46 protein-coding genes and 3 tRNA genes (1 of these 49 cut by a window edge) are annotated in these 57,671 nt (G+C 34.7%); 30 read left to right on the forward strand and 19 right to left on the reverse strand.

Translation table 11 applies throughout. The annotated features are described in order from the left end of the window. Positions 1 to 196: 196 nt before the first annotated feature. The 6 genes from ACNQGX_RS02295 to ACNQGX_RS02320 all read right to left on the reverse strand — a co-directional run bounded on the left by ACNQGX_RS02295 (position 197) and on the right by ACNQGX_RS02320 (position 3,986). On the reverse strand, positions 197 to 610 hold the full coding sequence (locus tag ACNQGX_RS02295) for an RrF2 family transcriptional regulator (protein ID WP_417973658.1): 414 nt from the start codon (positions 608 to 610) through the stop codon (positions 197 to 199). A gap of 142 nt (positions 611 to 752) precedes the next feature. Then, the gene (locus ACNQGX_RS02300) at positions 753 to 1,553 is read right to left on the reverse strand and encodes a TPM domain-containing protein (RefSeq protein WP_417973660.1); all 801 of its coding nucleotides are present in this window, start codon (positions 1,551 to 1,553) and stop codon (positions 753 to 755) included. A 1-nt stretch (position 1,554) separates the two neighbouring features. After that, positions 1,555 to 1,995, reverse strand: a complete 441-nt coding sequence (locus tag ACNQGX_RS02305; protein ID WP_417973662.1) for a TPM domain-containing protein — start codon at positions 1,993 to 1,995, stop codon at positions 1,555 to 1,557. A gap of 1 nt (position 1,996) precedes the next feature. After that, a complete protein-coding gene (locus tag ACNQGX_RS02310; protein WP_417973664.1) occupies positions 1,997 to 2,584 on the reverse strand; it encodes a LemA family protein in 588 nt (195 codons plus the stop codon). 11 nt (positions 2,585 to 2,595) lie between these two features. Further along, positions 2,596 to 2,928, reverse strand: coding sequence for a MerR family transcriptional regulator (locus ACNQGX_RS02315; protein WP_282732069.1), 333 nt, complete (start codon positions 2,926 to 2,928; stop codon positions 2,596 to 2,598). 80 nt (positions 2,929 to 3,008) lie between these two features. Further along, entirely contained in the window at positions 3,009 to 3,986 is a 978-nt protein-coding gene (locus ACNQGX_RS02320) for a peptidoglycan DD-metalloendopeptidase family protein (RefSeq protein ID WP_417973666.1), read from the reverse strand. A gap of 335 nt (positions 3,987 to 4,321) precedes the next feature. Here ACNQGX_RS02320 and alaS point away from each other — a divergent pair, with 335 nt between their 5' ends. From alaS to ACNQGX_RS02340, 4 genes are all read left to right on the forward strand, one after another. Further along, positions 4,322 to 6,958 (forward strand): alanine--tRNA ligase, encoded by a 2,637-nt coding sequence (gene alaS, locus ACNQGX_RS02325; protein ID WP_417973668.1) that lies wholly within the window; start codon positions 4,322 to 4,324, stop codon positions 6,956 to 6,958. A 326-nt stretch (positions 6,959 to 7,284) separates the two neighbouring features. Then, on the forward strand, positions 7,285 to 7,974 hold the full coding sequence (locus tag ACNQGX_RS02330) for a hypothetical protein (RefSeq protein WP_417973670.1): 690 nt from the start codon (positions 7,285 to 7,287) through the stop codon (positions 7,972 to 7,974). Between the two features lie 146 nt (positions 7,975 to 8,120). Next, a complete protein-coding gene (locus tag ACNQGX_RS02335; RefSeq protein ID WP_417973672.1) occupies positions 8,121 to 9,083 on the forward strand; it encodes a GSCFA domain-containing protein in 963 nt (320 codons plus the stop codon). 2 nt (positions 9,084 to 9,085) lie between these two features. Further along, positions 9,086 to 9,706, forward strand: coding sequence for a DUF4230 domain-containing protein (locus tag ACNQGX_RS02340; RefSeq protein ID WP_417973674.1), 621 nt, complete (start codon positions 9,086 to 9,088; stop codon positions 9,704 to 9,706). A gap of 72 nt (positions 9,707 to 9,778) precedes the next feature. Here ACNQGX_RS02340 and ACNQGX_RS02345 read toward each other — a convergent pair whose 3' ends face one another. The 7 genes from ACNQGX_RS02345 to ACNQGX_RS02375 all read right to left on the reverse strand — a co-directional run bounded on the left by ACNQGX_RS02345 (position 9,779) and on the right by ACNQGX_RS02375 (position 18,144). Continuing rightward, positions 9,779 to 11,536, reverse strand: coding sequence for an aromatic amino acid hydroxylase (locus tag ACNQGX_RS02345; RefSeq protein ID WP_417973676.1), 1,758 nt, complete (start codon positions 11,534 to 11,536; stop codon positions 9,779 to 9,781). 429 nt (positions 11,537 to 11,965) lie between these two features. Further along, positions 11,966 to 13,099, reverse strand: a complete 1,134-nt coding sequence (locus tag ACNQGX_RS02350) for an esterase-like activity of phytase family protein (protein ID WP_417973678.1) — start codon at positions 13,097 to 13,099, stop codon at positions 11,966 to 11,968. A gap of 79 nt (positions 13,100 to 13,178) precedes the next feature. Beyond that, positions 13,179 to 13,565, reverse strand: a complete 387-nt coding sequence (locus tag ACNQGX_RS02355; protein ID WP_417973680.1) for a group III truncated hemoglobin — start codon at positions 13,563 to 13,565, stop codon at positions 13,179 to 13,181. 61 nt (positions 13,566 to 13,626) lie between these two features. After that, complete coding sequence (gene ilvA, locus ACNQGX_RS02360) at positions 13,627 to 14,871, reverse strand: threonine ammonia-lyase IlvA (RefSeq protein WP_417973863.1); 1,245 nt, start codon at positions 14,869 to 14,871, stop codon at positions 13,627 to 13,629. Positions 14,872 to 15,158: 287 nt separating this feature from the next. Then, positions 15,159 to 15,701: a DUF4136 domain-containing protein gene (locus ACNQGX_RS02365; protein WP_417973682.1), complete on the reverse strand. Its 543-nt coding sequence runs from the start codon at positions 15,699 to 15,701 to the stop codon at positions 15,159 to 15,161. A 50-nt stretch (positions 15,702 to 15,751) separates the two neighbouring features. Further along, complete coding sequence (locus tag ACNQGX_RS02370; RefSeq protein WP_417973684.1) at positions 15,752 to 17,734, reverse strand: urocanate hydratase; 1,983 nt, start codon at positions 17,732 to 17,734, stop codon at positions 15,752 to 15,754. 233 nt (positions 17,735 to 17,967) lie between these two features. Continuing rightward, on the reverse strand, positions 17,968 to 18,144 hold the full coding sequence (locus ACNQGX_RS02375; RefSeq protein WP_158589746.1) for a DUF5522 domain-containing protein: 177 nt from the start codon (positions 18,142 to 18,144) through the stop codon (positions 17,968 to 17,970). Positions 18,145 to 18,267: 123 nt separating this feature from the next. Between ACNQGX_RS02375 and ACNQGX_RS02380 the strand changes: the two genes are divergently transcribed. The 5 genes from ACNQGX_RS02380 to hemL all read left to right on the forward strand — a co-directional run bounded on the left by ACNQGX_RS02380 (position 18,268) and on the right by hemL (position 24,116). Continuing rightward, on the forward strand, positions 18,268 to 18,609 hold the full coding sequence (locus ACNQGX_RS02380) for a hypothetical protein (RefSeq protein ID WP_417973686.1): 342 nt from the start codon (positions 18,268 to 18,270) through the stop codon (positions 18,607 to 18,609). 465 nt (positions 18,610 to 19,074) lie between these two features. After that, positions 19,075 to 20,910, forward strand: a complete 1,836-nt coding sequence (locus ACNQGX_RS02385; protein WP_417973688.1) for a T9SS type A sorting domain-containing protein — start codon at positions 19,075 to 19,077, stop codon at positions 20,908 to 20,910. Between the two features lie 90 nt (positions 20,911 to 21,000). After that, positions 21,001 to 21,897, forward strand: a complete 897-nt coding sequence (locus ACNQGX_RS02390; protein WP_417973690.1) for a 1-aminocyclopropane-1-carboxylate deaminase/D-cysteine desulfhydrase — start codon at positions 21,001 to 21,003, stop codon at positions 21,895 to 21,897. After that, positions 21,890 to 22,798 (forward strand): glucosaminidase domain-containing protein, encoded by a 909-nt coding sequence (locus ACNQGX_RS02395; protein ID WP_417973691.1) that lies wholly within the window; start codon positions 21,890 to 21,892, stop codon positions 22,796 to 22,798. Before ACNQGX_RS02390 ends, ACNQGX_RS02395 begins: the two co-directional genes overlap by 8 nt. A 31-nt stretch (positions 22,799 to 22,829) precedes the next feature. Then, on the forward strand, positions 22,830 to 24,116 hold the full coding sequence (hemL, locus tag ACNQGX_RS02400) for a glutamate-1-semialdehyde 2,1-aminomutase (protein ID WP_417973693.1): 1,287 nt from the start codon (positions 22,830 to 22,832) through the stop codon (positions 24,114 to 24,116). Between the two features lie 65 nt (positions 24,117 to 24,181). Here hemL and ACNQGX_RS02405 read toward each other — a convergent pair whose 3' ends face one another. From ACNQGX_RS02405 to lysS, 3 genes are all read right to left on the reverse strand, one after another. Continuing rightward, positions 24,182 to 24,643: a hypothetical protein gene (locus ACNQGX_RS02405; protein WP_417973695.1), complete on the reverse strand. Its 462-nt coding sequence runs from the start codon at positions 24,641 to 24,643 to the stop codon at positions 24,182 to 24,184. A gap of 416 nt (positions 24,644 to 25,059) precedes the next feature. Next, complete coding sequence (locus tag ACNQGX_RS02410) at positions 25,060 to 25,581, reverse strand: hypothetical protein (RefSeq protein WP_417973697.1); 522 nt, start codon at positions 25,579 to 25,581, stop codon at positions 25,060 to 25,062. A gap of 240 nt (positions 25,582 to 25,821) precedes the next feature. After that, entirely contained in the window at positions 25,822 to 27,531 is a 1,710-nt protein-coding gene (gene lysS, locus ACNQGX_RS02415) for a lysine--tRNA ligase (RefSeq protein ID WP_417973699.1), read from the reverse strand. Positions 27,532 to 27,737: 206 nt separating this feature from the next. Here lysS and ACNQGX_RS02420 point away from each other — a divergent pair, with 206 nt between their 5' ends. Both ACNQGX_RS02420 and lipB read left to right on the forward strand, forming a co-directional pair. Then, the gene (locus ACNQGX_RS02420) at positions 27,738 to 28,469 is read left to right on the forward strand and encodes a hypothetical protein (protein WP_417973701.1); all 732 of its coding nucleotides are present in this window, start codon (positions 27,738 to 27,740) and stop codon (positions 28,467 to 28,469) included. 195 nt (positions 28,470 to 28,664) lie between these two features. Continuing rightward, positions 28,665 to 29,369: a lipoyl(octanoyl) transferase LipB gene (gene lipB / locus ACNQGX_RS02425; RefSeq protein ID WP_417973703.1), complete on the forward strand. Its 705-nt coding sequence runs from the start codon at positions 28,665 to 28,667 to the stop codon at positions 29,367 to 29,369. A 49-nt stretch (positions 29,370 to 29,418) separates the two neighbouring features. On the opposite strand, the gene ACNQGX_RS02430 is transcribed toward lipB, so the two are convergent. Then, positions 29,419 to 30,078, reverse strand: a complete 660-nt coding sequence (locus tag ACNQGX_RS02430) for a ribonuclease HII (RefSeq protein WP_417973705.1) — start codon at positions 30,076 to 30,078, stop codon at positions 29,419 to 29,421. Positions 30,079 to 30,509: 431 nt separating this feature from the next. Between ACNQGX_RS02430 and ACNQGX_RS02435 the strand changes: the two genes are divergently transcribed. The 8 genes from ACNQGX_RS02435 to ACNQGX_RS02470 all read left to right on the forward strand — a co-directional run bounded on the left by ACNQGX_RS02435 (position 30,510) and on the right by ACNQGX_RS02470 (position 47,739). After that, positions 30,510 to 33,611: a SusC/RagA family TonB-linked outer membrane protein gene (locus ACNQGX_RS02435; RefSeq protein WP_417973707.1), complete on the forward strand. Its 3,102-nt coding sequence runs from the start codon at positions 30,510 to 30,512 to the stop codon at positions 33,609 to 33,611. 10 nt (positions 33,612 to 33,621) lie between these two features. Further along, positions 33,622 to 35,247, forward strand: a complete 1,626-nt coding sequence (locus ACNQGX_RS02440; protein WP_417973709.1) for a RagB/SusD family nutrient uptake outer membrane protein — start codon at positions 33,622 to 33,624, stop codon at positions 35,245 to 35,247. Between the two features lie 75 nt (positions 35,248 to 35,322). After that, the gene (locus tag ACNQGX_RS02445; protein ID WP_417973711.1) at positions 35,323 to 37,179 is read left to right on the forward strand and encodes a S8 family serine peptidase; all 1,857 of its coding nucleotides are present in this window, start codon (positions 35,323 to 35,325) and stop codon (positions 37,177 to 37,179) included. A 1,159-nt stretch (positions 37,180 to 38,338) separates the two neighbouring features. After that, positions 38,339 to 41,509, forward strand: coding sequence for a SusC/RagA family TonB-linked outer membrane protein (locus tag ACNQGX_RS02450; RefSeq protein ID WP_417973713.1), 3,171 nt, complete (start codon positions 38,339 to 38,341; stop codon positions 41,507 to 41,509). Between the two features lie 14 nt (positions 41,510 to 41,523). Beyond that, positions 41,524 to 42,987 carry a SusD/RagB family nutrient-binding outer membrane lipoprotein gene (locus tag ACNQGX_RS02455; protein ID WP_417973715.1) on the forward strand — a complete coding sequence of 488 codons (1,464 nt, stop codon included), beginning with the start codon at positions 41,524 to 41,526 and terminating at the stop codon, positions 42,985 to 42,987. Between the two features lie 646 nt (positions 42,988 to 43,633). Next, positions 43,634 to 45,589: a putative porin gene (locus ACNQGX_RS02460; RefSeq protein WP_417973717.1), complete on the forward strand. Its 1,956-nt coding sequence runs from the start codon at positions 43,634 to 43,636 to the stop codon at positions 45,587 to 45,589. 206 nt (positions 45,590 to 45,795) lie between these two features. Continuing rightward, positions 45,796 to 47,157, forward strand: coding sequence for a pyridoxal-phosphate dependent enzyme (locus tag ACNQGX_RS02465; protein ID WP_417973719.1), 1,362 nt, complete (start codon positions 45,796 to 45,798; stop codon positions 47,155 to 47,157). A gap of 99 nt (positions 47,158 to 47,256) precedes the next feature. Continuing rightward, entirely contained in the window at positions 47,257 to 47,739 is a 483-nt protein-coding gene (locus tag ACNQGX_RS02470; protein WP_417973721.1) for a 3'-5' exonuclease, read from the forward strand. Positions 47,740 to 47,818: 79 nt separating this feature from the next. On the opposite strand, the gene ACNQGX_RS02475 is transcribed toward ACNQGX_RS02470, so the two are convergent. After that, on the reverse strand, positions 47,819 to 49,495 hold the full coding sequence (locus tag ACNQGX_RS02475) for a GLPGLI family protein (RefSeq protein ID WP_417973723.1): 1,677 nt from the start codon (positions 49,493 to 49,495) through the stop codon (positions 47,819 to 47,821). A 131-nt stretch (positions 49,496 to 49,626) separates the two neighbouring features. Between ACNQGX_RS02475 and ACNQGX_RS02480 the strand changes: the two genes are divergently transcribed. Continuing rightward, a complete protein-coding gene (locus ACNQGX_RS02480; protein ID WP_417973725.1) occupies positions 49,627 to 50,898 on the forward strand; it encodes a DUF2851 family protein in 1,272 nt (423 codons plus the stop codon). Between the two features lie 63 nt (positions 50,899 to 50,961). Next, complete coding sequence (locus ACNQGX_RS02485; protein ID WP_131916712.1) at positions 50,962 to 51,189, forward strand: PspC domain-containing protein; 228 nt, start codon at positions 50,962 to 50,964, stop codon at positions 51,187 to 51,189. Positions 51,190 to 51,264: 75 nt separating this feature from the next. Here ACNQGX_RS02485 and ACNQGX_RS02490 read toward each other — a convergent pair whose 3' ends face one another. Then, positions 51,265 to 52,716: an amino acid permease gene (locus tag ACNQGX_RS02490; RefSeq protein WP_131916711.1), complete on the reverse strand. Its 1,452-nt coding sequence runs from the start codon at positions 52,714 to 52,716 to the stop codon at positions 51,265 to 51,267. A gap of 281 nt (positions 52,717 to 52,997) precedes the next feature. On the opposite strand from ACNQGX_RS02490, the gene ACNQGX_RS02495 reads away from it, so the two are divergent. The 9 genes from ACNQGX_RS02495 to tuf all read left to right on the forward strand — a co-directional run. Continuing rightward, the gene (locus tag ACNQGX_RS02495; protein ID WP_417973727.1) at positions 52,998 to 53,882 is read left to right on the forward strand and encodes a ComEA family DNA-binding protein; all 885 of its coding nucleotides are present in this window, start codon (positions 52,998 to 53,000) and stop codon (positions 53,880 to 53,882) included. A gap of 54 nt (positions 53,883 to 53,936) precedes the next feature. Further along, the gene (locus ACNQGX_RS02500; protein ID WP_131916709.1) at positions 53,937 to 55,106 is read left to right on the forward strand and encodes an acyl-CoA dehydrogenase family protein; all 1,170 of its coding nucleotides are present in this window, start codon (positions 53,937 to 53,939) and stop codon (positions 55,104 to 55,106) included. A 179-nt stretch (positions 55,107 to 55,285) separates the two neighbouring features. Then, on the forward strand, positions 55,286 to 55,480 hold the full coding sequence (rpsU, locus tag ACNQGX_RS02505) for a 30S ribosomal protein S21 (RefSeq protein WP_035670421.1): 195 nt from the start codon (positions 55,286 to 55,288) through the stop codon (positions 55,478 to 55,480). Positions 55,481 to 55,549: 69 nt separating this feature from the next. Further along, complete coding sequence (locus ACNQGX_RS02510; RefSeq protein ID WP_417973730.1) at positions 55,550 to 56,446, forward strand: tyrosine-type recombinase/integrase; 897 nt, start codon at positions 55,550 to 55,552, stop codon at positions 56,444 to 56,446. A gap of 35 nt (positions 56,447 to 56,481) precedes the next feature. Continuing rightward, the gene (gene hpf, locus ACNQGX_RS02515) at positions 56,482 to 56,784 is read left to right on the forward strand and encodes a ribosome hibernation-promoting factor, HPF/YfiA family (protein WP_131916707.1); all 303 of its coding nucleotides are present in this window, start codon (positions 56,482 to 56,484) and stop codon (positions 56,782 to 56,784) included. A 92-nt stretch (positions 56,785 to 56,876) separates the two neighbouring features. Further along, positions 56,877 to 56,950, forward strand: a tRNA-Thr gene (locus ACNQGX_RS02520). 32 nt (positions 56,951 to 56,982) lie between these two features. Then, positions 56,983 to 57,063, forward strand: a tRNA-Tyr gene (locus ACNQGX_RS02525). A 100-nt stretch (positions 57,064 to 57,163) separates the two neighbouring features. Then, positions 57,164 to 57,235: transfer RNA gene (locus tag ACNQGX_RS02530), tRNA-Thr, on the forward strand. A gap of 54 nt (positions 57,236 to 57,289) precedes the next feature. Next, positions 57,290 to 57,671, forward strand: the 5' portion of a protein-coding gene (gene tuf / locus ACNQGX_RS02535) for an elongation factor Tu (protein WP_131916706.1). The gene runs 806 nt beyond the window's last position; 382 of the gene's 1,188 nt are visible here — the first part of the coding sequence; its start codon is at positions 57,290 to 57,292; its stop codon lies off the right edge, out of view.

Raw genomic sequence — 57,671 nt, forward strand, 5'->3', positions numbered from 1 at the left:
CTAACACATACACATCATTAAAGTGTTGAAATTTTCAATACGTAATGGATTTGTTTCTTCCTGATTTTGGATAAATAAACGGAGTTTACTTCGAGACTTTTTCATAAGTTAAAATGTTGATTGTTAATCATGAGTTAAATTCGAGGCAAATATATAATTAATTCTATAAAATTAGTAGGGTTTAAAGAATATTTTTTTATTCTTTTACTAACGAAGCTATAGTAATGCCTTCCATTGCCTTTAAAGTTTCTTCTCTAATGGTAATCAATCCGTGTCTTAATAGGCATTTCGATTCGTCGACACAATCAGAACAGCGTTCGTAAAAATTCAGTGATGCACAAGGAAGTAGGGCAATAGCGCCATCAAAAAGCCTGTGAATATCGGCTAAAGTAATGTCGTTTTTAGATTTTAAAAGATAATAACCGCCAAATTTCCCTTGTTTGCTTCCTACGAAATGTCCGCGTTTTAGATCCAATAAAATCTGTTCCAAAAATTTTTTTGGAATAGTGGCCGCTTCGGCAATTTCGATAGTTCGAGAAACATGGGTTTCTTCTTGTTGCGCTAAATATAAGAGGGCTTTTAGTGCATATTTGGCTTTATGTGAAAGCATTTAATGTGATTAGTTTATGTTTTTGAATAAATTAGGCGCTGCAAATATTTAAAAATAAAAAATAAAAATTATTTAAATTTAAAAGAGCCTTTAATTTTTTGAATTTCGGATGTAGTTGTTCTATAAAGATGGGAACTGAATACTACCAATCTCCGGAAGCACCACCACCGCCAAATCCGCCGCCGCCGCCAAATCCGCCAAATCCACCACCAGATGAACCTCCGCCGAAACCACCTCCGCCACTGTTTCTTCCAAGGCTGCTTAGAATAATGACATCCAATAAACTGGGTCCTATGCCACCGCCTCTGTTACCGGAATTTCCACCACCGCCTTTGTTACGGGATATCAGCACGATTATAATGATGACAATAACGATTAATGGTAAAAATGGAAACCCTTTGTTGGAAGTGGGTTTTTTGTCATTTTTGTATTCACCACTCATTATCTGCATGATGGCTGTCGTACCTTTATCAATTCCGGCAAAATAGTTTTCCTGCTTGAATTCGGGTTTAACAACGAGTTCTATGACTCTCTTAGATAAAGCATCAGTCATCAGATGTTCGGTTCCGTAACCGGTTTGAATGGTCATTTTTCGATCATCTTTAGCAATAAGAAAAATAATTCCGTTATCTTTTCCCTTTTGCCCAATTTTCCATTTGTGACCTAAATCCGTTGCATATCGTGCAATATCTTCTCCTTTTGTGGTTTTGATTATAAGGACTAATATTTCAGTTGAAGTAGAATCAGAATAATTTTTAAGTTTTTGATATAATTCCTGTGTTTGCGCTTCGGTTAAAGTTCCAGTATTATCCAAATCCATTATAGGTGCAATAAAACTTGGTTTTTCAGGAATTGTTGCAGTTTGCGAAAACCCTGAAAATTGGAAAAATAAAACAGTTACCAATATAGAGAACAGGGTGTTTTTTGTTTTAAAGTGTTTCATTTTATCCTTTTGATATTTCGTTCGACAGTTCATTGGCATCATCATCCTGAAAAGGGAAATGTTGTTGCAACCTTTCGCCTGCCCTTAAAATCCCGGCCACTAAACCATCTTTAAATTGTTTTTTCTTAAAGTGAGAAATGACAAGGTCTTTAGTGCAGTCCCAAAAATCAATTTCAACTGCTTTGTCAATACCTTCATCACCTATAATAGCAAAAGTATGGTCTGAAACACCAACATAAAATAAAACACCGTTTCTGATGGCGGTTTGATCCATGCCTAAAGAATGAAAAACCTCCTGAGCTCTTTCGAGCGGAGGTTTTTCTGTATGATTTTCTATATGGACCCTAATTTCTCCCGAAGTGTTTTGTTCGGCTTGTGAAATGGCTTCCACAATGGCGCGTTCTTCTTCCGGGGTTAGAAATGCTTCGGTTGCTGATGTCATTTTATTTGAAATCAAATTCTACATCTGGTGCTTTTTCAGCTCCTGCTTCTGCTTTAAATCTTGCCATTTCCTCAAAGCCGAATAATTTTGCGAAAATTACGCTAGGGAAACTGTGAATTTTTTTGTCATAAATATTTACAACTTCATTGTAACGGTCTCTGGTAACGTTAATCCTGTTTTCGGTACCTTCTAGTTGTGATTGTAATTCTAAAAAGTTTTGATTGGCTTTTAATTCAGGGTAACGTTCTACCGATACTAATAATCTTGACAACGCTCCAGAAACACCACTTTGAGCCTGTTGGAAAGCTGCTAGTTGTTCTGGGGAAATGTTTGTAGGGTCAACAGTAACCGCGGTTGCTTTTGCACGTGCTTCAATAACGGCCGTTAACGTACTTTTTTCAAAATCTGCAGCTCCTTGAACCGTTTTTACAAGATTACCAATTAGGTCATTTCTTCTTTGATAACTACTTTCAACATTTGACCAAGCGGTTTTCGAATCTGCTTTTAGGTCAACAAGGCTGTTGTACGAACTAATTGACCAGAAAACTAAGACTGCAATTATAATTCCGGGGATTAACCATTTTCTCATTTTGTTTAATTTTAAAGTTGATTTTTAATATTTGTTAATTGTGTGCGTATCGTTTCTAATTTTCGAATAATTTCAAACTTATCCAATGTTTTCTTTTGTCCTTCTTTCAAATGGGTTTTGGCACCTTCCAATGTAAAACCTCTTTCTTTGACCAAATGATAGATCAATTGTAAATTAGTGATATCCTCCGGAGTAAACATTCGATTCCCTTTAGCATTCTTTTTTGGTTTCAGAATATCAAATTCATTGTCCCAAAAGCGAATCAGCGATGCATTCACGTCAAATGCTTTGGCTACTTCGCCAATGCTGTAATATCTTTTATCTTTAGAAAGTTCAATGTGCATGTTTTTTTTATTTTAATCTTTTCTCTGAACACTTCTTTTATAAACTGTCAAGACTGAATAGGGAATACTCTTTTGGAGCATTAGTCTAATGATTGATTTTCCTGGTTAGCCAATTGTGCAATGACAACATACTCCACTGCCGAAATATTTCCGTAATAAAAATTAAGCGGATTCACCACTTTTTTGTCCTTGTGAACCTCATAATGTAAATGCGGTCCTTCAGATCTTCCCGTGCTTCCCACATATCCTATAACATCGCCTCGTTTTACGCGTTGTCCCGCTCTCGCTTTATATTTGCTCAAATGCGCGTATAAAGTTTCGTATCCAAATCCATGCCGAATAACAATATGATTTCCATATCCTGAGGCGGTATTGTCTGCTTTTGCTACAACTCCGTCGCCGGTGGCATAAATGGGAGATCCTGTTTTAGCTGTAAAATCCATGCCTTCATGCATTTTCCTTGCTTTTGTAAAAGGATCTGTTCGGTATCCAAAACCAGAGGCCACTTGTTTTAAATTTTCATTTCGTACTGGCTGAATGGCAGGAATAGCTGACAAAAAATCACTTTTGGCTTCTGCCAATTTCAAAATCGCATCCAATGATTTTGACTGAACCGCTAATTCCTTGCTAAGGACATCAATCCTTTTTGTGGTATTCATTACCAACTGGGAATTGTCATAACCTTCTAATACTTTATACCTGTTTTTTCCCGGTAATCCCGCTTTTCGAATAGAATCTGGAATCGCCGATTTGTTAAAATACACGCGATACAAATTATTGTCTCGATCTTCAATGGCTTCAATAACACCATTTACCTGATCCATTTTTTTGTTCAGCAGCGCATAATTCAATCTCAAATTTTCAATCTCACGTGCTTGCAAACGGTCTTTTGGCGTTTCAAAATAAGGAGTGTTCAATAAAACAATAAAACTCAAAAAACCAAACAAAGCCGATGCCAATAAAAATAGAATAATAACACCAAGTTTTCTCCTTTTTCGTGTTTTTATTTTTCTATAGGCTAGATTTTCGGAATCGTAATAATATTTTACTTTCGACATATTTTAAAATACCCTATTTTTGCACACTGTAAAAGGTTAGACGAACAAATTTAATAAATGTTTCATTTGTTCAACCCTTTTTTCAATAATAAATAAAATAATGTGCCTATCCCGATAGCTATCGGGACAGCTATTCGTTACAAGTTCTCGTTTATAAATCATTTTTTCTAATGAGCCAGCAGGAGCTTCCTCCGGTCGCTCTGCCACCTCAAGAAAAAATAAATCTATAAATCTCGAAGCTTTTCACTTTTATCTGGGGCAAAAAATGAATAGTAAAAAGATATAGTTTCTGGGCTAATTAACTTTAAACCTTAAACTTTAAACTAAAATTAATAATGAAATCACAAGACGTACGTAAACAATTTCTGGATTTTTTCGCATCAAATGGACACTTAATCGTTCCATCAGCACCCATAGTTCTTAAGGATGATCCAACCCTGATGTTCAACAACTCGGGAATGGCTCAGTTCAAAGAATATTTCCTTGGGAACGCCACGCCAAAAAGCAATAGAATTGCCGATACACAAAAATGTCTTCGTGTTTCAGGAAAACATAATGATCTGGAAGATGTAGGTTTTGATACCTATCATCACACCATGTTTGAAATGTTGGGGAACTGGTCTTTTGGTGATTATTTCAAAAAAGAAGCCATCAACTGGGCTTGGCAACTTTTGACAGAAGTGTATAAAATTCCAAAAGAAAACTTATACGTTTCCGTTTTCGAAGGAAATCCGGATGAAAACGTACCATTCGACCAAGAAGCTTGGGATATTTGGAAAGAGCTAATTGACGAAGACCGAATCATTCTTGGAAACAAGAAAGACAACTTCTGGGAAATGGGCGACCAAGGTCCCTGCGGTCCGTGTTCAGAAATTCACGTTGACATTCGTTCTGCAGAAGAAAAAGCTTTAGTTTCAGGAAAGAGCTTGGTGAACAATGACCATCCGCAAGTTGTGGAAATCTGGAATAATGTATTTATGGAGTTCAACCGTAAAGCCGATGGTTCTCTGGAAAAATTGCCTGCGAAACACGTTGATACCGGAATGGGATTTGAGCGTTTGTGTATGGCATTGCAAGGAAAAACTTCCAATTATGACACCGATGTTTTTACGCCACTTATTGAAAAAGTAGAACAAATTACAGGATTGAAATACACTTCAAACGAAGTTTTAAATATCAGCGAAGAGCAAAACAAAACCAATATCGCTATACGTGTAGTGGTCGATCACGTTCGTGCCGTAGCTTTTGCTATTGCCGACGGGCAATTGCCATCAAACACAGGCGCCGGTTATGTAATTCGTAGAATTTTGCGTCGTGCGATTCGTTACGGATTTACGTTCTTGAATACCAAAGAACCTTTCATCAATCAATTGGTTGCTGTTTTAGCCAATCAAATGGGGGAGTTTTTCCCGGAAATCAAATCGCAACAACAATTGGTTACCAATGTGATTCGCGAAGAAGAAGCTTCTTTCTTGAGAACATTAGACCAAGGATTACAATTACTGGAAAATGTAGTTGCTGAAACTAAAGGTTCAACCGTTTCTGGTACTAAAGCATTTGAATTATATGATACTTTCGGGTTTCCAATTGACTTAACGGCATTAATTCTTAGAGAAAAAGGATTCGAACTGGACGAAGCTGGTTTTAATGCTGCGATGCAAGAACAAAAAAACCGTTCCCGCGCTGCATCAGAAGTTTCTACTGAAGACTGGTCTGTATTAATTCCTGGAAATGTGGAAACATTTGTAGGTTACGATCAATCAGAAAGTGACGTAAAAATCACTCGTATCCGTAAAGTTGACAGTAAAAAAGACGGCGTTTTATACCAAATCGTTTTGGATAACACGCCATTTTATCCTGAAGGTGGTGGACAAGTGGGTGATAAAGGAACGTTGGTTTCTGCAAATGAAACTATCGAAATCATCGATACCAAAAAAGAAAATAACCTGATTTTGCATTTTGCAAAAAAATTACCGGAAAATGTAAATGCCAGTTTTACAGCTAAAGTAAATCAGGATTTAAGAAGTTTGTCTTCTAGAAATCACTCGGCTACGCACTTAATGCACCAAGCGTTGAGAAGTATTTTAGGAACACACGTAGAACAAAAAGGTTCCCTGGTAAACCCAAACTATTTGCGTTTTGACTTTTCGCATTTTGCTAAAATGACGGAATCTGAATTGCAACAAGTGGAAGATTTTGTAAACACAAGAATTCAAGAGCAATTGCCACTTATTGAAAGAAGAAACATTCCTTTTGCGCAAGCAGTTCAAGAAGGAGCAATGGCTTTGTTTGGAGAAAAATATGGTGATGAGGTTCGTGCGATTAAATTTGGTGAAAGCATGGAATTATGCGGTGGAATCCACGTAAAAAACACGGCTGAAATCTGGCATTTCAAAATCGTTTCAGAAGGAGCGGTTGCTGCAGGAATTCGTCGTATCGAAGCGATTACAAGTGATGCGGTAAAAGCACATTTTGCATCGTATGAAAATACGTTGAATGAAGTAAAAACAGCCTTGAAAAATCCTCAGGATATTTTGAAAGCCGTTCATTCGATGCAAGAAGAAAATGCTAAATTAGTCAAGCAAATTGAGGCTTTGGTAAAAGATAAAGTCAAAAATTTGAAAGCGGGTTTAATCGCTGAAATACAGGAAATAAACGGCGTTCAATTCTTAGCAAAACAAGTAGATTTGAATCCGGAAGGAGCAAAGGATTTGGCGTATGAATTAGGGAATTTAGGGAATAACTTATTTCTAGTTTTGGCTACAGCCGACGAAGAAAAACCAATGTTAACCTGTTATGTTTCTAAAGAATTAGTTGCGGAGAAAAACCTTAATGCTGGACAAGTCGTTCGTGAATTGGGTAAATTTATCCAAGGTGGCGGTGGCGGACAACCGTTTTTTGCTACAGCGGGAGGGAAGAATGTTGCAGGAATTCAGCAAGCTTTGGAAAAAGCAGTTGAGTTTGTAAAGTAGAACAAGTTTAGTTTGTATGATAAAACCCTTTTAGGACTTACGTTCTAAAAGGGTTTTTTTAGTATAACACGCTATTTATAAGACCTTTGTGTAGTGTTATAGATAAGTTTGAAAATAGTAGTTTAACCGAAATATAGGGATTGTAACGATAAATATTGTCATTTTTACTTTATTTTTTTAGGTTTGATTGATGTAGTGTCAAAAGGTTTGATAAAGGGGAAACACGATTTATTATGATGAAAATAAATAAATATATATATTGGATCTTATCAATTTTTTTATTGACACTTTATTCGTGTTCAAATGATACTGACGGGGGTGTAAAATTGCTAAAAAAGACAGTTGAGACTTCCGCAGATGGAACTTCCGCAACAACTTTATTTACCTATAATGGAGGTGAAATTACCAGTATTGAAGGAGCTCAGAAACGTACAGATTTTACGTATACCGATGGTTTGATTACAAAAATTGTAACATTAAATAAAACAAATCAACTTCTTGAGACTATTGAATATAGTTATCTGGAGGGAAAATTGGTTGAAGCGGAGTCTTTAGGTAATTATAGAATAAATTACATTCATAATTCAGATAAAACGGTTTCTTATGAAAAATTAACGATTAATTCAGGGAATCAGGAAGTAAAAGAATTTCACGGAACATTGTATTTTGAAAACGAAAATCTCATCAAAGAGGAAAGGATATTGGATAATACTGCACCAGGTGTTTTGTCAAAATATAGTGTGAGTTTTGATTATGATTCTAAGCACAATCCGCTGTATAATATATTGGGATACAAAAAACTATTAGATTATAATGAAGGAATCTCGTCAAATAATAGTTTAATAAGCACGGTAATTACAAGTATTTCTAAAGACGACCAAATAACATCTTCTGCTAATTTTTATAAAAGTTCTTTTAAATACGATTTAGATAATTACCCAACGGAACAGGTTTCAGAAAATGCTATTGCTACTAATGGAAATGCTGGTTATCTGAAATCAGAATACTTCTACTAAGAAAATATTTATTTTTATAACAACCCTTTCAGCATAGTAAACTCTGAAAGGGTTTTTTAGTTTAAAGCATGTCTGATGAATGAAAAAAGAGTGAAACACCATTTAATTCGCTAAAATTATTCAAATTTGCAGTAAATAAAATAACAATGCAATTCAGGACCCCAGTACCTATTTCTAAAAGTAATCATCCTTTAGATTACAATTCAAAGATTGTCTCTTTAGGTTCTTGTTTTGCAGAAAATATTTCTGAAAAATTCCAATATTTTAAATTTCAAAACGCCATAAATCCTTTCGGGATAATTTTCAATCCGGTTTCTATTGAAAAAATTATTGATAAAGCCATACATACAACTTTATTCACGGAAGAAGATATTTTTTTCTATAACGAACGCTGGCATTGTTTTGATGTGCATTCGGATTTGAGTAATTCAAATAAAGAGGATTTATTAGCATCTTTAAACGCAATACTTGAATCAACAAAACTGCAATTACATCAAGCTTCTTATGTTATTATCACATATGGAACATCATGGGTCTATCGAAATATTGAAAGCGATTCTATTGTGGCGAATTGTCATAAAGTGCCACAAAAGAAGTTTCAGAAAGAATTACTTTCAGTTGAAACGATAAAAGAAAGTCTGGTAAAGACAACCAAATTAATTCACTCGGTAAATCCTGATTGCAACATCATTTTCACAGTTTCTCCAGTACGTCACATCAAAGACGGTTTTGTCGAAAATCAAAGAAGCAAATCACATTTGATTTCCGCAATCCATCAAGTTTTAGAGGAATCTGAAATCTGCAATCTAAAATCTGTAATCTATTTCCCTTCCTACGAGATTATGATGGATGAACTTCGGGATTATCGGTTTTATGCCGAAGATATGTTGCATCCCAATCAAGTGGCGATAGACTATATTTGGAAACGATTCAAGGAAACTTCTATTTCTGAGGCTGCTTTTGCTACGATGGAAGAAGTGGAGAGTATTCAAAAAAGTTTGTCTCACAGACCTTTTAACCCTGATTCAGAAAGTCACCTGAAGTTCGAATCCAAACTCAGAGAAAAAATCACTAAATTGGTTTCACAATATTCATTCATGAAATTTTAATTATGCTTAGAAGAATACTTATTGGAATAGGAATTATAGTTGGAATATTTTTATTGTTCAAATTTTGCGACTTTAAGAAAAATGATGATGACGATATCAGTTACAACACGAATCTCATTCAGCAGCAAATTGTAAACGTAGGAAAATTGGTGGTTACGGAAGGCCATTTCTCAGAAGTGATAACCTATAAGAATCAGCAGAAATACTTGTTGGACATGATTTCTTTCGAGAAAAAAGCACTCATTGTTGTCAATGCTGATGTGACGGTGGCTTATGATTTGCACAAAATGAAATACGATATCGATGAAAAAAATAAAACTATCACAATTATTAGTATTCCAAAAGAAGAAATAAAGATAAGCCCGGATATTCAGTTTTATAATGTGGAACAAAGCAAAATGAACCCTTTTACCGGTGATGATTACAATAAAATTAATAAATCGGTAAAAGCGAATTTGGCCAAGAAAATTGAAAAATCGTCCTTGAAAACAAATGCTCAAAACCGACTAATAAGTGAATTGTCTAAAATATTAATTCTGACCAATACGATGGGTTGGAAATTGCAATACGAGGGAAAAGTAATCGAAAGCGAAAAAGATTTCGGTCAGCAAATAAAATTATAATTTAAAAAATGAACCGCAGATTAACAGATTTTAGATAACGCTAATAATTTGCGAATCTGCGGTTAGTTTTTTTTAAGCTTTCTCTTTGTCAAAAATCAAATCTAAACCTCCAGTTATCAAATGGGCTACTTCGGGTCTTTTTTCTTTTAATTGATCGAGATAAGCCATTATTTCCTGTAGTAATTGTGGTTCGTTTCTGTCTTTCAAAAGCTCAGTTATTTCAATAGCTAACAACCAATCGTTTGGATGATTGTTACGTAATTTATCAAAAATTGGTACCAAAGAAGTTTCTGTATCCTTGGTTTCTCTACTATTTCTAACCGTTTGGTATAAAACCTCTAAATCATCACGTTCCGCGGTATGTTTTGCTTTGATGGTTTTACTTGTTGGTACATGCGAAATTAAATCAAAACTATTCACATCAGCAGGACCTGAAAAAGCCGAAACCACTTTTTTACCTACAGCCATATCATAATTTCCCCATTCCGGTTGAAACAAAATAGTTTCTCCGTGGGTAACGGTACAGTTTTTTAAACTGATAAGAATAATTTCACCGTGTAGGTTTCTCGATCCGGTAATGATTTCTCCTTTTACGGTGATATCACCTTCAAATTCAAGCGTTACGCTTTGATTTTCAGTAATAGAATAAGCACTTAAATCTCTAGGGCTCATGTCTTCAATCGCGAGATTTATTCCTTTTAGTTTTCCAATAGGACTTCCAAAACCTTCCGCATGTTTGGCAGTTCCATGACCTACTAATTCTTTTTCTCTATATGATAATGCTGTTTTTCCTGTTGTTTGAATATAAACGGGTTTTCCTTCTTCTTCGATAACATTGGTAAAAACTCCCGAAATTTGAATTCCAGTGCTCAATTCAATTGTGCCCAAAGCATTCGAGTGGATCAGTTTATTAATTCCTGATAATCCTCCGGTACGCAACGCCATTTTATTGGCAAACTCTTCCAAAACCAAGCTTAAATAAGCAAAATCTGGAGTTACATAAAGTTGCGGTTGCAGTTTTGTAATGTCAAAACTCTGGTTGGCTGCAGATAGGTCGTAAGGGATTTTCTTCACATTATCCGTCATGCACCACGCACTTTCTCCAATTGACGAAAGCAGTCCGGCGCCGTATATTTTTGGATTGTCAATAGTTCCAATCAAACCATATTCTACGGTCCACCAATGCAGGTTTCTTATTTGCGCCATTTCCGATAATTCACCCATGTTATTCTGCAAATCTTCCACTGCTTTTTCGGCAGCATCAATATCAGCTTGTGGCGTATCTTCGGCTTCTTTCAAGATAGAAAGCAGTCGGATGGCTTCATACATTTGATAATCTTTATGAGAAGAAATCGCTTTGCAGCCTATTTCTCCAAAACGACGCAGGTATTCCGCATATTCGGGATTGGCAATAATGGGCGCGTGACCGGCACCTTCGTGAATAATATCCGGTGCAGGCGTGTATTCTATGTGTTCGAGTTGGCGAATGTCAGAAGCAATTACGAGCACATTATATGCCTGAAATTCCATAAAAGCATTCGGCGGAATAAATCCGTCAACCGCTACTGCAGCCCAACCAATTTCAGTCAGAATACGGTTCATGCCATACATGCTGGGAATATTATCGACTTCGATTCCCGTTTTCTTCAAACCTTCCAGATACGAACTATGAGCCACTTTCGAAAGGTAATTCACGTTTTTGCGCATCACATAGCGCCAAACCGCTTGATTTATGGGCGTGTAATCGCTATAATCCTGAGGTTTAATAAATTGCTTTAAGTGTTTTGGCAATCGGTCCAATAACGGATTACTTTCTATAGTTGTGTTCATATCGAAAACGTTGTAGTTCAACTGCAAAAGTACGAATTTCAGGAGCTATTTCCCGCTTTTCATTGCAAGTTTTTGTGAACTCGTTTGTTTTTCTACTGTTGTGGCAAGAGCTTCCTCTGGTCGCTTTGCCACAACAAGAAAAACCAAAACTGCTTTCGCAAAAAGCTTTCCATTTCAATCTGGGCTAAGTTAACAAGTACAATTCGTCTCTTCGAGTGTTTTTGGCTTGGCATAAGATGTTTTGAAAACGAAATTTGGATAAGCCAAAAATATATCGAGAAGGATTGAATGCACGAAAGTTCTCGATATGATTTTTAAAGTGGAGGATTTTGGGTTTAATAAACAATATTTTCAAACTTTAAAAATCTACTCGAACTGACGGGTACTGGAAATCCTAAACATTACGGAAAATTGAAAATCAGAAAGACATCATTCAACCAACTCAAACACCAAAACCTGCGTTTTTTGTTTATCTGAAAAATTATTATCCGAAACAAATAGCAGTGATGGATTGCCATTGGCTAATTTTGGTCCAAAAGTAAGTCCTTCGATATTATCAATAAAAATCCCCAAATCATCCATGTTTAGAATTAATCTTTTAGAGGCTAGTTCCAATTTTTGGTTTTGTAATGAACTGTGATTTTTAACATTAGTTGCTTTTTTCAAATCACACAAAAATACTTTTACCGTGCAGGTTTGCGTACCGGTGGAGTACGAACGTTCCACAACCAGCAATTGATTTTTAGCATAATACTGAATTGCCGAAACGCCATTCACAGCAAAAGCTCCTTTTGGAATGGGTTCACGAGCGATTGGTTCCAGTTGGTAGCCGTATTGAGCGGTGTTCTTTTTTGTTTTGGCATCAAATTGATACAACCGAATCAAACCTCCTTTGCTGGTATTGGCTTGGTTACCATCTTCAAATAAAGGTTCTTCAATGTTGGTATAGATGTTTTTATACTTTTTGTCAAAAGTAATTCCTTCTAAAGTTCCGTTGTTTCTAGGTCCTTTGTCTTCTTTTTGCATTTTTAAATTTTCCGGTAATGTGACATTGCCAAGAAAATCACCTTTCAAATCCATGAAATTTATCGATGGATTTTGTAAAACTTCTTTATCTGCAGTAATCACTCGCGCACCTTCGCTACTCCAAACCAAAGTGTTCATTTTAGGATTGAATCGGATGTCTTCGGGATCGGCTGAGGTTGATGGGATGGTATTCCAATTGCCATAATTTTCTCCTGCTTCATTTTTTAAAGTACTAACACTTTGGAAATGGATACTTTCTAATTTGTTTTCGACCAAACGAATTTTTGCAGTGTAAAATCGGGAATCATTAGTCTGGGATCTTTCATCACTTATTAAGTAATACAAATCGTTTTTCGCATCATAATCGATTCCGGATAAACCGCCCACTTTTGTATTCTGAAAAGTTTCATCAAATGGAATTTCGATCGAACTGATTAGTCTTAAACTGGGAGTTGGTTTGTTTTCAGCGGTTTGTTTTAAATTGGAGCAAGAAAGAAGAACGGCTGGTAAAACAACGAGAAATAAAAGTTTACGCATGAAAGAATGTGTTACTATTTGCAAAAGTGAACTGATGTATTGATTAAAAAGCTGCTGTAAAAACTACGGATTGTTAATTTTATTTTTTTTCGGCATTGCGGAAATACTCAATTTTATAATTGAACATTTCAGCCATATTTTTGGCGCGTAGTTTAGCTTCTTCGGCTAATGGGCCTGCAAATAAACTGTCAGTGGTTTCTGTGAAAATTTCCATCCAACGCTCAAAATGTTCTTTAGCAACCGGTAATTGTTTGTGTGGTGGAAACGGGCTTCCGGAATAAGAGTGTACTTCGAGTAAAATGGTCTGCCAAAAACGATACATTTTTTCCAAATGATCGGGCCAGTTATTGCCTATTTTTTCGTTGAATATTGGTCCAATAAAGCTGTCTTTTTGAACTCTCGAATAGAAGGTGTCAACAAGTAATTTGATGTCTTCCAAGTTGGTAATATCAGTGAGTGTTGTCATGATTGGGTATAAAAAAAGCCTACGCAAAGGTAGGCCTTTATGCTGAAAATGGATAATTCTTTTACCCGATTAAATGCGTAAATAAATCTTGCTTTTCGTTGAGGTATTTAAACTCAAAACCTTTGTTCGTCATCTGGGATTTAATGGATAAAATGTCATTTTTGTTTTTTAGTTCTAATCCAACTACTGCAGGACCTACCTCCCGACTGTTCTTTTTGGTAAACTGAAAATAGGTAATGTCATCATCAGGGCCTAAAATATCATTTACAAATTCCTTTAATGCACCAGGCCGTTGCGGAAACTGAATCATGAAATAATGCATTAATCCTTCATACAGTAAAGAGCGTTCCTTTATTTCGGCAGTTCTTTCGATGTCATTGTTACTTCCACTGACGATGCAGACTACGGTTTTGCCTTTGATTTGGTCTTTATAAAAGTCTAAAGCAGCTATGGTTAACGCTCCGGCAGGTTCGACAACCATGGCTTCTTCGTTATACAATCGCAAAATAGTGGTGCATACTTTCCCTTCAGGAACCAGAATGATATCGTCTAAATTTTTACGGCAAATTTCAAAAGTGATGTCACCTACCTGTTTTACCGCTGCGCCATCCACAAATTTGTCAATGGTTTCCAGAGGTGTGTTTTTGCCATTGGCAATAGCCGTTTTCATCGAAGGCGCACCTTCTGGTTCTACACCAATAATTTTGGTATTGGGGCTCAACTGTTTAAAAACCTCCGAAAGTCCAGCCGCCAATCCGCCACCGCCAATAGGGATAAATACATAATCGATAGGGTTCTTAAACGATTCTAGAATCTCTAATCCGACTGTGCCTTGACCTGCAATGACTTTTACGTCATCAAACGGGTGAATAAAAGCTTTGTTGCTTTGTGTTGCGTCTGCTACAGCTTTTGCGTAAGCGTCATCAAAAGTATCTCCTATTAAAACAATTTCTGCATATGATTTTCCAAACAACTGCACTTGTTTGACTTTTTGTTTGGGTGTTGTTTTGGGCATGTAAATCTTGCCCATTATTTTTAGCAGATTACAAGAGTATGCCACTCCTTGTGCATGATTTCCTGCGCTCGCGCAAACAATGCCCTGTTTTTTTTCCTGTTCTGTAAGAGCACTCATTTTGTTGTAAGCTCCCCTGATTTTGTAGGAACGAACGATTTGTAAATCTTCGCGTTTTAACAGGATGGTTGATTCGAATTCATCGGAAAGATTCAGGTTTTCTGTCAATGGAGTAGCGGGAACCACTCCTTGTAACTGATTTTTTGCCGCTAATACTTCTTTAAATATATTCATGATTACCGTTTTTCTATTTTTTAATCTCATGTATTTGTCCTTTTTGCGTTAGGCATTTTGGAGCTTTTACAAAAAGTGAACATTGTTTTTGCAATTTAATATATAAAAAAACCTCCCGATGTGGGAGGTTTGATAAATTGTATATTGCTTACTTATTTATATAACACCTCGCCATTATTGTTGAATTACAATAATGTTAATAGCGATAATAATGTTATTTAAGTTGTTCATTGTTTTTGTTTGAGCTGCAAATATATAGATTATCTGATAAGATCATATCAAAATGTTTATTTTTTTGAAGCCGAAGGCGGAAATTGTTCTAAAATTTTTGCCACAAATTCATTGATTTGTTTTTCTTTTTCATTGCGGTTTTCAGTCAAATATCCAACTCCTTCACCTTGCCAAACTAATTCTTTTTTCTTGGCATCGATTAAATCAATATACAATGTTCCTTCGGTTGAAGACGAAACATAAGTGCTCCGTCCTCCCCAGAAATAAGGATTCCATCCGTAACCCCATCCATAACCCCAACCGGCATTGTATTGGTTCACGTCAATTTTTTCTCTTTCTTTGGTGAGAATGTTAATCAGCAAATCTGGATTTTCACTTTTAGTCATCCCTTTTCTGCTTAGTTCTCTGTCTATGGCATTAAGTATTCTTTTCTTATCCAATTCTGAAATTTCAACTCGATCGATGCCTTTTTTATGAAAAGCATACGTTTTATATTGACTAAAATCTACATTATTATCATAATCTGAATATACTTTTACGGAACTGCAAGAGGCAATTACGAAAAGTAGAAATACGGGAAGGAGTTTCATTGCTTTCATGATGTGATTATTTGATTACTATATGTTTACTAAAGATACACTCAAATTTTTTAAAAATCCAACAAATTGTCGGCTACTATATTAGGGATGGTAACTTTCAATAAAGGTTGCGTCTCCATCGCTCTTTTTATGGCAAATAGTGCTCCGTCATTTCTAGCCCAGCTTCTTCTGGAAATTCCGTTGTTGACATCCCAGAAAAGCATTGATGCTAAACGTCTTGAAGCTTCTTTTGAACCATCAAGAACCATACCAAAACCACCGTTAATTACCTCGCCCCAACCAACGCCTCCGCCATTGTGAATGGATACCCAAGTGGCACCTCTAAAGCTGTCACCAATAACATTTTGTATCGCCATATCAGCCGTAAAACGGGAGCCGTCATAAATATTAGAAGTCTCTCTGTAAGGGGAATCAGTGCCGGAAACATCGTGGTGATCCCTGCCCAAAACTACTGTTCCTATCTCACCTTTGGCAATAGCCTGATTAAAAGCTTCTGCAATTTTTACACGACCTTCGGCATCAGCATAAAGGATTCGGGCTTGTGAGCCTACAACCAGTTTGTTTTCCTGGGCGCCTTTTATCCAATGGATATTATCCTGCATTTGTTGCTGAATTTCTTCAGGTGCCGTTTTTGCCATTTCTTCCAAAACTAGACAAGCAATAACATCTGTTTTGGCTAAATCGTCTGGTTTTCCCGAAGCGCAAACCCAACGGAAAGGACCAAAACCGTAATCAAAACACATAGGTCCCATTATATCCTGAACATAACTCGGGTATCTGAAATCAATATGGTTTTCTGCCATAATATCGGCGCCGGCACGGGAAGCTTCCAGCAAGAAAGCATTTCCGTAATCGAAGAAATAGGTTCCTTTTGCAGTGTGTTTGTTAATTGCAGTAGTGTGTCTGCGTAGCGTTTCCTGTACTTTTTCTTTGAATAAATCTGGATTGTTGGCCATCATTTCATTGGCTTCTTCAAACGAAATTCCAATTGGATAATAGCCTCCGGCCCAAGGATTATGTAAAGAGGTTTGGTCAGAGCCTAAATCAATATGGATGTTTTCCTGATCAAATTTTTCCCAAATATCCACCACATTTCCTAGATACCCGATAGAAACGATTTCTTCATTGGTTTGCGCCAAAGCGACTCGTTGCACCAATTCATCAATATTTTCAATCACTTCGTTGATCCAGCCTTGACTGTGGCGAATGTGCGTTATTTTTGCATTTACTTCGGCACAAACGGTGATGCAACCGGCAATATTTCCGGCTTTCGGTTGTGCGCCACTCATTCCGCCCAAACCAGAGGTTACAAATAAGCCCCCTTTTGGACTGCGTTTTATTTTACGAAAACCATTCAAAACGGTAATGGTTGTTCCGTGTACGATTCCTTGCGGACCGATGTACATGTAACTTCCGGCGGTCATTTGTCCGTATTGAGAAACACCCAATGCATTCATTTTTTCCCAATCGTCCGGTTTAGAATAATTAGGGATTACCATTCCGTTAGTCACCACGACTCTTGGGGCTTCTTTATGTGATGGAAACAATCCCATCGGATGTCCGGAATACATCGTCAATGTTTGCTCATCGGTCATTTCCGATAAGTATTGCATCGTCAATAGATATTGTGCCCAGTTTTGAAAAACAGCTCCATTCCCGCCGTATGTAATCAATTCATGCGGATGTTGTGCTACGGCATAATCGAGATTATTTTGAATCATTAACATGATTGCTTTGGCTTGCTCACATTTTCCGGGATATTCGGCAATAGGTCTTGCGTACATTTTATAATCCGGACGCAAGCGGTACATATAAATACGACCATACGTTTCCAATTCTTCGGAGAATTCTTTTATTAATTCAGCGTGGTGTTGTGGTTCAAAATAGCGTAAGGCGTTTCGTAACGCTAGTTTTTTTTCTTCATTCGAAAGGATTTCTTTACGTTTTGGTGCGTGATTAATGTCAATTTCGTATGGTTTCGGTTTTGGTAAAACCGATGGAATTCCTTGTTCTATTTGTTCTTGAAAAGTCATTTTTGATGTTGATTCGTTATTTTTTAGGTGTAATTGTTTAAAAAAAAGTATCTCGACTGCGCTAGATAGGATGCCATTTTAATTTAAAAAAAATACACTAAGGATAACGAATATCCGACCTGTGGTAGGATTTGTGAATTTTGATTCTATATTTCTGTAAACAAATATCCATTTTTATTTTGGTTTTTTTAAACTGACGCTCTCTTACTTGTGATTTGTAATCTAAAATTGGACTACTTTTTATTCGTTCCTGTTTTTTTATCAAATCCATAAGGACAATGACGACAACCACTCTTACAGCAATAACCACGTTTTAAATGGTATTTTTCAGTAAAACATTTATAGCCTTCGGGTGTGTAATAGAAATCTTCCCCTTCTATTAATTTATTTTCATTACTTTGGTCAATCATATTTGGGATTACTCTATTGTAAAATTCATTTGGATTGCATAATTCATGAAATCAACTCAAACGATTGAGTTTTTCATTAAATAGAACCATTTTATTATTACAAATTTATAAATTTTATAGCGAATGTTTCTGATTGTTGCTAAATATTTAATTCCTAAAGGATATCGCGGTTTGGCTGCATTTCCATTTGTATTTGTAAAATATCGGGTTGACGCAGCAAATCGGGTTTTTGTAAATCATGAAAAAATACACCTTCGCCAGCAATTAGAATTATTGATTCTTCCTTTTTTTATTTGGTATCTGTTAGAATATCTTGTTCGCTTGTTTCAGTATAAAAATACCAATTTGGCGTATAGAAATATCAGTTTTGAAAGAGAAGCTTACGCTAATGAATCTGATTTTGAATATCTAAAAAGCAGACCTTTTTTAGGTTTTGTGAACTATTTATACTTAAAAAATAAGTAATGCTTGTCAGAACCATTTTAGAATTTAATAGTATTTTGATGTAGCTTTTGATTGCATTTCACGACTTTCTGTCTTTAATCTAAAAATCAATATACAGGATTCGCTTACAGTTTGTTAAAGTAATTTTTATGGAAAATTCTGAATCATTTAATTACTGATATTTAATATTTTGAGTTCAATTGATTGTAGGAAATTAGGTGTTTATAACATAAAAATGCGCATTTAATCGATTATGTATACTTTTTATCGATTTTTATGCTAACTCCTATGCTGTTTTTTTTGTAACTTTAAATAAAAATAATTCAAAACAGATTTTTTTTCTAAAACCCTTGATTGTAAATGTGTGTTTTTAACTTTTTTAGGACTCAATAGGGCTTCTTTTTTTATAATTAAATAATAGTACCTGAAATAAAATGTCTCATAAAAGAATCTGATTTTAGACGAATTAATTTAATAAGCAAGCTTATGGACTCAAAATTACTTAGACGAACGCTGTTGATTGTTACTGGATTGTTTTTACAGAACGGTGTCAATGCCCAGATGTATGTAAGTCCTAATAGTTACGTTTTTGCGAATAACGAAGTTGTTTTTATAAAACAGCAATTAGAGTTAAATGCTGCCAACAGTAATTTCTATTTAAGGAAAGACGCCCAGTTGGCTCAAGGTTCTACATCAGCCGGAGCAAATAAAGGACTTGGAAGCTTATCTGTTTTTCAAGAAGGAAGCACAAATAATTTTCAATTCAATTACTGGTGTTCTCCTGTTGGAGGGGGTGATGCAACCGCTGGAAACGCTACTTTTGGAATTACTCAGCTTAAAGATATTGTAGACTTGACAAATAGTAATAATTCAACTCCTTTGGCAATGAACAATTATAATGGTACGGCCAGTCCATTTGCAATTGCACCTTATTGGATTTTTAAGTTAACCGCCTCATCGGGCTATTCAGATTGGGTTTCGGTTGGGACAACTTCCACAATAAATGCTGGAGAAGGATTTACGATGAAGGGGACTTCAGGGACCAATCTAACAACAGTAAATGGAATTGAAAACAACGCAGGAAGTAAACAAAGGTACGATTTCAGAGGGAAGCCAAATGATGGAACCATTTCTATTCCAGTTGCTGTCGAACAATTTACATTAACAGGAAATCCTTATCCATCAGCAATAGATTTGTCTGCTTTTTTAACAGATGCGATTAATTGTACTGGGATTGCTTATTTCTGGGAACAGGATAAAACAGTTGACACGCATTACATTGCCGATTACAAAGGCGGATATGGCGCTTTTTCACCTATAAGCAGACTGGGGTCTGGAATTTATGTTCCTGCTACCTTTTATTCTTATGACGGATCAGGTAATGAGGGAGGGGAGACCGGAACAGGAGGAGCTTATGAGAGACGTTTTAGCCCTGTTGGACAAGGTTTCATGATTGATGGACTTGTAAATGGAACTGTGGAAATGAAAAATAGTTATAGAGTATTTGTTAAGGAAGCCCCACTAAATTATTCTCAATTTGAAAGAAATACAAGTTCCAATAAAACGAAAATTACCTCGGCTTACCTGTCAGATATTCCATCAGTATCCGGATTTGATTATAAAACGGTAAGTACTGCACCAACGCCGCAAATACGATTTAATACCTTATTGAACAATCAAGGAATTCGTCAAATTGTTTTGGCATTTGCTCCAGAAGCTACTGACGGAGTTGATCGCGCTATGGATGCAATATCCTCCAGTGATGATTCACCGGCAGATGTTTACTTTGTAATAGATAACGAAGAGTATCTTATAAACACAGTAAGTTTTGATATGGATAAAAAAATTCCAATTGGTTTTAAAAATACGAATCAAGCCAATTTTAAGATTACAGTGAAAGAAATGTTGAACATTACAGCTGCTAATTTCGTTTATTTGCACGATAAAGCAACTGATTTGTATCATGATATCAAAAACGATTTCTACGATTTGACATTGCCGGGAGGAGTAAACAATACACAATTTGAAATTACTTTTAAAAATAATTCGACTTTAGGAGTTGAGGATGCAGCACGTCAAAGCTTTGTGGTTTATCAAAACAATACCACTAAAAACCTAACAATTAGTAATCCTTTACTACTGGACCTTGCCACTTGTAATTTGTATGATGTAGCTGGAAAATTAATTTTCAATAAAAAAGATTTGGGGTCAAATTCGTCTTATGCCTTTTCTACTTCGGGACTTAATGATGGAATTTATATTGTTAAAATAGCAACTAAAGATAAAATAGAAGTCGGTCAGAAAATAATTATCAGAAGATAAGGGCCCAATATAAATGAAAACAATATGCAATCTGCAGAGGTTGCATTTTTGTTATATATAAATTTTACCTTTGTACCAAAATCACTTAGCTTGAATCAACACCTAACAACTCCGTTTCCAAACTCCATTTCAGTAGCCATCAAACGGGAAGATTTGATTCATCCTTTTGTTTCCGGAAATAAATTCAGAAAGCTGAAATACAATTTGCTGCAAGCGAAAACGGAGCAGTACGAAACGCTGCTTACTTTTGGAGGTGCTTTTTCGAATCATATTGCAGCAGTAGCTTTTGCAGGAAAAGAAAAAGGATTTAAAACTATCGGAATTATTCGTGGAGATGAATTAGAGAGTAAAATCTCGGAGAATCCCACGTTGTCATTCGCTCAAAATTGCGGAATGCAACTGGAATTTATTTCAAGGGAGGAGTATCGGTTAAAAAGTGAGATTTCATTTTTAGAGAACTTAAAACAGCAATTTGGTGATTTTTATCTAATACCTGAAGGCGGGACAAACGCGTTAGCTATCAAAGGGTGTCAGGAGATTCTAACTCCGGAAGATGCTGAATTTGATTATATTTGCTGTTCAATAGGAACTGGCGGAACCATTTCGGGAATCATTAACAGTGTTTTAACACACCAAAAAGTTTTAGGATTTCCCGCTTTAAAAGGGGATTTTTTGAAAGAGGAAATTCGTAATTTTGCCCAAAATGAAAACTGGGAGTTAATTACCGATTATCATTTTGGAGGTTACGGGAAAGTAAATGAAGCCTTAATCGGATTCATCAATCAGTTTTATACTGAAAACCAAATTCCCTTGGATCCCATTTATACGGGAAAGATGGTTTTTGGCGTTATAGATTTAATTCAAAAAAACTATTTTCCTGCCGAATCAAAAATTTTACTAATTCATACGGGTGGAATTCAGGGAATTAAAGGAATGAATATGAAATTAAAAAATAAACAATTACCAACAATAGATATCAATGTTTAAAAAAATCCTACTGCTTCTTACCATAATTACTTTGATAGGTTGTAATGCCACAAAACCTGTTATTGTAACAAAGAAAGCTCCTTTAAAACCAAAATCAGAAGTCGTACGCACGATTAAAAAACCAGCTGCGCCAAGCTCTAATACAGTAAGACCAACCGTTACAAAACCGGTAAAAAAAGACCAAAGTAATCGAGAAACAGAAGTAATCGTTTCAACTTCAAAAACAGTAGTTACAAATGATGTTGTCGTATCTTATATTTCTAAATTTAAAGAAATTGCGATGGGAAACATGAAGAATTATGGGATTCCCGCTAGTATTATTTTGGCTCAGGGAATTTTAGAATCAGGTGCAGGAAGAGGTGATTTAGCAATAACTGCCAATAATCATTTTGGAATAAAATGTCATGCAGGATGGACAGGAGAAAGCGTTAAGCACGACGATGATGCTGATCAGGAATGCTTTAGAAAATACGATAATCCCTCAGAATCATTCAAAGATCATGCTTTATTTTTAACGGGAAGAAGCAGGTATTCTAAACTATTTGAATTCTCAAAAGGCGATTATAAAGCTTGGGCAAAAGGCTTAAGAGCTGCGGGTTATGCCACAGACCCTAAATATCCGGATAAGCTGATTTCTTATATTGAGCGCTACAATTTGTATCAATATGACAATCAGGTTTTAGATGTCGATTATGTATCTAATGAAAAACAAATGGTTGAGGAATTGACAATGGAATCCAGAAATACAATCAGCCAAGACTTATCTTCATACGTTGTTCAAAAAGGAGATACGCTTTATTCCATTTCAAAAAAATTCGATTTAAAAGTCGATGATTTAAAACAAAAAAATAATCTTTCTGAGAATACACTTTCTATTGGGCAGAAATTGGTCGTAAAATAATTAAAAAATAACTATAACTCATAATTTATAAATGTTATATAAAAGAAGTAGTCAGCTTTTTGCTGAAGCAGAAAAAGTAATTCCGGGAGGTGTCAATTCACCAGTAAGAGCTTTTAAAGCAGTGGGTGGAACTCCAATTTTTGTCAAAAGTGCCAAAGGTGCTTATTTATATGATGAAGATGGAAATCGTTTGATTGACTATATCAATTCTTGGGGACCAATGATTTTAGGACACGCTTATGAACCGGTTGTACAAGCCGTGATCGAGAAAGCGAAATTAGGGACCTCGTTTGGAATGCCAACAGAATTGGAAACACAAATTGCTGCTTTAGCCGTTGCTATGGTTCCAAATATCGATAAAATTAGATTTGTAAACTCAGGTACCGAAGCCTGTATGAGCGCTGTAAGGCTGGCTCGTGGATTTACTAAAAGAGATAAAATAATAAAATTTGCAGGTTGTTATCACGGTCATTCTGATTCGTTTTTAATCCAAGCGGGAAGTGGAGCAATTACTTTTGGTTCGCCAAACAGTCCAGGAGTAACAGCAGGAACGGCAAAGGATACTTTACTTGCGAAATACAATGATTTAGAAAATGTAGCCACTTTAATTGAAGCGAATAAGAATGAAATTGCAGCCATAATCGTGGAGCCTGTTGCGGGGAATATGGGTTGTATTCCACCAAATAAAGGCTTTTTGGAGGGGTTGCGCCAATTGTGTACCGATAACGGAATTCTATTGATTTTTGATGAGGTTATGACAGGATTCAGACTCGCTGCCGGCGGTGTTCAGGAATTGTTTAATATAACTGCTGATATTGTTTGCTTCGGGAAAGTAATCGGTGGAGGATTGCCTGTTGGTGCTTTTGCCGCTCGCGAAGAAATTATGAATTATCTGGCTCCGTTAGGTCCTGTTTATCAGGCAGGAACATTGTCTGGAAATCCGTTGGCAATGGCTGCAGGATTAGCGATGTTACAAGCTTTAGATACCGATCGTGCTATTTTTCAAAGATTAGAAGAGAAAACAGCGTATTTGGCTGCAGGAATTGATAAAGTACTGAAAGCAAATGGTGTTACATTTACAATCAACAGCATTGGATCGATGATTTCGGTTCATTTTGATGCAGCTCCGGTTGTAGACTTTCATACGGCTGCAAACGGCGATAACGAAACGTTCAAGAAATTCTTTCACGGATTGTTGCAAGAAGGAATTTATATTGCGCCATCGGCATATGAAACATGGTTCATCACCGATGCATTAACCTATGAAGATCTGGATTTTACCATTCGAGCGATAGATAAAGTTTCGAAAACATTTTAAACGAAAAAAGCCCCAAATTTGGGGCTTTTTTTATGAAATAAGATGAAATATTTCAAGCGAATGGATTATTTTTTATCACCCATTTCTGCTGGTTTTTTATCTTTATGATGCATCATTCTTTTTTTCATTCCGTGATGTTTTTTAGCTTTCATGTCATCCCATTTTTTATATTGTTCTGGAGTAAGAATTTTTTTCATTCTTTCTTTCATAACAATTTGTTCGTCTAACATTTGGCTTTTTTTAGCAAAAAGTTCGTCTGAAGTAAGTTTTTTAGCCGAATCTTTAGTTGCTTTTCGTTCTGCCATTCTAGCTTCTCTTTTGGCAGTTTGTTCCGCAATGATTTTACTCATTTCTTTTTGCTGTGAAGCATTCAAATCTAATTCCAGAGTCAATTTTTTTAAATGCAATTGATTTCTTTGCTCAGGAGTCAATTGCTCCATTTGGGTGCGCTCTGGTCTTGCTTTTTTTTCTTGTGCAAAGCTTGTCATTCCGACAACTAGTAATGCAACGATAAATAATTTTTTCATTTGTGTTGTTTTAATTTTTATGCTTATAGGACAAGAATAAACATAAAAAGTTTAATCGTTAACAAAAGATTATCGTTTGGGTATAATTTTGAACAAAAGATTTAGCAGCTGTTTTTTAGATAGTTGAGGTCAGAAAAAAAGCTTTCATTGGTGCGAAAGCATGATGTTTGTCCGTTTTTATGCCGTTTAGTTTCTCGTCTTTTGTGGCTTATTAATTTAAATCATTTTGGCATAAAAACCTCCAAATATTTGTATTAAGCAAGATCGGTAATAAGAAAGGAGTTTCAATTGAAGCTCCTTTTTTGTATGATAACCCAACAGGTTTTTCGCAAAGAATGCATTTAGATTACAAATTGCGGACTTAGAAGTTCAGTTGTTTTTTGGTCAACATCTTAGATATTTATTTCAAGTAAAAATTAAAAATGCAAGGCAAAACCAATATTAAACTGGAATTTATCGTCATAAAACTCGTTATGCAGTGCCTTATTATATCGGAATCCAGGTTCAATACTTACATTTTTACCTAAAAACAAAGCATAGCCTGCTTGAAGACCAAGATAAGTAGGATTTGCATATGCTGGACCAAAGCCCACACCGTTATAGGACAGTTCAATCGGGATCATTTTCTTAAAGTAATACTTAGCTCCAATTTTGTAGGCAATAGGTGTTTCTTGACCATCGATGCCACTGTCGCCATATCCTAATCCAAGTTTTATAGCCAAATTATCCTTAATAAAATACCCGCCTTCTGCTCCAATGTTGTATGCTGTTACACCATCTGATGAAGTTAAGGATAAGGAAGTACTGCCTACATGATCCCCAAAACCTGTGTTTACTTCGATGAGCCATCTCCCTTTTGAAACTTGTCCTTCTTTCGCTGGTCCATTGGCAAAGCCAAATGCAAATAATACGATTATTACCAAAGTAATTTTTTTCATATTTTATATTTTTTTGGAACAAATGTAAAATTAAAACATACCGATATAAGAAATTTATGACTTATTTAACGTGGTTGTAAGTAGTGGAATTTAAATCTGAAAGTGATATGGATCATGTTGCCAAACTTCAAAATACCAAATTATTTTCTCAAAAGAAGAGCATAATCAAAGTTGGATGGGACAGTTTTATAAAAGAAAGGAGCTTCAATTGAACCTCCTTTTTATAATAAACGGAATAAATTATCCCGCCAATTCTACTATTTTATGATCGTCAACTAAAGTTACTTTTACCAAACCATGTTTTGCTAAACCTTTCATGGCAGCATCCCATTTTTTGCCGCTCAGTTCTGATTTTACTTTCAATAGACCTAAATCCATTTTGCTGTCATTGACTTTCAAAAGATCAATAATTAATTTTTCGTCGTCTTCTAGTTCAATTTGGACTCGTTTTTTCTCTGGTCGCATTTGAGGAAACAACAACACTTCCTGAATAGAAGCATTATTTGTTAAATACATAATTAATCGGTCCATTCCAATTCCCATTCCGGATGTTGGAGGCATTCCGTATTCTAACGCTCTCAAGAAATCTTCATCGATAATTCCGGTGGCTTCATCGTCTCCTTTTTCTGATAATCTCATTTGGTCTTCAAAACGTTCTCTTTGGTCAATTGGATCATTCAATTCAGAATACGCGTTCGCAACTTCTTTACCACAAACCATTAATTCAAAACGTTCTGTCAATTCCGGATTGTCGCGGTGTTGCTTACACAATGGAGACATTTCCTTTGGATAATCCGTGATGTAAGTGGGCTGAATATAATTTCCTTCGCATTTAGCGCCAAAGATTTCGTCAATCAGTTTTCCTTTACCCATAGTTTTATCCACGTCAATTCCCATTCCTCTGGCAGCGTCAAATAACTCTATTTCACTTTTCCCTGAAATATCAAATCCAGTAAAATGTTTGATAGAATCAGTCATTGTAACTCGAGCATAAGGTGCTTTAAAATTGATGGTATGCTCTCCAAAAGTCGCTTCTGAAGTTCCATTTACGGCAATCGCGCAATGCTCCAAAAGGTCTTCGGCAAACTTCATCATCCAATTGTAGTCTTTGTAGGCTACATATATTTCCATGGCAGTAAATTCCGGGTTGTGTGTACGGTCCATGCCTTCGTTACGAAAGTTTTTCGAAAACTCATAAACTCCTTCAAAACCACCAACAATCAATCTTTTTAAGTATAATTCATTCGCAATACGCATGTATAAAGGCATATCAAGCGAGTTGTGGTGCGTGATAAAAGGACGCGCTGCAGCACCACCGGGAATCGGTTGCAAAACAGGGGTTTCTACCTCTAAATATCCTTTGTCATTAAAGAAAGAACGCATCGCATTAAACAGTTTTGTTCTTTTGATAAACGTTTCTTTTACGTGATCATTCACCGTTAAATCCACGTAACGACGACGGTATCTTTGTTCCGGATCAGCAAATGCATCATGCGTTTTTCCGTCGGCGTCCGTTTTTACTACAGGAAGCGGTTTCAAGGCTTTTGCCAAAACCGTCAAACCATAAATATGAACCGAGATTTCACCTACTTGCGTTTTGAAAACTGTTCCGCGAACCCCAATAAAGTCGCCAATATCCAATAGTTTTTTGAAAACCACATTGTACATTGTTTTCTCCTCATCAGTCGAAATATCATCTCTCGAAACATACACTTGAATACGTCCTTCAGCATCTTTCAATTCCGCAAATGACGCCTTTCCCATGATACGCTTACCCATCAAACGTCCTGCTAAAACCACTTCCTTTCCTTCGTACTTCTCGAAATCGGCTAGGATTTCGCTGGAATAAGCGGTTGTGATAAATTCGGCTGCAGGATAAGGTTCGATGCCTAAATTGCGTAATTCTGTAAGTGCTTCTCTACGTAGAGTTTCTTGTTCGGATAATGCCATTTTATGCTGATTTTAAGAGCGCAAAGATACTGTATAAGTAGCAAAGTAGCAAAGTGCTAAAGGTTTTTTGGAGCTATTTCCAGCTTTCCGTTACAATCTTTTTATTTTTAAAGAAAAAATAAAAAGGATTTTCACTGTAATCTGGGCTATAAATTGTAGTTATTATTTTACATTTGGTAAAAAATAACGATTCAAAATCATAAAAATTGAAAAATAAAATTTACGCCTTACTGCTTTTAGTATTCTTTTTAACAAGTTGCCAGGTCACAGAAACTATTCATATAAACGAAGACGGAACCGGGAAAATAGAAACGGTATCACTTCGCGACGAGCATAGTTATATGCAAATAGCTGGGGAGAATTACTCCAAAGAAGAAATTTTTCAGGATACTACTTATGTTTTTCAGGATTTGATAACAAAACATTCCGAAACATTTTCCAGATTACCAGCGTTTGAAAAAGCAATTTTTCAAAAATTTGCTACAGTAAAAGTGCATATTAAGAAAAGTTCTTTCGAGAAAGAATTTCGCACAACAATCAGTCAAAATTTTAATAAAATAGAGAAAGTTGCTGATTTATACAAAACCGAAGAATATGCGGATGATATAGAAAATAATTATGCACTGGTTGCCGAAGAACATTATTATAGTGTGAACTACGCTTTTGACGGAAGTGTTTTTAAAAGGATAGTGAAAATTACAGATGCAGTTGAACTAAAAAAGCAGCAGGATAAGATTGAAGGATTCAAAACGCAAGTTTCTAAATTCAAAATTACGCAGCCTTATGCTTTAAGGTATCATTTTCCCAGAAAAATAAAGGCGGTATCCAATTCGAATGCAAAAATCAGTGTGGACAAAAAATCATTGGAATTGCAGTTTCTAATAGCAGATTGTTTGGTAAATCCTGAGAGTACTAATCTGGAGGTTATTTTAGAGTAACGTTGTTAAACTTAAATGATCGTTTTTCTTGTCAAGTCGAGCGCAGTCGAGACTCATTTGGTTGGTCTCGACTGCGCTCGACTTGACAAACGTGTAATTAGGAACAATTTCATTATTCATTCTTGAAAACTTTGTACTTTTGCAAATCAAAAATAAGTGAACGAAATAGGATTGCTTCGTTCCTCGCAATGAAAAATGAATAAAACCATCCAACTTCAAGATTTAGGGACTAAAGATTACAAAGAAACTTGGGAATACCAAGAGGAATTGTTCAAAGGAATCGTTGACTTGAAAATTAGAAATCGCAGAGAAGAACTCGAATTAGAAACTCCAAATTACTTTCTTTTTGTGGAACATCCACACGTGTATACTTTGGGGAAAAGTGGTGATTTAAGTAATTTGCTTTTATCTGAAAAACAATTGGAAAAGAAAGGAGCGACTTTTTATAAAATCAATCGTGGAGGTGACATTACGTATCACGGACCGGGACAAATAGTAGGATATCCAATTATAGACTTAGAAAATTTCTTTACCGATATTCATAAATATTTGCGTTTTCTGGAAGAAGCCATTATTCTTGCCCTTCAGGAATATGGAATTGTTTGCGGCAGAAGCGAAGGGGAGACTGGTGTTTGGTTGGGTGCAGGAACTCCATTTGCCAGAAAAATTTGTGCCATGGGCGTTCGCGCTTCCCGGTGGGTAACCATGCATGGATTTGCTTTAAACGTAAATGCTGATTTGGGTTATTTTGATAATATCATTCCGTGTGGGATACGCGGTAAAGCCGTAACTTCTTTAAACGTCGAACTTGGCGTAGAAAAAGTTAATGAAGAAGAAGTAAAAGAAAAAATCCTGAAACATTTTTCAAATTTATTTGAATGTTCGATTATTAGACAATGAGATTGTTAGGCTTCTTAGATTCTTAGTGTAATCTAAGAAGTCTAATAATCTAAAGATCTAATTTTATTTGTTCAGGCAACAACCGAAATGTCATTCTATGGTATTTCGTCACGCCATATTTCCGTATCGCTTCTCGGTGTTCTTTGGTGGGATAGCCTTTATTTTGTTTCCAATTGTACATTGGGAACTCCTCATGAATGCGGTTCATGTATTCATCACGATACGTTTTTGCTAGTACAGAAGCAGCTGCAATACTCATATATTTTGAATCTCCTTTTATGATACTTGTGCTTGGAATAGAAGTGAGAATCTCGATTTCAGCAGCAGTAAAAATTTTTCCACTATTATTTTTAATACCTTTTTTTCTAATAAAAGGGGTGTTTCCATCTACAATAATACATTCCGGTTGCGGATCGAGTTTTAAAACACATTCTTGCATTGCTTTAATTGAAGCATTCAATATATTAATAGTGTCAATTTCTAATGGTTCGAGATGGGTTACGGCAAAGGTAACAGCTTGGTGTTCGATAACAGGTCTTAATTTTTCTCTCGCTTTTTCAGATAACTGTTTACTGTCGTTTAATGTATCATTTTGAAAATCAAATGGTAATATTACAGCAGCAGCTGTAACGGGTCCGGCAAGACAGCCCCGACCGGCTTCGTCGGTTCCGGTTTCTAGTATTTTATTTGAAAAATTATTTTTAAGCATTATTCTTATTTTGTGTTGCAAAGATTATAAAATTTTATCTGTAATAATGCATCACTGTTTTATTTGATACAGAGATTTGTAAATTATGATTGTGTTTTAGGTTTTTTTTATACCGAAAAAGGCGTTTGTTTTTTTAAACTGAGAAGAATGAAATTGAAAATGAAGGAATGTTGATGTTGAATTAACTTAATAATAATGTCGAATTCTGTTGGTATTCGGCTTTATTGTAGTTTTTTGGGTTTTTTAGACAATAATGATTTGCGTTTATATAACTAAAATAGTTAATAAATTGATTTTTTAATTGTTTTTTAAGATTTATTTTAAATAATATTTTGTAAAAAGTTAAATATTGTTTTTAGTAGGAGTGGGTTGTGTAAAGTTTAAGAAATAATTAGGATTTTTGTGGGATAACTAATTCAAAATAATTTAATATGAGATCAAAATTCAAATGGATTTTTTCGTTGTTATTGGCATTGTCAATGCAATTTGCGTTTGCACAAGAGAAAACTGTTACTGGTGTAGTTTCAGACGCTTCGGGGCCTATTCCTGGAGCAAATGTTATTATTAAAGGAACGCAGCGCAGCACTCAAACTGATTTTGATGGAAAGTATTCCATTAAAGCAAAAGCAGGGGAGACTTTAGTTTTTTCTTTCCTAGGGTTAGAAGACCAATCTAAAGTTATTGGTGCTTCTAATACTATAAATGTAAAATTTGTTCAATCTGCTTTAAATTTGATTGAAGTAGTGGTTGAGGGGTATGGGAAGACATCTACAAAAGCAAAATCAATTGGAGCAACTCAAACTGTTTCTGCAAAAACAATTGAAGGAAGGCCTAATGTGAGTGTTTTACAGTCGTTGCAAGGTCAATTGGCTGGAGCAAATATTGCTTTGTCTTCTGGTCAGCCAGGGACTAATAAGATTGATGTTATTATTAGAGGAGCGGGGTCTTTGAATGCTAGTACAGATCCATTGTATGTAATAGATGGAGTTCCATTGACTCAGGCATTTTTTAGAAATTTAAATCAAAATGATATAGAAACTATTTCAGTTTTGAAAGATGCTTCAGCGACTTCAGTTTATGGTAATAGAGGTTCCAATGGTGTGATTGTAATTACAACAAAGAAAGGGGACTTTAAATCTGATTTAGATATAAATTTTTCTTCTAGTTACGGTATATCTGAATTTAGAGGAGATGATTACAATCTGGTTAATGCAAAACAGCATTTGAAAATTCAAAAAGAGTATGGTGTTGGTCCAGGTTTTACAGGGTCAGCTCCAGCTGTAACAGTTGATCCAAATAATATCGATAGCTATGCTATAGATACAGATTGGAAAAAAGTCTTTTTTAGAACTGGAACAACATCTAGTCAAGATGTAAGTTTCACTGTAGGAGGTGAGAATACGAAAAATTTTACTTCTTTAGGATATTTCCAACAAGATGGTATTGTTCCTACATCAGATTTTAAGAGATTTACTTTAAGGTCTAATTTTTCTGGTAAATCATCAAATGATAGATTAACATACGGCTTAAATTTAACCGCTGCTTTTTCTAAAAGAAAACAACTTGAACAAGAAACCAGAGCGGGAATTAATAGTAATGTATTACAGAATCCTTTAACGGGTTACTTAACTTCTGCCGCTTATTTTGATCCAGCTACTTATGTAAGTGGACAGCAGTTATTTAATGATTTTGGATCTCCTTCGCTGGATATTATTCCATTTATGCTTATGGATTTGTACAAAGGAAACAATGCTCCTAGTTATTTTGAAGAGTTTAAAACCATAGTTTCTGGAAATCTAGGATATAAATTGACAGACAATTTAACATTCAGAACTACTGCTGGTATTGATTACGCTGATGATAAAAGAACTTTTGCTATTGGACCAGAAGCTTACTTATCTGTTGTAAGAGCTGTTGGAGCGGGTCAGGCATTTAATGGTAGTGAAACTCTAAGTTCAGCCAGAGAGTTTACGTTTAATGCTACAAACCAGCTTAATTATAAAAAAGAGTTTGGTAAGCATACCATAGATGCTTCTGTATTTACAGAGTATTTAAAAGCACATAGAAGATCTAATTTTTACCGACAAACCGGTTTGAATCCTTTAACATGGTCTCCTGGAGCAGGAACAGGTTACATTACTTATAGTTTAGCTTTACCGTTTACATATGCCCCACTAGTAGGAGCTTCCAGAATAGATGCTGGTTTATTCTCCTATTTTGGTACTTTAGACTATGATTATGATTCTAAATATGGATTTGCTGCTTCTGTAAGGAGAGATGCAAGTTATAGATTTGTTGATGATAATAAATGGGGTACTTTCTGGTCAGTTGCAGGGAGATGGAATATTTCTAGAGAAAACTTCATGCAAAATAATGATTTCTTCAAAGAGCTTAAGTTGAGAGCTTCTTATGGTACAACTGGAAATCAAAATGTCGCTGCAAGAGGTGAGGATAGTGATGTTGCTACAATTTTTGGAGCAGCACAAGCAGTTAGGGATTTAAATAGTACTCAATCAGGGTATGGAAATGTAGCTTCTTTTGGTGTTTCGTCTTTTGCTAACAAAGATTTAAGATGGGAAACTACAGCTCAAGCTAACATTGGTTTAGATTTTAATATTAAAGGTAGATTGACGGGTTCTTTTGATTTATATAGAAAATTAACAACTGACTTGTATACATCTATTCCAGTTTCTGCTTCTAATGGGTTTAATAATATTTCAGGAAATAATGGATCTTTATTAAACAAAGGTATTGAGCTTAATCTTAGATATGATGTGCTTAAAAATACGGCGTTTAAATTATCGGTTTATGGTAATGGTGCATACAATCGTAATGAAATACATGATTTAGGGGTGCTTAATGATGGTAAAGGAAAACAAAGAATAGGTACTGATTTTGCAAATGCACTTGGAGGTCCTTTAAATCAATATTTCTTAGTTCCTTATGCAGGTGTAAATCCTGTGAATGGAAATTTATTGTTCTTAGATATCAATGGTGTAGAAACTGAAAGTCCTGTTGATGGTGACAGAAGATTAACGGATAAAAATTATTTACCGGTGTATCAAGGTGGTTTTGGTTTTAATGCTTCATATGAAGGGTTCTTCCTAGATGCAGCCTTTACATATGCTGCTGATTTCTTTAGATTTGATGTAGATTATGCAGGTTTGATGGATATTAGAAACGTTGATCCTTTTCCTGTTTCTGCTGATATATTAAATGCTTGGACTCCTACTAATACTAATAGTAATGTTCCTTCTTGGGATGCTACAAATATTGATTCAGGGGATTTATCTGATAGATTTTTAATGGATGCTTCTTATGTTCGTTTAAGAAATTTAAGTTTAGGATACAATGTGCCAGCTAAATTTTTAAATAAAACGTTTATGAAAAGTATACGTTTTAGATTACAAGCTGAAAACATTTTAACTTTTACTAAGTGGAAAGGATTTGATCCTGAAACCTTTAAAGCTTCTACAACGGGTTATTTTCCAACTCCAAAATTATATACTTTTGGGATTGATGTTAATTTTTAAAAATATAAAAATGAAAAAAAGAATAGTACTTTTTAGTCTCTTTGTAACGTTGCTTTCTTGTAACGATGCATTAGAAATAGTTCAAAAAGGGGAGTTAAATGACGCTGCCTTGTTTACATCTGTTGCTAATATGCAATTGTTTTTAAGTGAAACTTATGATAGGGCTAGTATTCAAGATGAAATTCACGTGAGTTCTCTATTAACTGATGAGGTTGCAATTGGAAGTGGTCTTACCGTAAATGACACTCAAAGGTTTTTTCTAGTTACTACTAATGGTTCCGCAGCAAATATTTGGAATACTCATTATAATTTAATTAATTATTGTAACAGGTTAATCAGAGGTGCTGCCTTATATACACCCACAGCTGCAGAACTTCCTGCATATAATTCAGTATTAGCTCAAGCAAGAGCTTTGAGGGCTTTTGCGCACTTTCAGTTATTGACTTATTTCTCAACTGATTTGAGTAATGATGCAGCTCCAGGTGTTATGATTGTAGATTTTGTACCTACAATAAATCAAGATACTCCTAGGTCTACAAATGGTGAAGTTTTTAAGTTTATTGAAGATGATTTAGATTATGCTGAAGCAAATTTAATTGCACCAACAGGAACTAACGCTTACAAATTTGTAAGCAATAATTTTATTAAATCGTTCAGAGCTAGAATGTATTTATATAGAAAAAACTATGCTCAAGCTTTAGTTTATGCTAATGATGTTATTGCTACATCTGGTAGATCTCTTTCTACTTGTACTGTGTCTGTTGCTAATTTTCCAGCTACGTCTTCAGCTATTGTTCCTCAAGGTACAGGTACTGGTAGTACTACTATAAATGTAGATCCGGGAGCAGGTTTCCCTGTTCAACGTGCACTATACCAAGTTGATCAATGGGTGTCTGCTGCAAGTCCTATGTACAGAAAAATGTGGGTTGATGCTGACCAAGGTGAAATTTTATTTGCCCTTGACAGACCTATTAACAAAATCAACTTTGGTAGTAGGTATAATACTAATGGTTCGCATCTTACAGGTGGTCCATTATACGACATGGGAAGAACTCTTTTTAATTTGTATACAAATCCTTTAGGAGGTGGTGCTGAAGATTTTAGAAGATGGTGTTTCGTTGATCGTTCAGCTTCTATCTCTACTACACCAGGAACTGCTACTAGAACAGATGAAGTTATTGTTATTGATAAATATCCTGGAAAAGCAGGTGGGCATACTGCTAATGATTTAAAAGTTTTCCGTTTATCAGAAATATATTTTATTAAAGCGGAGTGTTTAGTTAGAAGTGGAGATTTAGTAGGAGCTGCTAATTTAATTCGTCAAGTTAGACAAGCTAGAAGCTATACTGGTGGAGTTGTTCCTTTACCTGTTTATTCTAACGTTACTACTGCTATAGCTGATATTTTATTAGAAAGAAGAAAAGAACTTTCTTTTGAAGGACATAGATATATAGATCTAAAGAGATTAGGTGTTGATGCTTCTGTTTCTGGTACTGATCGATATGCTCAAGATGCTGTTAATTCTTCTGCTACTAGTCCGGTTAATATCAGTAATGGGGACTATAGGTTTACTTTACCTATTCCGCAAGCAGAAATTAATGTTAATGCTTTAAGTCAAAATCCTGGGTATAATTAATTTACTAGTGATTTGATAATTTAAACCTTCTTCAATCTTGTTAGATTGTAGAAGGTTTTTTTTAATTAATTTTTTATGAAGAAAATATTTTTTATGCTTTTTGCTTTTCAGATTTCTTTCAGTCAGACTAACGTTGAAAGAGAAAAAATTAAGTCTACCTATGATGAAAAGAAAATAGTTAAATTGAAAGATAGATTTAACAGTGATTTTAAATTTCAAAAAAATTTAATTAATGCTTATAAATCTAATAAACTAATTGTGGATTCTGAGAAAAGATCCTTGCAAAGGATATATGATGGAATGCCCATTTATTTTACTACTGATAATGCTGAATCTGGAATCACAATTAATGCAAATTCACTATATACTAATGGTGAACTTGGTTTAAATTTATCCGGTTTAGGAATTACTGCAGGAGTTTGGGATAGTGGAAAAGTTAGATCGACTCATCAAGAGTTTAATAATGATAGAATTGTATTAGGCGATAATTATGCCACTTTAAGTTCTCATGCTTCACATGTTTCTGGAACTATTATTAGTGCAGGTATTGATTCTAAGTCTAAAGGGATTGCATATAAAGGTACTGCTAAAACTTTTTATTGGGATTCTGATATATCAGAAATGGCTGCGTTTGGTTCTGAAGGATTTTTAGTTTCAAATCACTCTTATGGTTACACTTTAGGAGGGCTTGCAAATTGGCGTTTTGGCGCATATGATCAAACTTCTGCGGATTATGATATGATTTCCGATGTATTTCCTTATTATCAAATAGTTGTGGCGGCAGGGAATTCTAGAAATTCAATTCACCCGCAAATAGTGGCAAAAAATGGATTTGATTTGCTTACTGGCTCTACTTTATCAAAAAACTGTTTAGTAGTTGGCGCTGTGAATTATGTAGATAATTATACAGGACCTTCAAGTGTTGCAATTTCTAGTTTTAGTAATTATGGACCTACAGATGACGGAAGGATAAAGCCAGATATTGTTGCCAAAGGTGTTGGAGTATATTCTACAACATCGACTTCAGATTTATCATATGATGGTACCTATAATGGAACTTCAATGGCGGCACCTGCAATTACAGGATTAATTTTGTTATTACAGGAACACTATAAGAATTTGAATGGTGTTTTTATGAAAGCGGCTACAGTGAAGGGGTTAATTTGTCATACTGCAAGTGAAACAGGATATTATAATGGTCCTGATTACGAATATGGCTGGGGTTTGGCAAATGGTAAGGAAGCTGCATTGTTAATTTCTAATAATGGTAGTAAATCAGTTATTAAAGAAGAAAATTTAGTTGAGAATACCTTGTTTTCTAAATTGATAACCCTGAATACTTCACAACCTTTATCAATATCTATTGCTTGGACTGATCCTGTTGGTACAATTGTTTCTTCTGGGATAGAGGATAGTAGAACATCTGTGTTAGTAAATAATCTAGATTTGAAAGTTATTAAAGATAATGTTGTTTATTATCCTTGGAAGTTAGATGTAACAAAACCTCAAGAACAAGCTACTAATAATTCCGATAATGATGTTGATAATATTGAAAAAATTTTTATAGAAAATGCTGAACCGGGTACTTATACTATTCAGGTCAGTCATAAAGGGACTCTTTTGAGTGGAAGTCAAAATTTTTCTTTAATAGTCAATGGTCAAACTGGATTAACATTAGCTTCTTCTGACTTTGAAATGAATGATGCTATTAAATTGTATCCTAATCCTACTCAAGATGTATTGTTTTTTGAATTACCTCAAAATTTTACTCCAATTACAATAGAAATCTATGATGTGTTGGGTAAGCAAATAAATAAAGTTAACTATTTACAAAAAAACAGTATAAAAGTTTCCGACTTGTTATCAGGATTGTATTTTATTAAGTTTGTAGGGGTTGAAAAAGTTATTGATTTGAAATTTGTAAAAAAATAATTTTTTACTTTTTTAATTATTTTAAATTTTAAATTAAAAACATCCAGTGTTAACTAGATGTTTTTTTTATTTATATCTTTTGTCATTTACCTTTGCTTAATTACAATTGCAAAAGTAATTACGTAGTTGTATCTTTTTTCAAATGAGAATCCTCTTTTTTTATTTTTGTGAGCGTAAATTCTTAAATTACTTATTTTGTTTAATGTTTCGAAAAACGGGTTCAGGTTCGATGCACCTTATCACTATAAGTTTTCTTTCCTTATCCACTTCCTGAATTTTATATTATTTTGATTTTAAGTTTTTTTAAGAGTGTGATTAATGTCTATTCTTTTGTTTTCCTGTGCTTTAAAATATTTTTATCAGATTGGGTATCTTTCATAACCTGATGGCTCGATATGCAAAATAATAACCTTTGTTTTGTTTTCAATTGCATATTGAAAATTCTTTATCAATGCGATTCATATACTCATCCCGATAGGTTTTAGTCGATACCGAAGCTGTAATACTCATATATTTTGAATCTCCCTTTATGATACTGGCATTCGGAATCGAATTTAGGATTTCAATTTCGGTAGCAGTAAATATCTTTCCATCTCGGTTTTTAATTCAGCCTTTAGAAATTAACGGACTGTTTTTTTTTGCAATAAATAGATTCTAGTCTAGGGTTTAGTTTTAGAATACTTTCCTGCATCGCTTTTCTAGATGTATCCTAGGATATTAATTTCATCAATTGTTAAAGGCTCAAGAAGGGTTACTGCAAATGAAATAGCTGCTGTTCTATAATTAGGTCTTAATTTTTCTCTGACTTTTCTGACAATTGTTTTACTTTCATTTAATATGTCATTTTGAAAATCAAATGGAAGTATTACAGCAGCAGCTTCGACAGATCCGGCAAGGCGGCCACGTTTCGTTTTGTTAGTTCCTGTTTCTAAATTTGGTGTTAAAAAAAAGATTTGTTAATATTAAATTAACTTTGACAAAAGAATAATTTTAGACATAAATATTTGTGTATTATTGTGTGTAATGTTTAAATTATATAGGAATGTTCTTTCTTTAGGCAAAAATGTTAATAAAAATAAAATATATTTTTTGTTATTAATGTTGTTTTTTAAGTTTTTTTTAAGATTTTTGCGGAATAACTAATTCAAACTAATTTAATATGAGATTAAAATTCAAATGGATTTTTACGCTATTGTTAGCGTTATCTATGCAGTTTTCTTTCGCACAAGAGAAAACCGTTACTGGTGTTGTTACGGATGCCACTGGACCAGTTCCGGGGGCGAATATTGTGGTTAAAGGCACAAAAAACAGTACTCAAACTGGTTTTGACGGAAGATATTCTATCAAAGCTAAAGCTGGTGATGTTTTAGTGTTTTCTTTTATAGGGATGAAAGAGATTACAGCAAATGTTGGAGCTTCATCGACAGTTAACATTAAAATGGCGCAAGCGGATAATACCTTAGAAGAGGTTGTAGTGACATCATTTGGAATAAAAAGAGATAAAAAATCTCTGGGTTATTCTACACCAAAAATCCAAGCAAAAGAACTTACTGCCGCAAAAGCTACAAACGTAACCAATCAACTTGTAGGTAAGGTTGCTGGTGTACGCGTAACCGGATCAGGAGGAGCTTTTACGGGTTCTAGTATAATAATAAGAGGGCTTACTACTTTTACTGGAAGTAACCAACCTTTGTTTGTTGTGGATGGGGTGCCTATTGACAATAGTGGTGGAAATACTCCATTACAAAGAGGAGCATCGCGATCAAATCGTGCTATCGATATTAATCCTGAGGACATCGAAAGCGTAACTGTTTTAAAAGATGCTGCTTCAACAGTTCTTTATGGATCTAGAGGTGCATCTGGTGTTATTTTAATTACTACTAAAAAAGGTAAAAAAGGAGAGAAATCATCAATTACTTTTGACTCAAGTTACAATATAGGAAATGTAAATCGTTTACCGGATTATCAAAATGAATATGCGCAAGGTTTAAACGGTACGTTAACACCTGCTCAAATTGGTTCTGCTTTAGTGCCTAATAGATCAAATTCCACAGGCCTTATGGTATCAACTTCATGGGGGCCTAAGATTATGGGTCAAACAATTACAAACGCGTATGGTCAACCTGAAGTATTGCAAGCTTATAAAAATAATGTTAAAGATATTTTTAAAACTTCTTATAACGCTCAAAATAACTTAAGTTTTACTGGAGGTTCTGAAAAGTCTAGTTTTAGACTTGCGCTTGGTAATACAAAAGAAACGTATGTTATAGACAATAACAATTTATCTCGAACTAACATAACTTTTTCAGGAAACACTCAAATGTCCGAAAAGTTGAACGTAGGAGCCAATATTACTTATACAAATACAAGTTCACAAAGAACTTTACAAGGGAACAACCTGTCTAACCCACTTTTTAGAGGATATTTCACTCCAAGATCTTACAATTTAAGTGGTTTGCCATTTGAAAATGCTACAGGTCAACAGTTGTATGCTGGTGGTGAGGACAACCCGTATTGGACTATTAAAAACAACCTGTACAATGATAAGGTAAATAGAATATTGGCTAATTTTAACGGTAAGTACGATTTTACTTCATGGTTGAATGCTGACTTTAGAATCGGTACAGATTTTTATAATGTGAACAGTGCTGGTTTTGACCAGATTGGAAACAGAGGTCAGGGTTTTGTAGTAGGTTCAACAAATATTGGTGGTTTAGTTGAGAATGCTTTAAACGTTCATAACTTAAACCAATATTTTACATTGAACGCTAGTAAAAAGTTTAATAATTTTACAGTGTCTGGATCATTTGGAAATGAGTTTAATAATAACTACAGCTCCGCTTCTCAGGTTACAGGTCTTAATTTAGTAGTGCCTGGTTTTGCTAATTTATCTAATGCTACGACGTTTGCTCCTTCTTCTGCTAAGGAAAATACAAAACTATTTGGAGTTTTTGCAGATGTGTCTTTGGAATATAAGAATTTTTTATCCGTAAATGTTAAGGCAAGAAATGACTGGTCCTCTACGTTAGCTCCAGAGAACAATTCTATTTTCTATCCGGCAGTGTCTGGAAGTTTTGTATTAACAGAAGCGTTTCCCGGTATTAAACTTGATGGTAAAATCAATTTAATAAAGTTTAGAGCAAGTGCAGGTGAAGTAGGAAAAGGTGCTCCTGCTTATGCAACTAGTACTTACTTCAATCAAGCTCTTGCTAGTGATGGTTTTGGTCCACAAATTATTTTTCCTTTTAATGGAAATGCTGGGTTTAGTCAATCTGATTTAGCGGGTAATGCAGCACTTACGCCAGAGTTTACGAAGGAGGTTGCTTTTGGAACTGAAATGGCATTTTTTAATAATCGATTAAATATTGATGCTACCTATTACGAACGTAAAACTCGTAGTGTAATTTTACAAGTACCTGTATCAGCGGCTTCAGGAGTTACAAACGCTTATAGGAATGCAGGAAAGCTTTCTACAAAAGGGGTGGAAATTGCAGTATCAGGGACACCAATCAAAACCCAAAATTTTTCATGGGATTTAGGAGCAAATTATACTCAGTATGTATCTACGGTTGATGAATTGGCTCCAGGGGTAACTAACATATTCTTAGGTGGTTTTACAACTCCTAATATTCGCTTAGTTGCGGGAGATGAATACGGTCAAATTTATGGATCTAAATATCAACGTAACGCTGCTGGGCAAATGTTAATTAATCCTGCAACCGGTTTGCCATTGCAAACGCTGGATGTGCAAAAAATAGGGAATCCAAATCCTGATTTCACAATGGGTATAACTAATACTTTTACTTACAAAAACTTTAGTTTGTTCGTTTTACTTGATATTCGTGAAGGTGGAGATCAGTATTCAAGGAATATAGCTGACGTACAAAGAAACGGTGTGGCGGTAGAGACAGCTGAATTTCCAAGATTTGCAGCCGATAATGTTACTCCTAATACTCCATATCTTTATGAAGGTGTTTATGCCTCAGGACCAAATGCAGGTCAGCCAAACACTATAAACGTAAATGCTCAATCTTATTATGGTAATCAAGGAAAGTATATTGCTGCAGAAGGATTTATATATGACACTTCATGGTTTAGAGTTAGAGAAATGTCCTTTTCGTACAAACTATCCTCTAGTTTATTAACTAATACTGGAATTAAGGGATTTGAGGTTGGAGTTTTTGGAAGGAATTTATTCTTGCACGCACCTAATTACCCACATTTTGACCCAGAACAAAATGCGTTAGGGGTTAGTAATGCACAAGGTTTAGAGTTTAATTCTTTACCAAATACAAGAACAATTGGTTTTAATCTTAAAGTAGTACTTTAGTAATAATTTTAAATATGAAAAACATAAAAAATAAAATAGTATCGGTACTATTCTTAGTTGCTTTCGTAGTGACTGGATGTGAATTTGGTGATACCAACGATGATCCAAGCAGTATAAAAGCTGCTCCAATTAATCAGCAGTTAACATCTCTGACTGTGAACGTTGGTTTTTTAGCTGGTAGCGATTTAAATCGCTATTCTTCTTTGATCATGCAGCAGTATTCAGGACAAACTGTTGGTGCAACAACCCAGACTCAATTTTTCGAACAGTTTCAAATTGTTGGTACAGATTTAAACAATGTATGGTCTAGTATTTATGCTACTGTCTTAAATGATGCAGAGAATGTAATAGTTGGTGCAACCGCTACTAATAGTCCGCACTATTCAGGTGTCGCCAAAATTTTAAAGGCCTATACTTATCAACTTGCTGTAGATACTTGGGGTAGTATTCCTTACTCGGAAACCCAAAAGTTAGCTGCCAATGTTAAGCCTAAGTATGATTCTGACGAACTTATTTATACAGAATTAATAAAATTATTAGACGAAGGTATCGCTGAGGTCAATGCGCCAACATCTGCGATTTCACCAGGGACTAACAGTACAATTTATCCGGGGGCTTTTTCAGCTGTTAGAAACAACTGGGTTAGATTTGCAAATACATTAAAACTGAGAATATTTCTACATTATAGTGAAAAGGATGCTGCTTTTGCAAAATCTAGAATGGATGCATTGATTAATTCTGGAGCGCCTTTAATGACCGGTAACTTAGATAGCTTTCAGATGAATTTCGTTGATGCTGCTAATGCTAGAAACCCAATTGACCAATTTGAAAATCTTAGACTTGGTAATTTAGTGGTTAATGCAAAAATTGTGAATTTGATGAATGCTAAAACAGATCCTAGAAGACAATTTTATTTTACGCAATTGCCCGCAGGTTCTGGTTTATATGTTGGAGCAGTTTCTGGAGCGCCGGCAGGGCCAGGTAACTATTCTAAATTTCACACTTATTTAAGAGGAGCAATTACCGGTGCAGTATATAGTGGAGCAGCGCCTATTAGAATGTTAACATTTGCAGAGTATAACTTTATTAGAGCTGAGGCGGCTTTGAGATTCGCATCTCCTGGTAGCGCGCAAACATTTTTCCAAGCAGGTATAAGGGCTTCTATGGAAAGTGCAGGTGTAGCGTCAGCAGATATTACTGCTTATTTAGCAGCAAATGGTACATTAACTGGTACTACTGTACAACAGTTAGAACAAATAATAAACGAAAAATACATTGCTAATTACGGTGTTGTTGTAGAACCATGGACTGATTTTAGAAGAACGGGGTATCCTACTTTAACTTTACCGGCTAATGCAGTTATACCATTTTTTCCTAGATCACTATTGTACCCTCAATCAGAGATTGATTTAAATCCTGAAAATGCAACGCAGAAATCTGGTATGAATGTCAAAGTTTTTTGGGATACCAGACCATAAAAAGGGTATTATTTTTTTAGTTCCAAAAATATGCAGGATTAAAAAAAGAGTAAACAACAATTATTAAATTAGGCTGTCTCAAATTTAAATTTGAGACGGCCTTTTTGTTTTAGATGATTTTCATTTGTTTTTTAATGAATTTTAAATACCATTCAATTCTAAGAGAGTTGATTTTGAAAAATAGGTAAAACGAGTCTTTTTAGCCCACTTTTTTTAAATATTTTCTGTGACTGCCAATAAACTACCTTTTAATGCTATTGTTTACATGAAGCGTCGGAATCCTTTTTTTGTAAAAAGTTGTTCTACTATGTGGTGAAACTGTTTTCGTTGTTCTATATTTTCTTCACTGTTCAGGAGTCGATGGACTTTAAGTTTTTATGGACTATATCACAATTAGAATTAGATTCTAATCCAACGCTAAGATCACAACAAAATCCGGGGTATTAAATTTATCAACAATGTTGTCATTAAATAAGGTAAAATAACATTTTAGATGTTAATCTTTGTAAATGTGTCTTCTTGTTATGATTATTCAAACAGCTGTAATAATTTTTTCTTATAGCTGTTTTTTTATTTATAGGCTTTTATCATCTATCTTTGCCTGATTACTTTTGTAAAATAATTACCTAATCATATATCCTCCCAAATGAGAATTCTCTTTTTTTTATTTTTTTTAGCATTCCCAACGCTATTGTTTTCTCAAGAAAAAGCGAATAAAAATTTAGATTTTAATAGTAAGTACAATAGCTCAGATTCTATTAAAAAGAAAAATGAAAAAATTGCTACCATTGATATGTATCGTTTTATCACGATCGATAACGATACCACTTACATTGATACTTCGCTAACCATTCAAAAAGAATACAGTCACAACTATTTGCGAAAAGATATTTTCGGACTTTTACCTTTTGCAAATGATGGACAAACGTACAATACGTTACAGTATAGTTTAACCGATTTTTCTCCGTATCCGGAATTTGGTTTTAAAGCAAAACATTTCAATTTTTTAGAGGCTAACCAAATACGATACAGCTCTGTTGCTACTCCTGTAACCGAATTGTATTTTAAAACCACCGTAAGAAAAGGACAGTCCGTAGATGCTTTTATAACCTTGAATACTTCTGAAAACCTTAATTTTTCTATTGCATACAAAGGGTTGCGTTCAGAGGGTGAATATATAAATCAATTATCCAGTACCGGTAATTTTAGGTTTACCACTAGCTATAATACCAGGAATAAGCGCTATTTTGCAAAAGCACATTATACTTTTCAAGATATTTTGAATGAGGAAAATGGAGGGATAACGACTATTGGTGATTTCGAAAGTGAAGATCCAAACTATAATAATCGTCAAAGATTTGAAGTTTATTTTTCGGATGCTAAATCATTTCTTAAAGGAAAAAGAGTGTTTTTGGATCATAATTTTAGAATAAATTCAAAAAAGGGAGATAATAACCTGTATTTGACCCATCAGTTCAATTATGAAAATAAATTTTTCGAATACAACCAGGCTACAGTTCCATCCATCGTTGGTACTGAGACAGTATATCGTTTTGGAGATTCATTCCTGGACAGCGGAATAAATGATCAAACCCGTTATAACAAAATGTACAATAAAGTGGGACTGGTTTATGAGAATACCACTTTAGGAAAATTTCAATTTTTTGCGGATGATTTTAGATCGAATTATCACTACAATCAGATATTAATTTTTGATGATATAACCATTCCTAGCTCATTCAGCCAGGAAATTAATAGTGTAGGTGGTCAATATGAATACCGACAAAATAAATGGAATGGTAAATTTTTATACTCAAGAGCTGTAACGGCACAATCGTTATCAAATCTGGATGCTAAATTAGAATATGATCTTAATGATGAAGCACAATTCTCATTTCGATATCAAAATATAAACAAACTGCCAAATAATAATTATAATTTGCATCAGAGTAGCTATGTGCAATACAACTGGTCAAATGATTTTAAGAACGAAAAAATAAATTCAATTAGCGCTAATGCGATTACGCCTTGGGTTGATGCGGAACTACAATTTTCAGTTTTAAAAGATCATTTGTACTTTGCTGATGTTTCAACAGATACACAAATAGTAGATAAAACACAAATAATTAATCCTGCACAATATGGGAAGACCATAAATTATTTATCGGTTAAAGCGAGCAAAGAATTCAAATTCGGAAATTTTGCTTTAGACAACACCATTCTATATCAAAAAGTGGATCAGCAAGATGCAATTTTAAATGTTCCGGAAATTGTCACAAGAAATACGTTTTATTATTCCAATTATTTATTCAAACGTGCTTTGTTTTTGCAAACAGGAATTGTGCTGAATTATTTTACGAGTTATTACGCAAGCGATTACAATCCGGTTATTGGAGAGTTTTTTGTCCAAAACGAAAAACAAATTGGAAACCATCCAAACTTTGATTTTTTTATAAACGCAAAAATCCAAAGAACTCGAATTTATTTCAAAGCAGAGCATTTCAACTCTTCTCTTACGGGTAATAATTTCTATGCCTCACCAAATAACCCATCACGTGATTTCACGATTCGATTCGGATTAATTTGGAACTTCTTTAATTAATTTGCGACAAATAGTATAGCTTTTCAATGCTCTTTTCTTGGGCGTTTTATCGTGCTATCCGCTATATCTTTACTTGCTTAAAGGAAGCAAGTAAAGGATGCCGCTTTTATCACGAACGCAAAATAGTGTAAACAAGAATATTTTATAACAAAATACTATCTTTGCATCAGAATTACAACAAATCACAATCTAAAATTTATAATAAAATGCGCTACGCAGAAAATATATTAGGCACAATAGGCAATACACCATTAGTAAAACTGAATAAAGTAGTTGCCGGTATTGACGCTTTGGTATTGGCCAAAGTAGAAACTTTCAATCCGGGCAATTCCGTAAAGGATAGAATGGCCGTAAAAATGATTGAAGATGCCGAAGCTGACGGAAGGTTAAAACCCGGAGGAACAATTATTGAAGGAACTTCAGGGAATACAGGAATGGGATTGGCATTAGTAGCCATTATAAAAGGATACAAGCTGATTTGTGTGATTTCAGATAAACAGTCCAAAGAAAAGATGGACATCCTTCGTGCAGTAGGCGCAAAAGTAGTAGTTTGTCCGACTGATGTAGAGCCTACAGATCCACGTTCGTATTATTCAGTTTCCAAAAGATTAGCGGAGGAAACGCCTAATTCCTGGTATGTGAATCAATATGATAATCCATCAAATGCGATTGCACATTACGAGCAAACGGGTCCGGAAATTTGGGAGCAAACGGGGGGCAAAATTACACATTTTGTTTCTGGTGTTGGGACTGGAGGAACAATTTCAGGCGTTGGAAAATATTTGAAAGAGAAAAATCCAAACATCAAAATCTGGGGAATTGACACCTATGGTTCTGTATTTAAAAAATACCATGAAACAGGTGTTTTCGATGAAAATGAAATCTATTCCTACATCACAGAAGGAATCGGTGAAGACATATTGCCAAAAAATGTTGATTTCTCTTTAATAGACGGATTCACAAAAGTAACTGATAAAGACGCCGCCGTTTATACCCGTAAAATAGCACTTGAAGAAGGAATATTTGTTGGGAATTCAGCAGGTGCAGCCGTAAAAGGATTGTTGCAGCTCAAGGAACATTTCAAGCCAGAAGATGTTGTTGTGGTATTATTTCACGATTCTGGAAGTCGTTATGTAGGTAAAATGTACAATGACGATTGGATGCGCGAACGCGGTTTTCTGGACGAAGAAATCACAAAAGCAGAAGACGTTATCAAAGACCATATCGATAAACCATTGATTGTAGTTCGTACGGAAGAATTAGTTTCACACGCTATCGAAAGAATGCGTAAATATAAAATTTCTCAAATTCCGGTGATTGATGTTACAGGTTTTGTAGGTTCTGTTGATGAAAGTGATTTATTCCAAAGTTATGTACATGACAAAAATTCAGCAGAAAGACCTATTAGAGAAATCATGGGAAAACCGTATCCGATTGTGAAATTAGGCACGCCAATAGAAAAAGTTTCCAAATTATTTACCAAAGAAAATGAAGCCGTTTTGGTTGATTTAGGAAATGGGAGACACCACATTATTACCAAATATGATATTATTGGGTCTATAAAGTAAGATTTTATAATTCAAAATATTAAAATTTTTATAGCCATGAATTTGACGAGTTTATTTCGTTAAATTTGTGGCTTTTTAGATTTATAACAAACATACAATATGACCTTCACCGCCATAGATTTTGAAACCGCAACTGCATTCCATCCGTGTTCTGTGGGAATTGTTACCGTAGAAAATGGAATAATTGTAGATGAGTTTGTTAGTTTAATCAAGCCTCCAAATAATGTATATTCTCCCTTTACCATTCAAGTACATGGGATATATCCGCGAGATACGGTGCATGCAAAATCATTTGTACAAGTGTATCCTGAAATACAAAAACGCCTTCAAAATAGAGTAATTGTAGCTCATAACGAAAGCTTTGACAGAAATGTTCTGGCCAAATCAATGGCGCTTTATGGTTTGGATTATGCCGATTTGAATATCGCTTCTCGTTGGGAATGCACCGTAAAAATATATAAAGCCAAAGGATTGAAACCAGCAAAATTAAGCGACTGTTGTCGAGAAATGAAAATTCAGCTAAACCATCACGAAGCATTATCAGATGCTCGGGCTTGTGCCAAATTGTATTTACTGAGATAATTTACCTGTTTCGAATTACTCTTAAATAGTACTCTTATTCTCTCAATCTCTTTGTTTTTTAAAGTGCGAATTCCATTGTTTATTCTCCTATCAAACAACCTGAAACATTCCAAGAACTAAAGCTGGATCCTTCTGATTTGCCTTGAGGGATTTTAATTTGTATCGTGTGTTTTCCGGCCGAAAGATTTCCTAAATCAATATAAACTGGATTAGTTACTGTTCCAGGGCACCAGTTGGAACGACTTAAATCAGAGGAGGATAATCCGTCGCTGAAATTTCCAGATGCTGGATTGCTCAATCGGTAGGAACCGCAATCCGTTCGCCAGGGCGTAAACGCAAAAACTTCTTTTTTATCAACGAGTATGGTGTTTTTCTTTGCTACAAATTCATCTCCATTTTCCCAGCCGCCGTGACCAGTGGCAATGTATCGTAACTTGAAATTCTTGAACCCTTCCGGAACATCAAAAGTTACTTCCAATCCTTTCTCGTTACTAAACATAGTTGCATATTGTTGACCCGCCATTTCCATAACATTATTGGTGTTGAAAATAGGCAGCAACCACGTATTCTGAGGTTTGCTTTCTTCTTCTGGATGTATAGAAATATTTAGGCTGGCTTTGTGTCCGCCGTTGTCGTAGTTCCCAATATTCATCCCAATCCAAACTTCTTTATTGCTCAAGGCAGGAAGCATTTCTGAAATATCCTGACGGTAATAAACGCTGTCTTGCCACACTTTATTCTTCAATTGAAGCGTATTGAATTGCTTTACGCCAAAAGGGGTGAAAAAGCGCATCAATTCTAAAAGTGGAGCGTAATTTTCTGTTCGAATCACACCTTGATATTTTTCGCCATTTCCATTTTCGTAAACAGGCAATACTTTTACTCCATTTTTCAAGCCATCAAGAAACGAAATGTTTTTGTCAGTAGGAATTAAAAATACGGAACCGGTTCTGTCGTAAGCGTCTCCGTTTGATTGTTCCGTTACATCGACAAAAATTCGATTTCCTTTTTTGATTCCTGGAATTTTTACTTTTTTGAGAATTATGGTTCCGTTGGCAAATCGCAAGATGCTGTCATTTGATCGGGATGCCTCCGAAAAGTTGATGATTTCTTTCTCAAAAATAGCAATATTGGTAAATCGGCTTTTCCAGATTAAATCCTTGTACGTTAATTGGTCAACTATTTTAGGGAATGGATTTGGCAATGTCAAGAGAGTTGGAATAGTTTTTAATAGTTCTATTTTGCTGGCTGTAACTTTAGAATTTCCATTGCGAACCATTTCAAGAACCAAACCTAAATTTTGTCCCAAGACACTCGGTGCCCCTTTTAAATTTAATTCATTAGTATACCATAATTCAATAGAGTTGGAGTTAATGGTGGTTTTTGCTTTTTTACAGGTGTAACCGAGTATTTTTTTGGTTTCATCACTAAATTCAAACTTTTGTTTTCCTAAGGCTAAGCTATCAATGGTTAGAATCGAATTTCCATTTTTAAATTGTGCAAATTGTGAAATGGATTTTGAGTTAAAATCCACAAAAGTTTGTTCAATAGGGAAATCGGCTTTTTTTAGTATTATTTTTTCAGAAGTGATCAAATTTGTTTTCTCGGAAGTAAAAACCAAAATGGGGTCTTGGTTCTCAATAAGGGTACCGTTTGAACTTTTGACATAAGTTATTTTTATTGATTTGATATTTTTTTGAGCCAGAGTTGAAAAGACAAAACAAAAAACAAAGAATAAAATGAAGTGGTTTTTCATAGTAGTGGAGTTAGGAAGACAAATATAAAAAATTTAGGAGGATTGTCTGAGGATATTTTTTTAGATTATCTCGATGTGTTTCGGTGTAATAATTTTCATTACTTTAGTATCTTATCTTGAAATTTAAAAAAATGAAAGAAGATTTCCTCCATTACCTCTGGAAGTTCAAGAAGTTTGATACTTTGAATTTAAAAACGGTCCACAATGAGGAAATCACAATTGTCAATGTAGGTCAATATCTTGAATTGGCAGGTCCTGATTTTTTTAATGCTCAGATCGTTATCGGTGCTCAAAAATGGGCTGGCAACGTTGAAATTCACCTTAAATCTTCGGATTGGTACGTACATCATCACGAAAAAGATAAAGGGTATGAAAATGTAATTTTGCACGTGGTTTGGGAACATGATATAGCGGTTTTTAGAAGTGACAATTCTGAAGTTCCAGTTTTAGAATTAAAAAAATACGTTGAAAAAGCGACTGTAGAAAACTACCAGTCTTTAATGGCCCCAAAATCATGGATTTTTTGCGAAAAACAGTTGAAAGAAGTTGATGTATTTACATTGCGGAACTGGCAAGAGCGTTTGTTTTTTGAACGGTTGGAAAGAAAATCGCAACCTATATTTGATTTATTGGAACAAACCAATCAAGATTGGGAAGGAGTTTTGTTCTGTTTGTTGGCTAAAAATTTTGGTTTAAACACAAACGGAGAAATCTTTTATAAAATCGCGCAATCTATTCCTTTTTCAATAATTAGAAAGGAAAGTTTTGAAGTCGAAAATCTGGAAGCTTTGATTTTTGGAGCTGCTGGATTATTGGATTCTGAAAAAGAAGATAACTATTTCAAGGATTTAAAATTTAGGTATTTCTATTTGTTGCATAAGTATCAAATAGAGAAAATTTGTATAGAACCGGTACAGTTTTTCAAGCATCGCCCCGATAATTTCCCAACGATAAGGCTTTCGCAGCTAGCTAATTTATACCACAGTCAGCAGAACTTATTCTCCAAAATAAGTAGCTTGAATTCATTAAAAAGCAGTTACGAATTATTTCAAATTACAGCTTCTGAGTATTGGCAAAACCATTATCAATTTGATAAAGAAAGTCCGAAAAAAAAGAAAACGCTCTCTAAATCTTTCATTGATTTAATTGTAGTAAACACCATAATTCCGATTCAATTTGCTTTTGCAAAAAGTCAAGGAAAAGAAATTTCGGAGGATTTAATCCGTTTGTTAAATGAAGTTGCTGCAGAGAAAAATGGCATCATAGAAAAATTCACTTCTTTTGGAATACAGTCAAAAAGTGCTTTTGAAACACAATCTTTGTTGCAACTCAAGAATGAGTATTGTAATAAAAGTAAGTGTTTAGAATGTGTTATAGGCATGGAGTTGCTTAAAAATAATTAGTGAATTAGAAAATGAGTCAATAGGATAATTTTGTAATTTTGCTCATAACTCATAACTCATAAGATGTCAGTAATAATTAAGCTTAAGTTTTTTTTTGAAAAACACGGTTTCCATGTTTCTTCTCGTTTAGCTGATACTTTAGGAATGCGTGCCAGCAGTGTACGATTGTTTTTTATCTATTTGTCTTTTGTTACTGTAGGATTGTGGTTTGCGGTTTATCTCACATTGGCTTTTTGGATTCGTTTGAAGGATTTAATTCGGGCCAAACGCACCTCGGTTTTTGATTTGTAAATAGCTATAAATGAAAAAAAGGGATTATAAAGTATTTAAACTTTATAATCCCTTTTTTTCATTTATGATGAAATTTTATTTATCTGGATTGTTTAATTTACTATTTTTCTTTCCATAGACAAAATAGATAACAACACCTAATGCCATCCATACTACAAGTCTTGCCCAGCTTTCATTTGGCAATGAATACATCAAGGCTAAACAGATCAGAATTCCTGCAATTGGTACAAAAGGCACTAAAGGCGTGCGGAAAGATCTTGGTGCATCTGGCATTTTTTTACGCATTACCAAAACTCCGATACATACTAAAACAAATGCTAATAATGTTCCAATACTTACCATATGACCTAAATCACTTACGGGTACAAAACCTGCAAAAAGACTCACGAATACCATGAAGAAAAGATTTGTTTTCCATGGTGTTCTGAATTTTGCGTGAATATCACTAAAGAAAGAAGGCAATAAACCATCTTTACTCATCGTGTAGAAAACACGACTTTGTCCCATTAGCATCACAAGCATTACCGAAGTATAACCTGCTAAAATAGCTACGATTAACCCAGTTTGTAAAAATGTATATCCAGTTCTTGCAAATGCTGTTGCTGCTGGTTTAGCATCGCCTGCAAATTCATTATAAGGAACAAGTCCAGTCATTACGTGTGCAAACAATACGTATAATATGGTACAAATAACCAATGATCCTAAAATACCAATTGGCATCCCTTTTTGTGGGTTTTTTGCTTCTTGAGCTGCTGTAGAAACAGCGTCAAAACCAATAAAAGCGAAGAATACAGTTCCTGCTCCAGCTGCGATTCCTGACCATCCAAATTCTCCAAATACTCCTGTGTTTTCAGGGATGTATGGTGTGTAGTTTGCCGTGTCAATAAAGCTCCAGCCTAAAACAATAAACATAATAACTACTATTACTTTTACAACAACTAGAAAGTTGTTTATAGATGCAGATTCTTTAGTTCCTCTTATCAGTAATAAAGATAGCATCGAAACGATAAAAATAGCAGGAAGATTTATGATTCCGCCTTCTATAATTGTTCCGTCGCTTAATTTTAATGTTTCCCAGGGAGAACATATTAAATCGTGGGGAAGATGTATTCCGTATTTGTTTAATAATTCGAGTAAATAGCGAGACCAACTTACACCTACTGTAGCGGCTCCTAATGCGTATTCAAGAACTAAATCCCAACCGATAATCCAAGCCATAAATTCTCCCATAGTGGCATAAGAGTACGTATAAGCACTACCTGCTACGGGGATCATTGATGCGAACTCAGCGTAGCAAAGTCCTGCAAAAGCACATCCTACGGCGGCTAAAATAAATGAAAGTGTAACTGCTGGACCGGCATGCTCTGCAGCAGCAATACCTGTTAATGAGAATAATCCTGCTCCAATAATTGCTCCAACTCCAAGTGCTACTAATGAACGTGAAGACAAAGTCCTTTTTAATCCTTTTTCGGATTCTGATGCTTCATTTAGCAGTACCGACAGTGGTTTAGTTTTCCAAATTGACATGGGTTATATGGTTTTGTTTGTTATTAAGCTCCAAATGTATAGTTTTTTATAAAAAATAAAAATAATAATTGAAATTTAAGTTCTAAAAAATTAATTTAATTGTTTTTATTAGGGTTTAATCTATGGAAAAACTTTTTTGGAGTGTGTCTAATAGATATGTTGCTTTGTTTTTGACATAATTTTTGCTTCTTTCGAATGTTTTTCTTTAGAAAGGGATACATCTTGATTTTAATTTATAATTTTAGGATTCTTATGTAAATTTACTAACCCCGAATTGTCAAATGAGTTTTAAAACGATTCACACTTATTTTAAGTTCACACGAGATCAGCGTACGGGTGTGTTTTTGTTATTTGCAATCATTATTGTTTTGCAGTTCATTTATTTTTTTGTTGACTTTAATGCAGTGATAAAAGAATATCCTGATAAACAAAAATGGCTTTCCCTTCAATCTGAAATTGATTCCATGAAAACGGAATCCGAAAAAGAGTTGCCAAAAGTGTATCTTTTTAATCCCAATTTTATAACCGATTATAAAGGATATAAGTTAGGAATGTCAGTAGAGGAAATTGACCGCTTGTTCGCTTTTAGAAAGGAAAATAAGTATGTTAATTCCTCTAAAGAGTTTCAAGACGTGACTAAAGTTTCGGATTCGTTGTTAAATGTAATAGCGCCCTATTTTAAATTTCCTGATTGGGTAAATAATAAGAAACAAGATAAAGAATTTAAAAAATATCCAAATCAGGCTTTCGCCAAAAAAGAAAAAATTGTTTTAATCGATATCAATCAGGCAACCAAGGAGGATTTGATAAAAATTTACGGAATAGGCGAGGCAATTTCTTTGCGAATTTTAAAACAAAAAGAAAGTTTAGGCGGATTTGTTTCCATGGAACAAATGAAAGATGTTTGGGGATTATCGCCCGAAGTGATTGAGAATTTGAATACTCATTTTAAAGTTTCAGTACTTCCGAATTTTAAGAAAATAGATATTAATAATGCTTCTTTAAAAGAGCTTTCCCAGTTTTATTATTTCAGATATGCTTTGGCAAAAGAAATTGTGACTTATAGAAGCATGCGGGGAAATATTAATAATGTTGAGGATTTAACAAAAATTAAGGGATTTCCTGTTGATAAAGCAAATATAATTGGCTTATATTTGGACTTTTAATTTGAAGGACACCTTCAATTTATTAAAAATTAATAAAAAAAATTAATTAATTTTATGAATTCAATATATTTTACAGAAGAACATCAATTATTTAGAGCAAGTTTACAAGATTTTTTACAAAAAGAAGTTGTACCTCATATTGAAAAATGGGAGAAAACTGGTACAATTGAGCGTTTTATATGGAAAAAATTTGGAGAAATGGGCTTTTTCGGAATACGATATCCTGAGGCTTATGGCGGATTGAATTTAGATTTATTTTACACAGTTATTTTTTTAGAAGAACTTCAAAAAATAAAATCATCCGGTTTTGCAGCTGCTATGTGGGCGCATTCTTATTTAGCAATGACACATTTAAATGCGGAAGGCGATGAGCGAATTAAACAAGAATATTTGGTGCCGAGTATTTCTGGTGATAAAATAGGAGCTTTGTGTATTACAGAGCCTTTTGGTGGAAGTGATGTTGCAGGTATGCGTACTACAGCTATAAAAAAAGGAGATAAATATATTATTAATGGTTCTAAAACATTCATAACTAACGGTATTTATGGCGATTATTATGTAGTTGCTGCGAAAACAAGTCCAGAACTTGGAAACAAAGGAATAAGTATGTTTTTGATGGATAGTAACCTTAAAGGAATTTCCACTACAAAACTTGATAAATTAGGTTGGAGAGCTTCAGATACAGCAGAGATTGCATTTGATAATGTAGAAATTCCTGTAGAAAATTTAATGGGTGAAGAAGGGAAAGGATTTCCTTATATTATGCAACATTTTGCCTTAGAGCGTTTGATTATGGCTATAAATGCTCATGCAAGAGCTGAATATGCAATTGAGTATACAATCGAATACATGTCACAACGAGAAGCATTTGGAAAAACAATAGATAAGTTTCAGGCGTTAAGACATACATTAGTAGAGCACGCAACAGATGTTGAGCATTGCAAAGTGTTTAATTATGCTGCCGTAGCCCGATTAGACAAAGGAGAATATGTGGTTAAGGAGGCTACTATGGCCAAATTAAAATCTACAAAAGTGGCTGATGAAACAATTTATAGTTGCTTGCAAATGTTGGGAGGTTATGGCTACATGGAAGATTATCCATTAGCACGTTTATTTAGAGATAGTCGTTTGGGGCCAATAGGAGGTGGAACTTCAGAAATCCTTAAGGAGATTTTATCAAAAATGATAATTGACAAACAAAATTATGAGCCAGCTGTGAAATAATAACTTTTTAGAATATAGAGAATAGAATATAGAGCCAAGAAACAAGTAGTGTGACTTGGCTTTTTTTATTCTTTGTTCTTGTCTTGTTTTAATTCTTTTAAAATAATTCATAATTTATAACTTATAACTCGTAATTAATACATACTTTTGCACACTTAAAGAAAGGGGGTGTCTATATTATGTTAATTATACCAATTAAAGACGGAGAAAATATCGATAGAGCGTTAAAACGTTACAAAAGAAAATTTGATAAAACAGGAACTGTTCGTCAACTAAGAGCACGTACTGCTTTTATTAAGCCTTCAGTAACGAATAGAATCAAAATTCAAAAAGCGGCTTATATCCAAAATATGAGAGATAACTTAGAGAGTTAGTCAATATCTATTAAATAAATTACCGTTAGTCATTAAAAGTTTTATAACTTTGATGCTAACGGTTTTTTTATGGCTACTAATAAAGATGCATTTCGGGATTATCTTCAGTTGGAAAAAAAATACTCTCCACATACCGTAACTGCGTATTGCAATGATGTTACTTCTTTTGAATTATTCAATACCATTCATTTCGATCAAGAGGATGTAGAGCAGGTCAATTACAGTCAAATTAGAACTTGGATTGTGTCGCTTGTGGATGACGGTATGTCAAATACATCGGTTAATAGAAAAATTGCATCCTTAAAAGCATTTTATAAATTTCTATTAAAAACAAAACAAATAGAAGTGAGTCCGTTGTTAAAACACAAAGCGTTAAAGGTTCCGAAAATAGTGCAGATTCCTTTTTCTGAAAAGGAAGTTGTGGATGTCTTGGATGTAATGCGAAGTGCTGTAGGTTTTCAGGAAATTAGAGATAAACTGATAATCGATTTGTTATATACTACAGGAATGCGAAGAGCGGAATTGATTGGTTTAAAAATAAATAATATTAATTTATCCGGCAGCACAATAAAAGTATTAGGAAAACGTAATAAAGAACGAATCCTTCCTGTTTTGCCAGTGATAAAAGAGCAGTTCTCGTTGTACTTGGAAGAGCGAGAAGGGTTGTTGTCTATTATAGATAGCGATTATTTGTTTCTCACAAAAAAAGGGTTAAAATTAAATGATTCCTTTGTGTATCGATTAATAAATTCTTACTTTAGTACTGTCTCTGAAAAAGTAAAAAAGAGCCCCCATATATTGAGACATACTTTTGCAACGCATTTGTTAAATAATGGAGCGGATTTAAATTCAGTCAAGGAATTATTAGGTCATTCTAGTCTGGCGTCGACGCAAATATATACGCACAGTAGTTTGTCAGAACTGAAAAGTGTGTATAAAGAGGCGCATCCACGGGGTCAGAAGTAATTTTGAGAAATGTTTAACTATTAAAAAAAATGATTATGAAGGTAAGTGTTCATGCAGTTAACTTTACTGTTGACAAAAAGCTAGTAGATTTTGTTCAAGATAGAATGGACAAGTTGGAAAAGTACTACGACAAAGTAGTATCGGCGGATGTTTTTTTGAAAGTTGAAAAGACAAGTGATAAAGAAAATAAAATTGCCGAGGTGAAAATTAATGTCCCAGGTGATGATTTTTTGGTAAAAAAGCAGTGTAAAACTTTTGAAGAAGCGGTTGAGCTTTCGGCAGAATCCTTACAAAGAATGTTGGTTAAAAGGAAAGAAAAAATAAGTTCGCACATTTAATATGAATTTTTTTTTAAAAAATGTTTTGATTGAGAGATAAAATCTATACATTTGCAGTCCGTTAGAAATAGCGGACTTTTTTTATTGATATTGCCAGCGTAGCTCAGTTGGCTAGAGCAGCTGATTTGTAATCAGCAGGTCGTGGGTTCGAGTCCCTCCGCCGGCTCAAAAGGCATAAAATTTATATAAAAAAAGTTGGGGGAGATACTCAAGCGGCCAACGAGGGCAGACTGTAAATCTGCTGTGTGAACTTCGCAGGTTCGAATCCTGCTCTCCCCACAAGGATGAATTTTAGATTGTGAATTTCAGATTGTAGATTTGAAAAGTCTAAAATTAGAAGTCTATCCTGATGGTTATCGGGATTAAAATCAAGGATTCTGCCGACTTAGCTCAGAGGTAGAGTGCTTCCTTGGTAAGGAAGAGGTCACGGGTTCAATTCCCGTAGTTGGCTCAAGTTAGTAAGAAATTGAAATAAATATATAAACTAGATTAAAAATTAAGTAAAATGGCAAAAGAAACCTTTAACCGTAACAAGCCCCACTTAAACATTGGTACAATTGGGCACGTGGATCACGGAAAAACTACATTAACTGCAGCAATCACAAAAGTGTTATCTGATGCAGGTTACTGTCAAGCAAAATCATTTGATCAAATTGATAATGCTCCTGAAGAAAAAGAAAGAGGTATTACAATTAATACATCTCACGTTGAGTACGAAACTGCTAACCGTCATTACGCACACGTTGACTGTCCAGGTCACGCGGATTACGTAAAAAACATGGTTACTGGTGCTGCTCAAATGGACGGTGCTATCCTTGTTGTAGCTGCTACAGACGGACCAATGCCACAAACTCGTGAGCATATCCTTTTAGGTCGCCAAGTAGGTA

This window comes from Flavobacterium glycogeni (assembly GCF_048286775.1).
In the GTDB taxonomy this organism is placed as follows: Bacteria; Bacteroidota; Bacteroidia; order Flavobacteriales; family Flavobacteriaceae; genus Flavobacterium.

Coding starts and splice junctions, on each gene's coding strand:
- ACNQGX_RS02435 (WP_417973707.1), top strand. CDS start 30,510: ATGAGATCAAAATTCAAATGGATTTTTTCGTTGTTATTGGCATTGTCA.
- ACNQGX_RS02455 (WP_417973715.1), top strand. CDS start 41,524: ATGAAAAACATAAAAAATAAAATAGTATCGGTACTATTCTTAGTTGCT.
- ilvA (WP_417973863.1), bottom strand. CDS start 14,871: ATGAATATATTTAAAGAAGTATTAGCGGCAAAAAATCAGTTACAAGGA.
- ACNQGX_RS02450 (WP_417973713.1), top strand. CDS start 38,339: ATGAGATTAAAATTCAAATGGATTTTTACGCTATTGTTAGCGTTATCT.
- ACNQGX_RS02480 (WP_417973725.1), top strand. CDS start 49,627: ATGAAAGAAGATTTCCTCCATTACCTCTGGAAGTTCAAGAAGTTTGAT.
- ACNQGX_RS02305 (WP_417973662.1), bottom strand. CDS start 1,995: ATGACATCAGCAACCGAAGCATTTCTAACCCCGGAAGAAGAACGCGCC.
- ACNQGX_RS02460 (WP_417973717.1), top strand. CDS start 43,634: ATGAGAATTCTCTTTTTTTTATTTTTTTTAGCATTCCCAACGCTATTG.
- ACNQGX_RS02500 (WP_131916709.1), top strand. CDS start 53,937: ATGAATTCAATATATTTTACAGAAGAACATCAATTATTTAGAGCAAGT.
- ACNQGX_RS02465 (WP_417973719.1), top strand. CDS start 45,796: ATGCGCTACGCAGAAAATATATTAGGCACAATAGGCAATACACCATTA.
- ACNQGX_RS02365 (WP_417973682.1), bottom strand. CDS start 15,701: ATGAAAGCAATGAAACTCCTTCCCGTATTTCTACTTTTCGTAATTGCC.
- ACNQGX_RS02320 (WP_417973666.1), bottom strand. CDS start 3,986: ATGTCGAAAGTAAAATATTATTACGATTCCGAAAATCTAGCCTATAGA.
- ACNQGX_RS02445 (WP_417973711.1), top strand. CDS start 35,323: ATGAAGAAAATATTTTTTATGCTTTTTGCTTTTCAGATTTCTTTCAGT.
- alaS (WP_417973668.1), top strand. CDS start 4,322: ATGAAATCACAAGACGTACGTAAACAATTTCTGGATTTTTTCGCATCA.
- ACNQGX_RS02355 (WP_417973680.1), bottom strand. CDS start 13,565: ATGACAACACTCACTGATATTACCAACTTGGAAGACATCAAATTACTT.
- hemL (WP_417973693.1), top strand. CDS start 22,830: ATGTTATATAAAAGAAGTAGTCAGCTTTTTGCTGAAGCAGAAAAAGTA.
- ACNQGX_RS02315 (WP_282732069.1), bottom strand. CDS start 2,928: ATGCACATTGAACTTTCTAAAGATAAAAGATATTACAGCATTGGCGAA.
- ACNQGX_RS02470 (WP_417973721.1), top strand. CDS start 47,257: ATGACCTTCACCGCCATAGATTTTGAAACCGCAACTGCATTCCATCCG.
- ACNQGX_RS02430 (WP_417973705.1), bottom strand. CDS start 30,078: ATGCTTAAAAATAATTTTTCAAATAAAATACTAGAAACCGGAACCGAC.
- lipB (WP_417973703.1), top strand. CDS start 28,665: ATGAATAAAACCATCCAACTTCAAGATTTAGGGACTAAAGATTACAAA.
- ACNQGX_RS02395 (WP_417973691.1), top strand. CDS start 21,890: ATGTTTAAAAAAATCCTACTGCTTCTTACCATAATTACTTTGATAGGT.
- ACNQGX_RS02475 (WP_417973723.1), bottom strand. CDS start 49,495: ATGAAAAACCACTTCATTTTATTCTTTGTTTTTTGTTTTGTCTTTTCA.
- lysS (WP_417973699.1), bottom strand. CDS start 27,531: ATGGCATTATCCGAACAAGAAACTCTACGTAGAGAAGCACTTACAGAA.
- ACNQGX_RS02370 (WP_417973684.1), bottom strand. CDS start 17,734: ATGACTTTTCAAGAACAAATAGAACAAGGAATTCCATCGGTTTTACCA.
- ACNQGX_RS02510 (WP_417973730.1), top strand. CDS start 55,550: ATGGCTACTAATAAAGATGCATTTCGGGATTATCTTCAGTTGGAAAAA.
- ACNQGX_RS02380 (WP_417973686.1), top strand. CDS start 18,268: ATGTTTCTGATTGTTGCTAAATATTTAATTCCTAAAGGATATCGCGGT.
- rpsU (WP_035670421.1), top strand. CDS start 55,286: ATGTTAATTATACCAATTAAAGACGGAGAAAATATCGATAGAGCGTTA.
- ACNQGX_RS02340 (WP_417973674.1), top strand. CDS start 9,086: ATGCTTAGAAGAATACTTATTGGAATAGGAATTATAGTTGGAATATTT.
- ACNQGX_RS02440 (WP_417973709.1), top strand. CDS start 33,622: ATGAAAAAAAGAATAGTACTTTTTAGTCTCTTTGTAACGTTGCTTTCT.
- hpf (WP_131916707.1), top strand. CDS start 56,482: ATGAAGGTAAGTGTTCATGCAGTTAACTTTACTGTTGACAAAAAGCTA.
- ACNQGX_RS02490 (WP_131916711.1), bottom strand. CDS start 52,716: ATGTCAATTTGGAAAACTAAACCACTGTCGGTACTGCTAAATGAAGCA.
- ACNQGX_RS02385 (WP_417973688.1), top strand. CDS start 19,075: ATGGACTCAAAATTACTTAGACGAACGCTGTTGATTGTTACTGGATTG.
- ACNQGX_RS02300 (WP_417973660.1), bottom strand. CDS start 1,553: ATGAAACACTTTAAAACAAAAAACACCCTGTTCTCTATATTGGTAACT.
- ACNQGX_RS02485 (WP_131916712.1), top strand. CDS start 50,962: ATGTCAGTAATAATTAAGCTTAAGTTTTTTTTTGAAAAACACGGTTTC.
- ACNQGX_RS02295 (WP_417973658.1), bottom strand. CDS start 610: ATGCTTTCACATAAAGCCAAATATGCACTAAAAGCCCTCTTATATTTA.
- ACNQGX_RS02350 (WP_417973678.1), bottom strand. CDS start 13,099: ATGCGTAAACTTTTATTTCTCGTTGTTTTACCAGCCGTTCTTCTTTCT.
- ACNQGX_RS02375 (WP_158589746.1), bottom strand. CDS start 18,144: ATGATTGACCAAAGTAATGAAAATAAATTAATAGAAGGGGAAGATTTC.
- ACNQGX_RS02310 (WP_417973664.1), bottom strand. CDS start 2,584: ATGAGAAAATGGTTAATCCCCGGAATTATAATTGCAGTCTTAGTTTTC.
- ACNQGX_RS02345 (WP_417973676.1), bottom strand. CDS start 11,536: ATGAACACAACTATAGAAAGTAATCCGTTATTGGACCGATTGCCAAAA.
- ACNQGX_RS02495 (WP_417973727.1), top strand. CDS start 52,998: ATGAGTTTTAAAACGATTCACACTTATTTTAAGTTCACACGAGATCAG.
- ACNQGX_RS02335 (WP_417973672.1), top strand. CDS start 8,121: ATGCAATTCAGGACCCCAGTACCTATTTCTAAAAGTAATCATCCTTTA.
- ACNQGX_RS02405 (WP_417973695.1), bottom strand. CDS start 24,643: ATGAAAAAATTATTTATCGTTGCATTACTAGTTGTCGGAATGACAAGC.
- ACNQGX_RS02410 (WP_417973697.1), bottom strand. CDS start 25,581: ATGAAAAAAATTACTTTGGTAATAATCGTATTATTTGCATTTGGCTTT.